The 57671-nt window shown below is 67.7% G+C and carries 52 protein-coding genes and 1 tRNA gene (1 of these 53 running past the window's edge); 26 read left to right on the top strand and 27 right to left on the bottom strand.

Annotation, left to right across the window (positions count from 1 at the left end):
* The 4 genes from FZ033_RS23290 to FZ033_RS23275 form a co-directional block, all read right to left on the bottom strand.
* Positions 1–62 carry the 5' end (the start) of a response regulator gene (locus FZ033_RS23290; protein WP_149578446.1) on the bottom strand. Its footprint begins 649 nt before the window's first position, so only the first 62 of its 711 coding nucleotides appear in the window; the start codon lies at positions 60–62; the stop codon falls past the left edge of the window.
* Between the two features lie 63 nt (positions 63–125).
* Positions 126–1295 (bottom strand): nickel/cobalt efflux transporter, encoded by a 1170-nt coding sequence (locus FZ033_RS23285; RefSeq protein ID WP_149578445.1) that lies wholly within the window; start codon positions 1293–1295, stop codon positions 126–128.
* A gap of 12 nt (positions 1296–1307) precedes the next feature.
* On the bottom strand, positions 1308–1586 hold the full coding sequence (locus FZ033_RS23280) for a metal/formaldehyde-sensitive transcriptional repressor (protein WP_138399103.1): 279 nt from the start codon (positions 1584–1586) through the stop codon (positions 1308–1310).
* Between the two features lie 228 nt (positions 1587–1814).
* On the bottom strand, positions 1815–2102 hold the full coding sequence (locus FZ033_RS23275) for a PepSY domain-containing protein (RefSeq protein ID WP_149578444.1): 288 nt from the start codon (positions 2100–2102) through the stop codon (positions 1815–1817).
* A gap of 147 nt (positions 2103–2249) precedes the next feature.
* Between FZ033_RS23275 and FZ033_RS23270 the strand changes: the two genes are divergently transcribed.
* From FZ033_RS23270 to FZ033_RS23225, 10 genes are all read left to right on the top strand, one after another.
* On the top strand, positions 2250–2921 hold the full coding sequence (locus tag FZ033_RS23270) for a response regulator transcription factor (protein ID WP_149578443.1): 672 nt from the start codon (positions 2250–2252) through the stop codon (positions 2919–2921).
* Positions 2918–4273, top strand: a complete 1356-nt coding sequence (locus FZ033_RS23265) for a sensor histidine kinase (protein ID WP_149578442.1) — start codon at positions 2918–2920, stop codon at positions 4271–4273. The genes FZ033_RS23270 and FZ033_RS23265 overlap by 4 nt, the downstream gene beginning before the upstream one ends.
* Positions 4274–4365: 92 nt before the next feature.
* Entirely contained in the window at positions 4366–4722 is a 357-nt protein-coding gene (locus FZ033_RS23260; RefSeq protein ID WP_149578441.1) for a hypothetical protein, read from the top strand.
* Positions 4723–4782: 60 nt separating this feature from the next.
* On the top strand, positions 4783–5253 hold the full coding sequence (locus FZ033_RS23255; RefSeq protein WP_149578440.1) for a DUF2271 domain-containing protein: 471 nt from the start codon (positions 4783–4785) through the stop codon (positions 5251–5253).
* Between the two features lie 15 nt (positions 5254–5268).
* Entirely contained in the window at positions 5269–7467 is a 2199-nt protein-coding gene (locus FZ033_RS23250) for a PepSY domain-containing protein (protein WP_149578439.1), read from the top strand.
* On the top strand, positions 7457–8404 hold the full coding sequence (locus FZ033_RS23245; RefSeq protein ID WP_149578438.1) for an FAD:protein FMN transferase: 948 nt from the start codon (positions 7457–7459) through the stop codon (positions 8402–8404). Before FZ033_RS23250 ends, FZ033_RS23245 begins: the two co-directional genes overlap by 11 nt.
* 131 nt (positions 8405–8535) lie before the next feature.
* Positions 8536–9888 carry a ferredoxin reductase family protein gene (locus tag FZ033_RS23240; protein ID WP_149578437.1) on the top strand — a complete coding sequence of 451 codons (1353 nt, stop codon included), beginning with the start codon at positions 8536–8538 and terminating at the stop codon, positions 9886–9888.
* 140 nt (positions 9889–10028) lie between these two features.
* On the top strand, positions 10029–11237 hold the full coding sequence (locus FZ033_RS23235; RefSeq protein WP_149578450.1) for a lytic murein transglycosylase: 1209 nt from the start codon (positions 10029–10031) through the stop codon (positions 11235–11237).
* A gap of 106 nt (positions 11238–11343) precedes the next feature.
* Positions 11344–11808 (top strand): hypothetical protein, encoded by a 465-nt coding sequence (locus tag FZ033_RS23230; RefSeq protein ID WP_149578436.1) that lies wholly within the window; start codon positions 11344–11346, stop codon positions 11806–11808.
* Between the two features lie 56 nt (positions 11809–11864).
* The gene (locus tag FZ033_RS23225; RefSeq protein ID WP_149578435.1) at positions 11865–12170 is read left to right on the top strand and encodes a hypothetical protein; all 306 of its coding nucleotides are present in this window, start codon (positions 11865–11867) and stop codon (positions 12168–12170) included.
* A 158-nt stretch (positions 12171–12328) separates the two neighbouring features.
* On the opposite strand, the gene FZ033_RS23220 is transcribed toward FZ033_RS23225, so the two are convergent.
* The 5 genes from FZ033_RS23220 to FZ033_RS23200 all read right to left on the bottom strand — a co-directional run bounded on the left by FZ033_RS23220 (position 12329) and on the right by FZ033_RS23200 (position 20664).
* Positions 12329–14713 carry a tetratricopeptide repeat protein gene (locus FZ033_RS23220; protein WP_149578434.1) on the bottom strand — a complete coding sequence of 795 codons (2385 nt, stop codon included), beginning with the start codon at positions 14711–14713 and terminating at the stop codon, positions 12329–12331.
* A gap of 107 nt (positions 14714–14820) precedes the next feature.
* Positions 14821–15855 (bottom strand): HAD family hydrolase, encoded by a 1035-nt coding sequence (locus tag FZ033_RS23215; RefSeq protein WP_149578433.1) that lies wholly within the window; start codon positions 15853–15855, stop codon positions 14821–14823.
* 150 nt (positions 15856–16005) lie between these two features.
* On the bottom strand, positions 16006–17691 hold the full coding sequence (locus tag FZ033_RS23210; protein WP_149578432.1) for an arylsulfatase: 1686 nt from the start codon (positions 17689–17691) through the stop codon (positions 16006–16008).
* Between the two features lie 421 nt (positions 17692–18112).
* Positions 18113–18748 carry a response regulator transcription factor gene (locus FZ033_RS23205; RefSeq protein ID WP_149578431.1) on the bottom strand — a complete coding sequence of 212 codons (636 nt, stop codon included), beginning with the start codon at positions 18746–18748 and terminating at the stop codon, positions 18113–18115.
* Positions 18745–20664, bottom strand: coding sequence for a sensor histidine kinase (locus FZ033_RS23200; RefSeq protein ID WP_232847632.1), 1920 nt, complete (start codon positions 20662–20664; stop codon positions 18745–18747). Before FZ033_RS23200 ends, FZ033_RS23205 begins: the two co-directional genes overlap by 4 nt.
* Before the next feature lie 252 nt (positions 20665–20916).
* On the opposite strand from FZ033_RS23200, the gene FZ033_RS23195 reads away from it, so the two are divergent.
* Positions 20917–21159 carry a hypothetical protein gene (locus tag FZ033_RS23195; RefSeq protein WP_149578429.1) on the top strand — a complete coding sequence of 81 codons (243 nt, stop codon included), beginning with the start codon at positions 20917–20919 and terminating at the stop codon, positions 21157–21159.
* A gap of 32 nt (positions 21160–21191) precedes the next feature.
* On the opposite strand, the gene FZ033_RS23190 is transcribed toward FZ033_RS23195, so the two are convergent.
* The 3 genes from FZ033_RS23190 to hflK form a co-directional block, all read right to left on the bottom strand.
* Positions 21192–22187: a TerC family protein gene (locus tag FZ033_RS23190; RefSeq protein WP_149578428.1), complete on the bottom strand. Its 996-nt coding sequence runs from the start codon at positions 22185–22187 to the stop codon at positions 21192–21194.
* A 101-nt stretch (positions 22188–22288) separates the two neighbouring features.
* The gene (gene hflC / locus FZ033_RS23185; protein ID WP_149578427.1) at positions 22289–23209 is read right to left on the bottom strand and encodes a protease modulator HflC; all 921 of its coding nucleotides are present in this window, start codon (positions 23207–23209) and stop codon (positions 22289–22291) included.
* Positions 23206–24261 carry an FtsH protease activity modulator HflK gene (hflK, locus tag FZ033_RS23180; protein ID WP_149578426.1) on the bottom strand — a complete coding sequence of 352 codons (1056 nt, stop codon included), beginning with the start codon at positions 24259–24261 and terminating at the stop codon, positions 23206–23208. The genes hflC and hflK overlap by 4 nt, the downstream gene beginning before the upstream one ends.
* Positions 24262–24731: 470 nt before the next feature.
* Between hflK and FZ033_RS23175 the strand changes: the two genes are divergently transcribed.
* A complete protein-coding gene (locus tag FZ033_RS23175; protein WP_149578425.1) occupies positions 24732–25604 on the top strand; it encodes an undecaprenyl-diphosphate phosphatase in 873 nt (290 codons plus the stop codon).
* 12 nt (positions 25605–25616) lie between these two features.
* On the opposite strand, the gene FZ033_RS23170 is transcribed toward FZ033_RS23175, so the two are convergent.
* Complete coding sequence (locus FZ033_RS23170; RefSeq protein ID WP_149578424.1) at positions 25617–26306, bottom strand: aspartate/glutamate racemase family protein; 690 nt, start codon at positions 26304–26306, stop codon at positions 25617–25619.
* Between the two features lie 377 nt (positions 26307–26683).
* On the opposite strand from FZ033_RS23170, the gene FZ033_RS23165 reads away from it, so the two are divergent.
* From FZ033_RS23165 to FZ033_RS23135, 7 genes are all read left to right on the top strand, one after another.
* Positions 26684–28366: an ABC transporter substrate-binding protein gene (locus tag FZ033_RS23165; protein ID WP_149578423.1), complete on the top strand. Its 1683-nt coding sequence runs from the start codon at positions 26684–26686 to the stop codon at positions 28364–28366.
* Between the two features lie 67 nt (positions 28367–28433).
* The gene (locus FZ033_RS23160) at positions 28434–29378 is read left to right on the top strand and encodes an ABC transporter permease (protein ID WP_149578422.1); all 945 of its coding nucleotides are present in this window, start codon (positions 28434–28436) and stop codon (positions 29376–29378) included.
* A 4-nt stretch (positions 29379–29382) separates the two neighbouring features.
* Positions 29383–30270 (top strand): ABC transporter permease, encoded by an 888-nt coding sequence (locus FZ033_RS23155; RefSeq protein WP_149578421.1) that lies wholly within the window; start codon positions 29383–29385, stop codon positions 30268–30270.
* Complete coding sequence (locus tag FZ033_RS23150) at positions 30267–31346, top strand: ABC transporter ATP-binding protein (protein WP_188079658.1); 1080 nt, start codon at positions 30267–30269, stop codon at positions 31344–31346. Before FZ033_RS23155 ends, FZ033_RS23150 begins: the two co-directional genes overlap by 4 nt.
* Complete coding sequence (locus FZ033_RS23145; RefSeq protein WP_149578420.1) at positions 31343–32323, top strand: ABC transporter ATP-binding protein; 981 nt, start codon at positions 31343–31345, stop codon at positions 32321–32323. The genes FZ033_RS23150 and FZ033_RS23145 overlap by 4 nt, the downstream gene beginning before the upstream one ends.
* Positions 32323–33591 carry a Zn-dependent hydrolase gene (locus FZ033_RS23140; RefSeq protein WP_149578419.1) on the top strand — a complete coding sequence of 423 codons (1269 nt, stop codon included), beginning with the start codon at positions 32323–32325 and terminating at the stop codon, positions 33589–33591. Before FZ033_RS23145 ends, FZ033_RS23140 begins: the two co-directional genes overlap by 1 nt.
* Before the next feature lie 10 nt (positions 33592–33601).
* Positions 33602–34105: an ureidoglycolate lyase gene (locus FZ033_RS23135; RefSeq protein ID WP_188079657.1), complete on the top strand. Its 504-nt coding sequence runs from the start codon at positions 33602–33604 to the stop codon at positions 34103–34105.
* 19 nt (positions 34106–34124) lie between these two features.
* Here the strand turns inward: FZ033_RS23135 and FZ033_RS23130 are convergent, their stop codons facing one another.
* On the bottom strand, positions 34125–35651 hold the full coding sequence (locus FZ033_RS23130) for an aldehyde dehydrogenase (NADP(+)) (protein ID WP_149578417.1): 1527 nt from the start codon (positions 35649–35651) through the stop codon (positions 34125–34127).
* Between the two features lies 1 nt (position 35652).
* Positions 35653–36450 (bottom strand): NAD-dependent epimerase/dehydratase family protein, encoded by a 798-nt coding sequence (locus FZ033_RS23125; protein WP_149578448.1) that lies wholly within the window; start codon positions 36448–36450, stop codon positions 35653–35655.
* Positions 36451–36558: 108 nt separating this feature from the next.
* Between FZ033_RS23125 and FZ033_RS23120 the strand changes: the two genes are divergently transcribed.
* The 7 genes from FZ033_RS23120 to FZ033_RS23090 all read left to right on the top strand — a co-directional run bounded on the left by FZ033_RS23120 (position 36559) and on the right by FZ033_RS23090 (position 43471).
* Positions 36559–37434: a FadR/GntR family transcriptional regulator gene (locus tag FZ033_RS23120; protein WP_232847631.1), complete on the top strand. Its 876-nt coding sequence runs from the start codon at positions 36559–36561 to the stop codon at positions 37432–37434.
* Positions 37435–37501: 67 nt separating this feature from the next.
* The gene (gene kdgD, locus FZ033_RS23115; RefSeq protein ID WP_149578415.1) at positions 37502–38407 is read left to right on the top strand and encodes a 5-dehydro-4-deoxyglucarate dehydratase; all 906 of its coding nucleotides are present in this window, start codon (positions 37502–37504) and stop codon (positions 38405–38407) included.
* Positions 38408–38448: 41 nt separating this feature from the next.
* Entirely contained in the window at positions 38449–39585 is a 1137-nt protein-coding gene (locus FZ033_RS23110; protein ID WP_149578414.1) for a mandelate racemase/muconate lactonizing enzyme family protein, read from the top strand.
* Position 39586: 1 nt separating this feature from the next.
* A complete protein-coding gene (locus FZ033_RS23105) occupies positions 39587–40495 on the top strand; it encodes an amidohydrolase family protein (RefSeq protein WP_149578413.1) in 909 nt (302 codons plus the stop codon).
* A 58-nt stretch (positions 40496–40553) separates the two neighbouring features.
* Positions 40554–41528 (top strand): TRAP transporter substrate-binding protein, encoded by a 975-nt coding sequence (locus FZ033_RS23100; RefSeq protein WP_149578412.1) that lies wholly within the window; start codon positions 40554–40556, stop codon positions 41526–41528.
* Between the two features lie 108 nt (positions 41529–41636).
* Positions 41637–42200: a TRAP transporter small permease gene (locus FZ033_RS23095; protein ID WP_149578411.1), complete on the top strand. Its 564-nt coding sequence runs from the start codon at positions 41637–41639 to the stop codon at positions 42198–42200.
* Complete coding sequence (locus tag FZ033_RS23090; RefSeq protein ID WP_149578410.1) at positions 42191–43471, top strand: TRAP transporter large permease; 1281 nt, start codon at positions 42191–42193, stop codon at positions 43469–43471. Before FZ033_RS23095 ends, FZ033_RS23090 begins: the two co-directional genes overlap by 10 nt.
* A 410-nt stretch (positions 43472–43881) precedes the next feature.
* Here FZ033_RS23090 and rpoC read toward each other — a convergent pair whose 3' ends face one another.
* The 12 genes from rpoC to FZ033_RS23030 all read right to left on the bottom strand — a co-directional run.
* Positions 43882–48066 carry a DNA-directed RNA polymerase subunit beta' gene (gene rpoC / locus FZ033_RS23085; protein WP_149578409.1) on the bottom strand — a complete coding sequence of 1395 codons (4185 nt, stop codon included), beginning with the start codon at positions 48064–48066 and terminating at the stop codon, positions 43882–43884.
* 137 nt (positions 48067–48203) lie between these two features.
* Positions 48204–52280: a DNA-directed RNA polymerase subunit beta gene (gene rpoB / locus FZ033_RS23080; protein ID WP_149578408.1), complete on the bottom strand. Its 4077-nt coding sequence runs from the start codon at positions 52278–52280 to the stop codon at positions 48204–48206.
* A gap of 284 nt (positions 52281–52564) precedes the next feature.
* Complete coding sequence (rplL, locus tag FZ033_RS23075; protein ID WP_149578407.1) at positions 52565–52936, bottom strand: 50S ribosomal protein L7/L12; 372 nt, start codon at positions 52934–52936, stop codon at positions 52565–52567.
* A 69-nt stretch (positions 52937–53005) separates the two neighbouring features.
* Positions 53006–53524 (bottom strand): 50S ribosomal protein L10, encoded by a 519-nt coding sequence (gene rplJ / locus FZ033_RS23070; RefSeq protein WP_149578406.1) that lies wholly within the window; start codon positions 53522–53524, stop codon positions 53006–53008.
* Between the two features lie 677 nt (positions 53525–54201).
* Positions 54202–54438, bottom strand: coding sequence for a DUF1127 domain-containing protein (locus FZ033_RS24645; protein WP_149578405.1), 237 nt, complete (start codon positions 54436–54438; stop codon positions 54202–54204).
* A gap of 212 nt (positions 54439–54650) precedes the next feature.
* Positions 54651–55349 (bottom strand): 50S ribosomal protein L1, encoded by a 699-nt coding sequence (gene rplA / locus FZ033_RS23060; protein ID WP_149578404.1) that lies wholly within the window; start codon positions 55347–55349, stop codon positions 54651–54653.
* 5 nt (positions 55350–55354) lie between these two features.
* Complete coding sequence (gene rplK, locus FZ033_RS23055) at positions 55355–55804, bottom strand: 50S ribosomal protein L11 (protein WP_012115335.1); 450 nt, start codon at positions 55802–55804, stop codon at positions 55355–55357.
* A gap of 165 nt (positions 55805–55969) precedes the next feature.
* Entirely contained in the window at positions 55970–56500 is a 531-nt protein-coding gene (nusG, locus tag FZ033_RS23050; protein ID WP_012115334.1) for a transcription termination/antitermination protein NusG, read from the bottom strand.
* Between the two features lie 17 nt (positions 56501–56517).
* Positions 56518–56715 carry a preprotein translocase subunit SecE gene (secE, locus tag FZ033_RS23045; RefSeq protein WP_149578403.1) on the bottom strand — a complete coding sequence of 66 codons (198 nt, stop codon included), beginning with the start codon at positions 56713–56715 and terminating at the stop codon, positions 56518–56520.
* Positions 56716–56931: 216 nt separating this feature from the next.
* Positions 56932–57008 (bottom strand) — tRNA-Trp (locus FZ033_RS23040).
* A gap of 212 nt (positions 57009–57220) precedes the next feature.
* Entirely contained in the window at positions 57221–57547 is a 327-nt protein-coding gene (locus FZ033_RS23035; RefSeq protein WP_232847630.1) for a hypothetical protein, read from the bottom strand.
* Between the two features lie 50 nt (positions 57548–57597).
* Positions 57598–57671: EF-Tu C-terminal domain-related protein (locus FZ033_RS23030; RefSeq protein ID WP_139285976.1), on the bottom strand; the 74-nt coding region annotated here is incomplete at its 5' end.

Raw genomic sequence — 57671 nt, 5'->3', positions numbered from 1 at the left:
CCGGCGAGGCGTCGGATCTCGGCGTCATCATCGACGATCAGGATATGGCATTCGGGAGACACGGGGTGACGCACTCCTGCGAGGCCGTCCCGCGGGCGCGACGGCTGCTCCGCGGACAAGCCCTTTTATCCCAGCCGGCGTACTTCGCGATATGAAGTTGGCGCAGGCAAGAAATCGCCCCGCCCCGCGGCCGCGCTGACGCCGGCCAATGGGGCGTGCTCCCGTGAAAGACCATGCCAGCCGAGCCAGCCGGTATAGAGGCCGACCATCAGGATCAGCGCGGCCGAGGCATAGGGCGCGCGCCGGGCGAAGGCGCTGAAGCCCGCCCAGCGTTGCGAGACGTGCCGGACGCTGAGGGCGGCGAGCACGCCGGCCGACACCAGCGTGAGCGCCAGACCGATGCTGAAGCACAGGACCAGCACGAAGCCGAGGCTGAAGGCCTTCAGCTGCATGCAGATGAGCAGCACGGTGATCGCCGCCGGGCACGGGATCAACCCGCCCGTCAGTCCGAAGACGATGATCTGCCAGGTCGTCACCGGGCGGCCGGCAAAGCGATTGCGGATATCGGCGGCGTGGGCGCGGGCGTGGGCGTCGTCCTCGTCGCCGAGATTCATGTGGGCATGGTCATGCTCCTCGAACACGAGGGCATGGACCTCCTCCCCGCCGTCGGCGAGGCGCAGGCGCAGCTCCACTGAAAAGGCATGGGGCTCGGGAATATCGTGCGCGCTCTCGAGGAATTCGCCCCGGTGCACGAACGGGAAGACCTGACGGCCGCCATCGGGCCTCAGGGTTTCGAGAAAGACGCGCTCGGCGTCAGGAAGCCTGCGCCCGGCGGGGCTGGAGATGCGCCACCGCGGCGGCACGCCATCCTCGAAGATGTCGAGCGCCAGCTCCCCTTCCGCGGTCGGGAGAAGACGGGTCTCGTCCTCATGGTGGTGCTGCGCATCGCTCTGCTCGCGCCACGTCCGCCAGGCCATCCAGGCGGCGATGGTGATGATCGCCACGGCTGAAGCGAGCTGAAAATAGGGTTCGCTGGCCTCGCCACCCCACTGCTGCCCGAAATACAGCCCCCCGAGGGCAATGAGCCAGACCACCGCCGTGTGCGAGGCCGTTGCGGCGAGGCCCAGCAGGACGGCCTGGGTGAGCGTGCCGCGGATGGCGATGATGAAGGCGGCCATCATCGTCTTGGAATGGCCCGGCTCGAGCCCGTGCAGGGCACCGAGCAGGATGGCCGAGGGGACGAACAGCCAGGCGTGCGCGGCCCCCTGCTGGAGCAGGTCTGTAAACGCAGTCATCTTGCTCTCAGATCACTTGAGGTAGGTGCGGACGACCTCGATCAGGTCGGCGGCGCCTTTGGCACGCTCGGGGTCCGGCTCGGCGTCCGGGTTCACGACGTGATGCCGGATGTGGTCCTCCATCAGCTCCGCCGTCAGTCCGTTGATGGCGCCGCGCATGGAGGCGACCAGCATCAACACGTCGGTGCAGCCGATCTCGGCTTCCAGCGCGCGCTCCACGGCTTCGGCCTGCCCCTTGATCCGGCGAATGCGGGCGAGAAGCTTGGTCTTGTGCTTGATCGTGTGTGCCATCACGGGTTTATAATATAGGGGGGTACCCTATGTAAACCACTCCCTGCCCCCTTCCTCTACCGGGCCGTGCCGGGCTTGTGCGAAGGGCGACCGTCCGACGCCGCTTCTGCCGACACCTCATCTGCCGACAACGCGTCGATGGCTGCAGCGATTTGGCCTCGGGCCATCGGGACCCTCCACAAGGTCCATCATGCCCGCCCGACACGACAGTCCTGACACGCCCTCGCATCAGTCGTCGTCTGAATCGCCCGGCGTCCGTGGGATCCGCTCCAGGCTGGCGGGGTCGTATTTCGCTTTCAGGCGCTCACCGCGCGTGTTGGTCGCCCTGACCTTGTAGCAGCCGTCGTCGGAGCGGATCGAGAGCACGGTCCACCCCTCCCCCTCCAGCTTCTTCTGGAGGGCATTGCGCGGTTGCCAGTCAGCCAGCGGCACGGTGCAGGCCCGATCGGCCGCCGCCGGTCCGGCGCCGAGACACACGGCGAAGACCAGTGTCGCTGCAACTGAAGTGCGTCTCACCAAAGATCCTCCGAGGTGCGCAGCCCGCCACCAGGAAACACGCCGAACTGACGCGCACCTGAACGCACACAGGAATTATGGCGCCCCATCGGCTCGTCTGCCGCGCTAAACTGGCACGAAACACGCCGAGGCGGCACGAGGCGACACATGCGGATCCTACTGGTCGAAGACGACCCTGTCCTCGGGATGGCCGTGCGCGACCAGATCGTCGCCGACGGGCATACGCCCGACTGGGTGACCCGTCTCGACGACGCCACCGAGGCGATCCATGCCGCCGCCTTCGAACTGGTCCTGCTCGACCTGATGCTGCCGGACGGGCGCGGGCTGGATTTCCTGAAGCGCCTGAGGGTGGCGGGCGACGTCACGCCCATCATCGTGCTGACGGCGCGGGATCAGATCTCCGACCGCATCGCGGCGCTCGATGCCGGCGCCGACGACTACTTGGTCAAGCCCTTCGACCTGTTCGAGCTCAGCGCGCGGATCCGGGCGGTGGGGCGGCGCTATGCCGGCAATCCCAATCCGCTGGTGTCCCTCGGCGACATCGAGGTGGATCTCGCCGCCCGCTCGGTGCGGCGGGCGGGGCGGCCGGTGGTACTGACCGGCCGCGAATGGTCGCTGTTCGAGGCCTTCGTGCAGCGCCCCCACCAGCTCATGTCGAAACCGCAGCTCGAGGAGCGTCTCTATTCCTTCGATGCCGAGGTGGAGAGCAACACCATCGAGGTCTATGTCGCGCGCCTGCGCAAGAAGCTGGGAGCGCAGGTGATCGAGACGGTGCGCGGCATGGGCTATCGCCTTGGTGCGCCGGAGGTGCGTGCGTGAGCGGGCCTCGCCAGCCCGGCCGGTGGAGCCTGCGCCGGCGCGTCGGGCTGTGGCTCACGGTGGCGGTGGCGGCCCTGTGGCTCGCCGCGGCCACGGTGGCAGGCCTGGTGCTGCAGCACGAGATCGGCGAGGTGTTCGACAGCGCGTTGCAGGAGGTGGCGCAGCGGGTGCTGCCGCTTGCCTATTCCGAGCTGCTCTCCCGCGATGCCGGGGACGCGCCCCAGCACATGGCGCCCATCGGCCCCCACCGGGAATACATCACCTATGTGGTGCGCGACGGCGCGGGGCGCGTGCTGCTCCAGTCTAGCGACGCCGAGCTGATGGCGATTCCGGCGGGCCTCGCCCCAGGCTTCCGCAGCACCGACCGGCTGCGCACCTACACCGAGGCGGCGGTGAGCGGCACCATCGTGGTCACCACCGCGGAGGATCTCGGGCACCGCGCCGCCGCGGTGCGGCGGGCCGTGGCGGCGCTGATCTGGCCTCTCGTCGCCTTGGTGCCCATCGCGCTGGCCGGTGTCTGGCTCTCGGTCCGGCTGTCGCTCAAGCCGGTGCTCGCCTTCCGCCGTGCCATCGAGACGCGTGGGCACGGCAATCTCACGCCCGTGGCAACGGCGGGGCTGCCGGAGGAGATTGCGCCCGTCGCGGCATCTGTCAACGCGCTGCTGGAACGCCTGCGCGGCGCGCTGGAGGCGGAGCGTGGCTTCACCGCCAACAGCGCCCACGAGCTGCGCACCCCCATCGCCGCGGCGCTGGCCCAGACCCAGCGCCTCATCGTCGAGCTGCCCGAAGGCCCGGAGCAGGAACGGGCGCGCGCCATCGCGGGCGCCCTGCGCCGGCTCTCGCGCCTGTCCGAGAAGCTGCTGCAGCTTGCCAAGGCCGAGGGGGGCGGCCTCGTCGCCGAGGTGCCGGCGCCGCTCGCGCCAGTGCTCCGCCACGTGATCGCGGACATCGACCGCCAGACCGGCCGCGGCACCGATATCGCCCTCTCGATCCCGGCGAACGGCGGGCCGCTATCCGATCTCGATCCGGACGCCTTCGCCATCCTCGCGCGCAACCTCATCGAGAACGCGCTGAAGCACGGCGAGCCCGAGACGCCGGTCGAGGTGCAGCTCGACGACGGCCTGTTCGAGGTCGCAAATCACGGCCCCGTCGTGCCGGCGGACCTTCTGGCGGGCCTCCTGCGTCCGTTCCAGCGCGGGCCCACGGGAGCGGAGGGCTCCGGCCTCGGCCTCGCCATCGCCGCCGCCATCTGCCGCGGCGCCGGGCTGACCCTCGACCTCACCTCGCCGATCCCGGGTGCGGGAGATGGCTTCCGCGCCACGGTACGCTTCCCGGCCGCGCCGCGATCCTGACGGGAAGCTGAACGCACATCCGCGTCCGCTTCAGGTCGCCGTCAGATGGGGACGCAAGGTTACTCCCGGTCAACACCCGCCGGGAGGCACCCATGAAGACACGGACCCTGATCGCAGCGGCTGTTCTCCTGTCCACCGCCGGCCTCGGCGTCGTCCTGGCGGCGACGCAGGCCGACCACCTGAGCCACCATTTCCGCACGCACCACGACGGCGCGGAAGCCTCCGCCGCCGATCGCCCGATCCGCTTCGCGCAAGAGGATCACGAGCGCGGACGAGGCGACCGCCATAACGGCCGCCGCCATCACGCGGAGGATGACGATGACGACGACGAAGACGAGGGTGGCCGCCGCGGCGCAATCCCGCAGGCCGGCCCGGCCGATCCCGGCGCCCCGGTGCCCGACAACGGCCTCTTCAACGGCAAGGCCCGCCCCAAGGTCGAGGTGCAGTGAGCAGCGGCCGACCCATTCCCTTTTCTCCCCCAGGCCCCTTTCTCCCCCAGGAGCAGACCGATGAAATTCATCCTCCCCGCCGTGGCCGCCACCGCCGCCTTGATCGCCCCGGTGGTCGCCGAGGCCCGCCAGGTCACCTTCGCGACCACCCTCAAGGCCTATGGCGGCAACGGCGCCTATGTGGTGCTTTACGTCACCGATGCCGCCGGCGCCTACAAGGGCACCTTGTGGATGGCCGGCGGCAAGGCGAAGTACTACCGCCACCTCAGCGACTGGCAGCGCGCCTCCGGCGGGCGGGCGACCGAGATCGACGGCATCACCGGCGCCAGCATCGGCTCCGGCAAGACGCTGAAGATCAGCCTCGACCTCGCCGACGCCATGATCGACGCCGGCTACAAGGTCCATGTCGACACCGCGGTGGAGGACGGCCTGGACAATCCCTCCGAAGTGGTGGTGCCGCTCGACACCGCAGCCTCGGGCAAGCCTGCTCCCGGCAAGGGCTACGTCAAGTCCTTCTCAGTCACCTTCTGAACCTGTCGGGTCCTCATGCTTCGCCGCCTTCATGCGCTGCCGGGCCTCGTGCTTGCGCTCGGCCTCACCATTACCGCCCTCTCCGGCGTGGCGCTCTCCGTCCAGCCGGCGCTCGACCGCCTCGCCGCGCCGGCAATCCCGTCCGGCACCAGCGTGGCGGCGCTCGCCGGGGCGTTGGCCGCCCGCCACGAGAGCGTCGATGCCATCCGCCTCAGGGCGAACGGCATCCTCACCGTCGCCTTCAGCGATGGCGGCGGCCGCGGCGTGGAGCAGATCGATCCTGCCACCGGCGCGGGGCTCGGCCCCTACCAGGTTTCCGAGACGACGCGTTTCGTGACGAACCTCCATCGCGCCTTCCTTTCCGGCGATGCCGGACGCGCCGTGGCGGGGATCGGCGCCCTCGCCATGCTCATCCTGTCGGTTTCGGGCGCCGTCCTCCTTGCCCGCCGCCTCGGCGGCGCGGGCGCATTGCTGCGCCCCATCCGGGGCACGCCGGCGCAGCGCTGGCACGGCGAGCTCGGCCGGCTCGCTGCCGCCGGCCTCATCCTCTCCTCCCTCACGGGACTGTGGATGTCGGCGGGCAGCTTCGGCCTGATGCCCGAGACCGGGGGCACGACACCGGAAGTGGCCGCGAGCGGCGGCGTGCCCGCGCCGGTCGGGACGCTGCAGGCGCTCCGTGCCATCGATGTGGCGCGCATGCGCGAACTGACCTTCCCTGCCCCAGGCGATCCGACCGACACCTACGGCCTGCGGACGGCGGCGGGCGAAGCGCGGATCGATGCGGCGACGGGCGCGGAGCTGTCCTTCACCCCCGCGACGCCGCTCGATCGCCTGAACGACCTGCTCCGCACCCTTCATACCGGCCGGGGCGCCTGGGCGCTCGGGCTTCTGCTTGGCCTTTCGGCGGCGGCGGTTCCGGTGCTCGGCGCGACCGGCGTCGTGATGTGGTGGCGCCGCCACGCCGCCCGGCCACGCATCGCAATGAACGCGCCCGTGCGTACCGCCGACACCCTCATCCTGGTGGGGAGCGACGGCAATTCCACCTGGGGATTTGCCGCGACGCTCCACACAGCGCTGACCCGCGCCGGCCATCGCGTCCACACCACGGCCATGAATGACTTACGACAGCTCCCCGCTGCCACCGAACGCCTGCTGATCCTGGCCGCGACCCACGGGGACGGCGGCGCTCCCGGTTCGGCGAGTGCCTTCCTGTTGCGCCTCGCGCACCTAGTGCCCCGGGTGGAACGCCGGGTGCCTATCGCCGTGCTCGGCTTCGGCGACCGCACCTTCCCCCGCTTCTGCGGCTACGCCGAGCAGGTGTCGGCCGCGCTCGCGGCGCAGGGCTTTCCGCAGCTCCTGCCCCTGAAGCGCATCGACCGCCGCTCGGCGCAGGAGTTCGCGCAGTGGGGGCGTGACCTCGGCATCTGCCTCGGCCACGATCTGGTGCTCGAACATATCGCGGAGCGGCCGAAGACCATCGCGCTGGAACTGGCGGCGCGCGAGGACTACGGCGCGGCCATCGGAGCGCCGGTGGCGATCCTGCGGTTTCGCCGGCCCGGACAGGGCGCGGCTGCGGGAGGCCTGCCGGCCTTCGAGCCAGGCGACCTTCTCGGCATTCTGGCGCCGGGCGCCGACATGCCGCGGTTCTACTCGCTGGCATCGTCGTCAAGGGACGGGATGCTGGAAATCTGCGTTCGCCTGCGCGCGGGCGGGCTCTGCTCCACCTTCCTGCATGGCCTTGCGCCGGACGACAGGGTGGAAGCCTTCATCCGCGCCAATCCCGCCTTCCGGCCGACCAAGGGCCGGGCGCCGCTCATCCTGATTGGCGCCGGCGCCGGCATCGGCCCGCTCGCCGGGCTGGTGCGGGCCAATGCGGCCGGACGCCCGGTCCACCTCTATTGGGGCGGCCGCAGCCCGTCGTCGGATTTCCTCTACGAGCACGAACTGGCCCAGCACCTCGCAGAGAAGCGCCTGACCTCGCTCCAGACCGCCTTCTCGCGCGCTCCGGATGGCGGCACCTATGTGCAGGACCGCATCACCGCCGATGCCCCCCGCCTGCGCGAACTGGTGAGGCAGGGCGCGCAGATCCTGGTGTGCGGCGGCCGTGACATGGCCGAGGCGGTGACGCGCGCCTTCGAGCCGGTGGTGCGACCGCTCGGCCTCGATCTTCCGACCCTCAAGTCTCACGGACGCTACGTCGAAGATGTCTACTGAGCCTGTCTCCCGACCTTCGGCACTGCGCCGCCACGCGCTGAGCGGCCCCGCCATGGGGTCGCGCTGGTCCGCCGTCTTCTGGTCGAACGCAAAGGTCGATGCCGACGCGTTCACCCGCCGGCTCCAGGCGGCTGTCGATCGCGTGGAGCAGCAGATGTCCGCCTGGCGGCGCGATTCCGACCTGGAACGCCTCAACGCCGCGCCGGTCGGCGCGTGGACGGCGATCCCGCGAGAGCTGGCGCGGGTGCTTACCACCGCGCTCGACATCGGCCGCCGCTCGGAAGGCGCGTTCGACATCGGCGTCGGCGACCTCGTCCGGGCCTGGGGCTGCGGCGGCGGATCGCGCATGCCCGATGCGGAGCTGATCGCCGGCGTCGCCGGGCGCCCCTCGTTCGAGCCGCCGAAGACGCTGCAACTCGACATGGCCGGCGGCCGGGCCCGCCGTCTCGCGCCGCTGCGGCTCGACCTTTCGGGCATCGCCAAGGGCTTCGGCGTGGACGAACTGGCGCGGGAGCTGGGCGCGACAGGCTGCTCCTGCTGGCTGGTGGGCATCGACGGCGAGATGCGGGCCGAGGGCGTCAAGCCGGATGGGCGCCCCTGGGCCGTCGCCCACGAGAAGCCGGTTCCCGGCGCGCGGGAGGTCCTCGGCGTGATCGAGCTCTCGGGCGCCGCCGTCGCCACCTCCGGTTCGTATCGCCATGGTGTCGAGGTCGACGGACGAACCATCTCCCACACCATGGACCCAGGCCGCGGCGCGCCGCTGGAGAATGACCTGTCCGCCGTCACCGTCCTCGCCGAAACCTGCATGGCGGCGGATGCCTGGGCCACCGCGCTGCTGGTGGCCGGCGCCGTGCGCGGGCCCGAGCTCGCCCGCAGGCAGGGCCTCGCCGCCCTGTTCGTGCGAACCGATGGCGCGGTGCTGGAAGCATGGCCTTGAGCCGCTTCCCACCGACCTCCGCGCCCCGTTGAGGCCGCTCAATGCGGTGCCCGACCGCTCGCTGTTATCGACCCCATGTTCCCTCACATTCGCCGCCCATGACGGATCGCACAGGAAAGAGCGCCACCGAGATGCGACACATCAAGCTGATCCTGCTCGGGGTCATCGTCCTCATGACGGCCCTGTGGGTCGTGGCGGAGCCGACGGCGTTCCAGTCGACCGGCTTCTTCGCCGTGCGCGCGGCGGCGGTGCAGTACACCGGGGTCATCGCCATGGCGGCCATGAGCGTGGCGATGATCCTGGCGTTGCGTCCGCGCTGGCCCGAGCGCTGGATGGGCGGGCTCGACAAGATGTATCGGCTGCACAAATGGCTCGGCATCACCGCGCTCGTGGTCGCCATCGTTCACTGGCTGTGGGCGCAGGGACCGAAATGGGCCGTGGGCTGGGGCCTCCTGGAGCGGCCGGCCCGTGGCGCGCGGCCGCCCATCACGAACCCGGTGGAAGCCGTCTTCTCGGGCCTGCGCGGCGCGGCGGAAGGCGTGGGCGAATGGGCGTTCTACGCCGCCGTGCTCCTGATCGCGCTGGCGCTGATCCGCGCCGTTCCCTACCGGCTATTTTACAAGATTCACGGGCTGCTCGCCGTCGCCTATCTGGTGCTGGTGTTTCACGCCGTGGTCCTGACGCGTTTCAGCTATTGGACGGCGCCAGTGGGCTGGGTGATGGCCATCCTCATGGCCTCTGGCACCTTCGCCGCCGGTGTCGTCCTGCTGCGCCGCGTGGGCGCCAGCCGGCAGGTCAGGGGCAGGATCGCCACGTTGCAGTATTATCCGGGGGTGAAGGCGCTCGAAACCGTCATCGAGGTGCCGACCGGATGGCCGGGACACCGGCCCGGCCAGTTCGCCTTCGCCATGTCGGACACCTCGGAGGGCCCGCATCCCTACACCATCGCCTCCGGGTGGCACGCCGAGCGCCCGCAGATCACCTTCATCACCAAGGAGCTGGGTGACCACACCCGCCGCCTGCGCGAAAAGCTCAGCGTCGGCCAGGAGGTGAGGATCGAGGGGCCTTACGGCTGCTTCACCTTCGACGACGACTGCCGGCGGCAGATCTGGATCGGCGGCGGCATCGGCATCACCCCCTTCATTGCGCGCATGAAGCACATGGCGCTGCGGGGCGAGGCACCGGACTGGCCGCAAGGGCAGTCCGTCGACCTGTTCCACGCCACCGGCGACGTGGACGAGACGGCGCTTGCCAAGCTCGCGGAGGATGCCGCGGCCGCCGATGTCCGCCTGCATGTCCTGGTCAGCGGACGCGACGGCCATCTGACAGGGGAAAGGATCCGCGAGGCGGTGCCGCAGTGGGGCGCGGCCAGCATCTGGTTCTGCGGCCCGGCGGGCTTCGGCGCCGCCTTGAGACGGGACTTTGCCGCCAGCGGCTTTCCCGTAGACCGGCGCTTTCACCAGGAGCTGTTCGAGATGCGCTGATTGGGGAGCGACCCGGCGTTCGCGCATGGACCGCGACGCCGCGCTCCGCGTTCACGGCAGCGCGCCCCCGTGCTAGCGTTGCGCATGCCCCATTTCGACATCAAAGCGTGAGCGGTTCCTTGCCATCAGCTTGCCGCACCATCATCCTCACCCTGCTGCTGTCGGCGCTGGCACTTCAAGCGCCCGCCCGCGCGGCGGACGCCGCCTTCAACCAATTCATCGCCTCCCTCTGGCCACAGGCGCAGGCGGCCGGAGTCTCCCGCACGACGTTCGAGCGCGAAACCCGCGATCTTGAGCCGGACTACAAGCTACCCGATCTCGCCCTGCCGGGACGGCCCGCGACCGGCGCGTCGGCGCAGGCCGAGTTCGTGCAGGTGCCGGCCAGCTATGTGAAGGAAGCCTCCATCGCCCGGCTTGCCGCCGAGGGGCAGCGGCTGATGCAGAAGCATCGGGCCGCCCTCGACCAGATCGAAAGCCGCTTCGGCGTGCCGGGGACCATGGTGCTGGCGCTGTGGGGCCGCGAGACCGATTTCGGCCGCTACACCTCACCCTATGACACGCTGCGCGTGGTGGCAACGCAGGCCTATGCGGGGCGCCGCAAGGACCAGTATCGCGACGAGTTCATCCTTGCGCTGAAGATCCTCGATGAGGGGGCGGTGGCGCGCAAGGACTTCCGCTCGTCCTGGGCCGGCGCCACCGGCCTCACCCAGTTCCTGCCGTCCGAATACTTCAAGCACGGCGTCGATCTCGACGGCGATGGCCGCGTCGATATCTGGCGTTCGGTGCCGGATGCGCTGGCGTCCGCCGCCAAGCAGCTCGCCGACAAGGGCTGGCAGCCCGGCGTGCACTGGGCCGATGAGGTCCGGGCGCCGGCGAATGCCGACTGCACGCTGGGCGTGCCGGAGGTGAAGAAGCCCATCGGCGAGTGGCTGCGCGCCGGCTTTACGCCGGTTGGGAGGCTGTCGGCGGCCGAGCAGGCGCAGCCGGCATCGCTGCTGCAGCCCGAGGGCATCTACGGCCCGTCATTCCTCACCACGGCCAACTATTTCGTGATCAAGCAATACAATTTCTCCGATCTCTACGTGCTGTTCGTCGGCCACCTCTCCGACCGCATCGCAGGCGCCGGGCCCTTTGCCACGCCGTGGACCGCCTCGACGCAGTTGCGCACCACCTCGGTGGCGGCGATGCAGAAGCATCTGACGCGCGTCGGCCTCTACACCGACAAGATCGACGGCAAAGCGGGGATGCTGACCCGCGCGGCCCTCGGCGCCTACCAGAAATCGGCCGGGCTGAAGGTGGATTGCTGGCCGAGCGAGACGGTGCTGCAATCCATGGGCGCGGCGAGGTAGCGGCCCGGGAGCAGCCCCCGCTCCGATTTGGCGCGCAATATGCCTTGTGCGGCCCGGACCCGGCTTTTGGTCGGGTTTGCGACATCGAGCCATACAGGAGCAGCTCTTGCCCGCATTGCAGGAAACCCGCACCGTCGTGACATTGGCGCCCGCAAAGCCTGCCGGATTGGCCGATTTGGGCGTGCCATCGGTCGACACCGCCGTGGTCAAGAAGGGACGCGTGCACGAGTTCCCGCAACTTCTGGCGGACGGCAAGATCGGCCGTCGCTTCCAGGACCTTCGCGTCATCGGGATCAAGACGGTGGAGGCCGGGGTCCCGTCCGCCAAATTGTTCATCCAGTTCGAGGTGTTCGGCGACGACACGATGGCGACGACAAACGGGGGCGGGTTCGAAGCGGCTCTGTTTGCGGGCTCGCAGCAATTGGCCAGCCTTTCATCCAGTGTCCTGTTCCTCCCCTACGCCAATTTCTGGTACCCGAACCGCTTCGTATTCGAGGTGCCGATGGCGGACTTCGATCAGGCCGACCGTTTGGACTTCATCGCGAAGCCGGAGGAGGTTCGCGCTGTTTAGCGGGGATTCGATCGGCGCGCGCCCTGTATCTTTCGGCCAATATTGAGCGAAGACATATGAGCTATCCTCTCGTCAAGCGCGTGCCGCATCGGATGCTCGGCGACATGCTGAGGATGATGTTGAGCGACAAGTTATATTTCGACCTGACCCTGGAGGAGGGCCGGACCCTGTCGCGCGCCTTCACCGCCGTGGCCTTTGACTGGCGGCGTACCGATTCCATTTATTTGAGCCCGGTCGGAAGCGACGGTGAATTCTCGGCCGCCGTCACCCAGGACGGCCTTCACGTGGAAACGGCGGATGGGCGTCGCCATTTGAATTGGGACGATGTGACGGAACTGGCGGAGCGGTTGGCTGTGGAATGACGCGGCGGCCCGATATTTCGCCGGCCGCCTGACACCCGCCAGCCCGAAGAAGGAGGAGCCGTCGCCGGAAGGCGCCAGTGCCATGCCGCGCCGTCCCCTGCCCGGCTCGAGGCCGCGACGCGTCCTCCGGATCCGGTCCGAGACCCAGCGGCAAACGTTCAGGGCCGCTTGAGGCGGGCCGCCAGGCGGGCGATCTCGGGGTCGTCCGGCCGCATGTCGGAGAGCTTCTGCGCCAGGGGGGCGGCACGTGCTGCATCACGGGCTTGCATGGCGTCCTGCAAGGCGAGCGAGAGCAACTGCGGGTCGTAGGGATGTCGTGCCAGCGCCTCGGCAACAACACGCCGCGCCTCCGCCGGCTGGCCCGTGGACTGGAGGGCGACCGCATGCACATAAGCATATTGCGCGTCTTCCGGCGCCAGCGCTGCGGCGGCTGCGAGTTGTTCGACCGCCTCGGCATAGCGCCGCTGCCGGGCGAGCGAGAGGCCTAGGGCATGGCGCGGCGCGGCGGCCCTCGGCGCCAGTGCGATCGCCCGCCGCAGCACCTGTTCGGCCTCGGCCTCCCGGCCCTGGCCGCGATAGAGATCGGCGAGGTTGACCGCGAGGGGCGTCGCCTCCGGCTCCCGCGCAAGGCCGGCGCGCAGCTCCGCCTCGGCTGCGGCGGGCTGGCCCCGGCGCAGCAGGAAGCTGGCAAGGTTCGCCCGCCCTTCAGGCCGCTCCGCATTGAGCCGCTGGGCCGCCTCATAGGCCGCGAAGGCGCCTTCGAGACGGACTTTTTCGCCCTCGGGCAGGCCGGTCAATGGCTGGTCCGCCAGCAGCGTCGCCGCCTCCATGCGCACCGATGCGACCGGGTCGGCGAGCAGGTCGGAGGCCCGCCGCCAGCGGGTCTCCAGCGGCGTACCGGCAAGGCTGCGCAAGGCCGCGACCCGCACCATGGGGTCGGGGTCCGCCAACGCCTTTGTCGTCGCCGCGTCCGTGGCGAGGGAGGGAAAGCGCTGCAGCTCGGTGATGATGGTCGCCTTCGCGATGCCGGGCATCGCCGGTTCGGCGGCGAGCTTCAGCAGCATGTCGCGGGCGGCCGGCTCACCGGCGCGGGCGCGATGCACGGCCTCGGCCCAGGTCTGGTGGCCCTTGCGGTTCGGCCCGTGCCAGCGCTCCACCGCTTCGGCCGCCCAGCTCGCCGGCTTGTCGGCGTGGCAGTCGGTGCAGGCGTTGGGGGTGCCGAGGGCCACCGAAAGGTCGGGGCGCGGGATGCGGAAGGAATGGTCGTGCCGCGGGTCCACCACCATGTAGGTGCGCGCCGGCATGTGGCAGGAGATGCAGTCCGGCGTCTTTTCCCCCGGCGACTTTTCCCCTGACTTGCCGGGCGGATGGCCGGTGTGGGCCGGCGTGGCGAAGCGCTCCGGCAGGTGGCATTGCGCGCACACTTGAGCGCCGTCCGCCTTGAGCTTCGCGGAATGGGGATCGTGGCAATCGCTGCACACGACGCCCTTGGCATACATCAGGCTCTGCTTGAAGGAATGGTCGTTGAACACCTCGTCCCGCATCTGCCCGTCGTCCTCGAACAGGCCTTCGGAGAGCAGCGCCGGCATGTGGGTGTCGGCGAGGGGGCGGCCCGGATGCCAGTCCTCGGAGAAAGTGCCGCGCCGGGCGTGGCAACGGGCGCAGGTCTCCACCTCATCCCCCGGCAGGCGGGCGACGCCATGGGCCGGGCTGCCGGTGGCGGGGTCTGGCGTCCAGTCGGGCATGGGGCGGGGCGCCGCGACGGCGGCAAAGCCCTTGCCCGCCACCTTGGGATCGGCGCCCTTGGCCGCCCACGCAGCATGCCCCGCCCCTGCCCCGTGGCAGCTCTCGCAGCCTACGCTGATCTCGGAAAACGTGGTGTGGAAGGTGTCTTGTGCCGCGTCATAGCCCTTGCGGACGGCTGTGGAATGGCATTCCGCGCACATGAAGTTCCAGTTCTGCTGGGACCTCGTCCAGTGCAGCGGATCGGACGCCGGTATGGGCTGGTCCGGATAGAGATGGAACCAGCGCTGGCCACCCTCGCCTTTCGGGCGGGTGTCGAACGCGAACGGCAGCGCCTGGAGCCGGCCGTCCGGGAAGGTGACGAGATATTGCTGGAGCGGCGCGACGCCGAACGTGTGAGTGACCTCGAAGGCCGCGGTCTTGCCGTCGCGGCCCTCGGTCTCCACCATGTAGCGCGGGCCGTCGCGGAAGAAGCGCGCCCGGGACCCCTGGTGCTCCACCTTCACGTCGGCGAAGTCGCCGCGCACGGTCTCTGGTCCCGCGATGGTCATGGCCTGGGCATGCTGGGAGGCGAACCAGGCCTTCGCCTCACTGGCGTGGCAGGAGGCGCATGCCGCCGATCCCACATGGTCCGTGGCAAGAGCGGACGCCAGCGCCCCGACGCCGCCGGGCCCGAGGCCAGCCCCATTGGGCCGCACCGCGTCGCCGCGCGCCAGCCCCACCGCCAGTACCAGCAGGGCGGCAGAAATCCCGGCGGACAGAGCCGCAAGAACAGTCCAGGCGAAGCGCGGAAGCCCCATCAGATGCGTCGTCCCTTGCGCGTTGCGAGGCTGGGGCTCCTCGTCGGGTGCACAGCGTTACCGGCGCCCGTGTCGTTCGCATGATAGTGCAGGCTACCCCCCACGCATCAAGGCTCGAACGCGAAAATCCGCTTCCAGTCGGCCTTCATGCTGATGACGGTCCAGCCCTTCGCCTTCGCCTCGTCGAACAGGGGCTGCGGGAAGGTGCCCACCTTCGAATCCGGCAGGCCCTGCGCCGGGCCATAGGCAAATTCGCGCGTCGCGTCGTCGTGCAGCACCAGCATGGCGAGGCGCGCCCCGGTGCCGGCCCTGGTATATTCCTGCATCTGGCGGTCGCCGGTGGAATTGCCGAAGGCGGCGTTAGGGCGGCGGCCGATCATCAGGTGAATGCCTTCCGGCTTGCCGGCGAAATTGTCGTTGAGCAGGAGCCTGGGTTCCTTGGTCAGGACCGGCCGGCCGTCCTTGCCATAGCCGAATTTCGTGCCCCCGGCCGTGCCCACCACCTGCTCGGGCGGGATGCCATAGACCCGCAGCGCATAGGCGCGCACGAAATCCTGGCCGCCGCCGGTGACGATGAAGGTCTTGTAGCCGTTGGCCCGCAGATGGCTCAACACCTCCTGCATGGGCAGGTAGGTAAGGTCGGTATAGAGCCGGCCGAATTTCGGATGCTTCGCGGTGGCGATCCAAGCCTCCGCCTCGGCCCTGAACGCCTCCACCGACATGCCGGAGAGGGTCGCGGCCACGATCTTCTCCAGATCCGCCGTGGACAGCTTCGCGATGGCGGCCCGGCTACCCGAGAGCACGGTCCGGAACGGCTCGACCTCCTTCAGATCAGGTCGTTTCGCGACAACTGCCGGCACCTTCTCCAGGCAGAAGATGACCTGGGTGTACATGGGCTGCTCGACCCACAAGGTGCCGTCCTGGTCGAAGGTGGCGATGCGCTCTTCCGGCGGCACGAATTTGGGGCTCGCCGGGTCGGTGGTCTCGCGGACGAAATCGAGGATGGCCCGCTTTGCCGGTCCGTCGTTCCAGGAGGGAAGCGGAGCGGCAACAGGGGCACCTTGCGCGAACACCTGGAGGCCGAGGAACAGCAGCGCGCAGAACGCGGTACCAAGGCGGGAGAGGACAGACCAGGGCGCCATGGCGCATCCCCTTAGGTCAGGATGGGGACAGAGGGAGATCCGCCGCGACCGGGCCTTGCGGCGCGATCGCGGCGGTCTTGGTCGGCGGCTACCCGTCTAGCCCGCCGCCGCGGAGGACGGGGCGGGAGCCGTGATGACCGCAGATCAAGCCTATTGCCCGGCCTGGGTCCTGATCGCCTCGTCGACCTTGCGCTTCACGGCGTCCAGGTTGAACGAGGCCGGCGCCTGCATGGGCGGATAGTCGATGGCGGTCGCGGCGAGCTTGCCCACCGCCTCCTGGACCCCGACGAAGCGCCAGAACTCGCGGGCAAAGAAGTCGTTCATGTAGCCCGCACCGAGATTGTTGACGGTCTCGCCGCGGATCGAGGGCGTGCGCTCGAACGGGTCCTGGCGGATGTTCACGATGGTCGGCATGTCGGTCGTGACCTTCTCGCCGGGCCAGCCGTAGGGCTGCTGGTAGAACTGGTACTTGAAGTCGTCGATGCGCACCGCGCCCAGTTGCGCGCCGCCGAAGTAGAACAGCTCATGCCGGGCGGTAGGACCCTTGCCGGTGAGCAGGTCCATCTGGTTGTAGCCGTCGAGATGGTTCTTGTAGGTGCGATCACCGAACTTCGCGCCCTGGAGCAGTTGTGTCGTCACGTTCGGATTGCCGGCGGCCGCGGCCAGCGTCGGCAGCCAGTCGAGGCCCGAGAACATGCCGTTCTCCACCGCGCCGGGCTTCACCTTGCCGGGCCAGCGGATGATGGCGGGCACGCGGAAGCCGCCTTCATAGACGGTGCCCTTGGTGGCGCGGAAGGGCGTCATGCCGCCGTCAGGCCAGGTGAAGACCTCGGCGCCGTTGTCGGTGGTGAAGATGACGATGGTGTTCTGGTCTTCCCCGATGTCCTTCAGGTGCTTCAGCAACGCGCCGACGCTGTCGTCCAGCTGGGCCATTCCAGCCTCTTCGACATTGTAGTTGCTGCCCGGGTTCATCAACGCCTGATACTTGGGCGGCAGGAAGGTGAAGACGTGCATGCGGGTCGTATTGTGCCAAAGGAAGAACGGCTTTCCGTCCTTCTTCGACTTGTCCATGAACGCGTTGCTTTGCTCGACGAGCACGTCGTCGAAGGTCTCCATGTCATACTTGGCCTTGCGGCCTTCCTGCCAGTTCTGCCGGTCCTTCATGTTGGGGAACGGCGCAAGCGGGCCTTCGTCGACGATCTTCTGTTTGCCCACGCGGCCCCAGCGAGGCATCTCGGTGGGGTCGTCCACGTCGGTGGCGTAGCTGTGCACGAGGGTGCGCGGACCGTATTTGTCCACCCACTCCTGCGGATAGTCGAACCAGTAGGGGTCCGACATGGCGTCAAGGTGGTAGAGATAGCCGAAGAACTCGTCGAAGCCGTGCACCGTGGGCAGATACTTGTTCAAGTCGCCCAGATGGTTCTTGCCGAACTGGCCGGTGGCATAGCCCTGCGCCTTCAGCACGGTGGCGAGGGTGACCGCCTCGGCCGGCATGCCCACATCGGCGCCGGCCTGCCCCACGGTGGTGAGGCCGGTGCGGATCGGCAGCTCGCCGGTGATGAAATTCGAGCGTCCGGCGGTGCAGCTGGCTTCCGCATAATAGTCGGTGAAGCGCATGCCCTCGGCCGCCAGTTGGTCGAGATTCGGCGTCTTGCCGGACATGATGCCCTGATGGTAGGCGCCCACGTTGAACCAGCCCACGTCGTCGCCCATGATGACGAGGATGTTCGGCGGCTTGGCGGGCGCCTGCGCGACGGCCGCCACCGGCGCGCCGAGAATTCCAAGTGCGATTATTCCCCTGGCCAGCACCTGCGCCGCCCCAGATCCGATTTTCATCGCAGCCTCCCTCTATTTTTATTTGGTGGGCATGAGATCGATACGCGGATATTCCGAAGCCAAGATCGCTGGGGCAGGGGTGACGGGGATCAAGACAGAACGGCTGAGTTCTTGTTTTCCCACCCTGGATCCATCTGCCATTCGGCGACGCCGGCCCGCTTCGAGCGCGTCAAGAGCCAGGTTCGCCACGCGCAACCAGCCACGCCTCCCGCCGACTCGCATCGTCGACAGCGGGCTTCGCCGCGCATCTTTGGAGCCGGAACGCCCTTCGGACCATCCGTAAAAGGGGCCATGTGCCATGCCCAAAAGGGCAGAGGGATGTAGCAGGATACGCCTCAGGCGCCGGGCGCCGCGCCCGAGGGCGGATCGGAATAGGGACAGGAGGACCGGCACCGAACGGGAACGTCCCCGCCCCGCGCGCTTACCTGGTGTCGCGCGGGCCTTCAGACAAGCGCTGCAGCCGTTCGGCAAGGCGCCCCAGCTCGGCGGCGGATTCGGCTCCGAGCTTCGTCATGAGCTGCGCGCGCTGGGCCTTCACGGTGCGCTCCGCGATGCCGAGCTCGTCGGCGATCTGCTTGTTCAGCTTGCCCGCCACCACCAGATCGAAGACCTCGCGCTCGCGCGGCGACAGCAGCGCGAAGCGGGCCCGCAGATCCTGCGCATCGGCACGTGCGGCACGCAGCAGCCCGTCCCGTTCGAGCGCGCGATGGACGGTATCCAGCAGCACTTGCGGCTCCACCGGCTTCATGAGGAAATCAACCGCCCCCGCCTTCATGGCCTCCACGCTGCAGGCAACGTCCGCATGGGCGGTGAAGAAGATCACGGGCAGCGTTGCGCCAAGATTGAGCAGGGCCCGCTGCAGCTCCAGTCCGGAAGGCCCAGGCATCCTGAGATCCAGCAGGATGCAGCCGGGACCCAGAGGCAGCGGATGGAGCAGGAAATCGCCGGCGGAGGCATAGGCCCGCACCTCCAGTCCGGCGGCGGTCAGCAGCCGGACCACGGCGGTGCGCAGGGAATCGTCATCGTCCACCACGTGGACCAGAGGTTCCGAACTCATGTTGCCCCGACCCAGGCGCGGCCGCCGGACGCAACCCGGGGGAGCCGGATGGTGAAGACGGCGCCCTCCCCCGGTGCGCTCTCCGCCGCGATGGTGCCACCATGGGCCTCGACCAGCGTGCGCGCAATGGACAGGCCGAGGCCGATGCCCTTGCGCTTGGTGGTGAAGAACGACTCGAACAGCTTCGGCAGGTGTTCCGCAGTAATCCCGTGGCCTCGGTCGCGCACCCGGATGGTCGCCCCGGTGTCCGAGCCTTCCAGCGACAGGACGATGTTGCGCTGCTCCTCCGGGGTATCCGCCAGCGCGTCCATGGCATTCATGATCAGGTTGATGAGCACCTGCTGGAGCTGGATGCGGTCGCCGACTACCGTGATGGTCTCCGCGACCAGCCGTGCGCTCAGCGCGATGCGCCGGCGGCGGGCCTCGGCATTCAACAGGGCGATCACGTCGCCCAGGATGTCGTTGAGGTCGAAGGACTGGCGCTCCACCTCGTGCTTGGCAAGCAGCGCCCGCAGCCGGCGGATGACCTCGCTGGCCCGCAGGTCATCGCGCCTGATGTCGGCCAGGATGTCCTTGAGCTCGCCGGGCCGCGCCGCGCCGGATTCCAGCATCATTTCCGCCGCAGCCGCATTGCTCAGGATGGCTGCGAGCGGCTGGTTGATCTCGTGGGCGATGGAGCCGGTCAACTCCCCCGCGACCGCCAGCCGGGACGCATGGGCCAGTTCGAAGCGATAGCGGTCCACGCTCGACTGCGCGAGGCGCCGGCGGTGGCGTTCAAACAGCAACGCAGCCAGGAGCAGGCTCTGCAGCAGGAAGGCCAGGGCGACCGCCATCGCCTCCTTCTGGTAGGTCTGCCAGAAGCCGGGCGCACGGAACTGGATGATCGCATCAGCCGGCACCGCATCCGGATCGATCCCCCAGCGCTCGATCTGCCGCCAGTCCACATAAAGCGCGGACGGCATCACCTGAGGCAGCCTGAGGGACGCAGCCGCCTGCCCGTCCAGCAGGCGGTTGGCGATGGACCCGCCCTCGCGGCCCATGGCCTCGAAACCGGTCATCCATCCGCCCACGACACCGGTGCCGATGAAGGTGACAAACGGCCCGTAGACCGGCGCCGTCGCCGCCTGCGCGATCAGCCTCACCGATTCCACCGGAAGGTAGATGCTGCCGGCTCCGTCGCGGAAAAATCCCGGTGTGGCCACCACGGTGTCGGTGCCCAGTTCCGCCACCCGCTTCAACACCTCCACCATGGGGCGGCCTGCGAGCATCTCGATGCTCACCCGGTCTTCGAAGCCCTCGGCCGCCCGGCGCAGGTCCTGCTCCCATTCCCGATCATGCTCGGCCGCGCCGGTGATCAGGACCAGATGCCGGGCCTGCGGATGCCATTTCAACGCCTGCGCTATGGTGCCGGCGAAATCCTGCGCGAAGGGCACGCCCACCACGTCTTCCGGCAAAGGCAGCCGGGAGGCCAGGAAGGAACGCGCCACACCCACATGGACCACCGGCACCTGCGGGAAAAGCTCGGCCCGCGTGTTCAGCACGAAGTCGAGCGCATTGTCGCCGGCGACGATGATGACGCCGGGCGGCCGCGCCGCGTATTTCTCCTTCAGGAACCTTGTGACGGTGCCCACATAGGCGGCGCCGCTGAAGCGCGGATAATCGAGGAACTCGGTGCTGATCTCGGTGCGCCGGTCTGCCTCGCCCAGCGCGCTGGTGATGCCCCGGTCGCCCAGCACGTTGGCCGGCAACAGGCGGTTGTTCTCGAACAGGACCAGCACATGGCGGCGGGCGGTCTCGGCCCTGGTGGGGGCCAGCGCCCCCATCAATACGAGGCAGATCGCGATGCCGCGCCAGGCGAGCCATGCCGCGCGCCAACGCCCATGGAGCAGATCCGGGCCGGAGCCGCCTGCGCGCATGCTGCGATTGCATCTCTCCGGCTTCACGTCCGCCCCGAACCGTTGCCCTCGACAAGCCGACCATGTGGGGACACCTTGCGCGCGGACGCAAGGGGCGGCGGGCATATGGCTTCGTCGAAGTCCAACGCAAGAGAAATTGCGTGTAAAGCGGAGTGCACGGGCCAGCACTGACGCTTCGGCACCGTCGAATGGCCAAGACTTCGGTGCTAGCTTCGCCACGGGACCTTTCAAGGTCCCGTGGGAGGATCGACAATGAAAACACTCGCCCTCGCCCTGGCCCTCGTGGCCATCTCCGCCGCCGGCGCCTTCGCAGACACCTGCACCGCCACCGTTGCCAGCAAGAGCCTTGCGGGCGCAGCCAAGACCAGCTTCCTCACCAAGTGCCAGAAGGATGCAACGGCCGTCTGCGAGACCCAGGCCGCGGAAAAGAAGCTCTATGGCGCGGCCAAGAAGAGCTTCACCACCAAATGCGTGGAGGATGCAGTCGGCAAGTAGGCGCGGCGACAGTCGGCACGGCGGCGGCCAGCTCAGCCGAGCCGGCTTCCGGCGGCCACGACGGTCGCCATCACCACCGCGATCACGCAGAACAGCAGGATGAGGCCGACGAGGACGAGCCGGTCCCCCGTGCCTTCCGCCGGGGCGACGGCCTCCTGATCGTCCTTCGCCGCCAGCAGGACGCCAGGCAAAGCCGGAAGGGACGCTACGAGAAGCGCAGGCGCGGGCGCCTCGACCTTTCGGGGCGCGGGCCGCACCGGCGCGCGGGGCTTTGTTGCGGCTTGGCGGGGCGGGGCGCCACTGGCCAAGGCGACATTTGTCTCTGCGAAGCGCGCCTGCGCCGTGATCCGGCCCTCGACCAGCACGAACACCACGGAAGCCAGCGGCACCAGCACCGACAGCGCTTCGGCGTGCGATGCGATCCAGCCGGACCACAGCGGATCGGACACGATCATCCCGCCCGCCACCCAGCCGAGGAAGGCGGTGCCGACGAGGATGATCGCCGGAAAATGCTTCATCGCCTCGGTGACGATGAGGCTTCCGAAGAAGATCAGGGGCACGCTGAACAGCAACCCGCCGATGAGATAGAGCAAATTGCCTTCCGACACCGCGGCCAGGGCCACCACATTGTCGAGGCTCATGATCGCGTCCACGATCAGGATGACGAAGACTGCCCCCATGAAGCCGCTGTCGTTGTTGATCGACGGATCGAGACCGGGGCGAGGGGCGCCCTCCCGCCGCCGCAGATGTTCTCCCGCGAGCAGGTTGATGGCGATGACGAGGAGCAGCGCCCCGCCGACGATTTTCAGCAGCGGGATGGTCAGCAGGATCCCCGCCACCGCCGCAATGACCAGCCGGAAGAAGATCGCCCCTGCCGCGCCGAGGGCGACCGCCTTGGGCACTTGCTGCGCCGGCAGGCCACGGCACGCCAGCGCGATGACGATGGCATTGTCGCCGCTCAGCAGCAGGTCGATGAAGAAAATCTTCAGGCTGATGCCGATCCAGGAGAGGTCAGCGCCGAGATCCATGGGGTGCCTCCTCTGCGGTCAGCGCGCGGCGCGGGGCGCGGCGCACATGCATGCCGTGCGTCCGGCGCGCGACCGCCGCCGGATGGGGTTGTCGGCATGCCTCATTGCTTTGAAATACCTTCGGCCCGCGCGGTGGGCTTTTCGCCGCCAGCCGGCTCGGGGGACGGCCCCCGCGTCAGCGCGCCGAGGAAGTCCACGTCCGGCGACAGCAGCAGAGTCGGGGAGGCCCCGGCCAGCGTCTGGCGATAGGTCTGCTGGGTCCGCAGGAACGTGTAGAAGGTGGGGCTGCGATCATAGGCGTCGCCGAGGATCTGGGAAGCCGTGGCATCGGCCTCGCCGCGGGTGACCTTGGCCTTCTGCTGGGCCTCGGCCAGGATGACGGTCTTCTGCCGGTCGGCGCGGGCCTGGATTTCCTGCGCCCATTCGAAGCCCTGGGCGCGCAGCTCCTTGGCCTCGCGCTGGCGTTCGGATTTCATGCGGTCGTAGATGGCCTGGCTGGTTTCCGCCGGCAGGTCGGCCCGCAAAAGACGCACCTCCACCACGTCCACGCCGAGCGACCGGCTGCGCTCGATCACCTGGGTGCGGATGGCATCGATGATACGGTCGCGCTCGGTGGACAGGAGATCCACCAGCTTCGCCTGCCCCAGTTCCCTCCGCACCGCCGAGTTGACGATCTGCGCGAGGCGCGACTGGCCCTGCTCGATGCCGCCCACCGCCTGGTAGAAGGCCAGCGGATCGCTGATGCGGAAGCGGGTGTAGGTGCTCGCCTCGATGCGTTTCTGGTCGCCCAGGATGATCTGCTCGGCGGGCGGCTCCAGCGACACCAGCCGGCGCTCGAAGAAGATCACCGTATCGATGAACGGAACCTTGAAGTACAGGCCGGGGTCGTCATGGACCGCCAGCGGCATGCCGAGGCGCACCACCAGCGCCCGCTGCGTCTCCTCCACCGTGAAGGCGAAGGACAGGGCCACGGCACCGAGAATCAGGGCTGCGGCCAGAGCAACGAAACCATAGCGCTTCATTTGACCGCTCCCGCGACCGGGCCCTCGGCGACCGCGGCCTGCTTCGGCCCGGGCTCCATCAAGGGCAGGTAGGGCACCACGCCGCCGCCGTGGGCGGACAGGTCCACGATCACCCGCCCGGAGCGCTTCAGCAGTTCGTCCACGCCTTCCAGATAGAGCCGGCGCATGGTCACATCCTTGTGCCGCTCATAGGCGGCGGCGACGGCGAGGAAGCTCTGGGCCTCGCCACGCGCCAGGTCCACCACCTGCTCGCCATAGGCGGCGGCTTCCTGGGTGATGTGCTCGGCCTCGCCGCGGGCGTGGGGCAGCATGTCGTTGCGATAGGCTTCCGCCTCGTTGCGCGCCCGCTCCTGGTCCGCCCGCGCCCGCTGCACGTCGTTGAAGGCGTCGATGACGGCGGGCGGCGGGTCGATGCGCAGCAGCTGCACCTGGGTGATGGTGATGCCGGCCTGGTACTTGTCCAGCAGCCGCTGCAGCACCACCTCGGTCTGCTGGGCGATCTGCTGGCGCTTGTCGGAGAGGGCCGACTGGATTGGATTCTGCCCGATGACCTCGCGCAGGGCGCTCTCGGCCGCGACCCGAAGCGTGCCTTCCGCATCGGCCACCTTGAACAGGAACTGCCCGGCATCGCGGATGCGCCAGAACACCACGCCCTCCGCCTCGACGATGTTCTCGTCCCCGGTCAGGATCTGGTTGCGCTCGCGGGAGCCGTCGCGCTTGCCGATGACCAGCTGGTTGATCTGCGTGGTCTTGGGCAGCAGCGCGGTTTCGATGGGATAGGGCCAGTGATAGTGAACCCCCGACGCCTGCGTCGAAACCCACTTGCCGAAGTGCAGCACGATGCCCTGCTCGTCCGGCTGGACCCGGTAGAAGCCGCTCGCCGCCCACAGGAACACGAGGATGCCGGCGACCATGAACGCCCCCCGACGCCCGAAGTGCGGCAGGCGCAGCATGTCCGCCACCTGATCCCGCGCCAGCGCCTCGAACGGCTCCCGCTCCTGCGGGGGCGGGCTGGCGTTCTCCTCGCGCGGCACCGTGTCTATATTCGCCATTGAGACTGACCTTGGGACAGGTAATGGGCGCGATGACCTTCGGTAAGACGTTTTTTCAACTGTCATCGAGCTTGGCTAAACACGAATTTTCCGCCCGTCCTATCTGCGTTTTTTTGGATTTGACCAGTCCGCCACCTGTCGCGTGTCTCGCCCCGAATTCCGCAGGAGAGCGATTGTCGTGCAGTTTCAGATCGCTGGCGGTGGGCGGGAGGTGGATTAAATATCCGTAACACGCGGTGTGACGCGCCACTGCCGCAACGCCAGCCCACCCGGTGCCCCAGGGGCAGCAAAGCGGCGCGGTTTCTACATTCCGCAACGCCACTGCGCTGACAACGCGCACCCTGCCCGGTTCCGGCGCGTTCCCGAAACGGTTAGTCAAAGACCTCGGCGCCACGTTCCCCCGCGCCGCGCGATGGGGGCGGCGGCAGGCGGATCATCCTCGTCTTCATCTGCAATTGGAAACCGACATCATGGCCAGCGTCTGCACGAGCGGGGTGGACACGGGATTCGTTGCCCTCGGCACCACCAAGGTCGCGGTTCTCGGCGTGGTTCAGGGGATCACCGAACTCCTGCCCATTTCCTCCACGGCACACATGCGCATCGTCCCGGCGGTGCTCGGCTGGCCGGATCCCGGCTCCGCCTTTTCCGCGGCCATGCAGCTCGCCGCGCTGTTCGCTGTGGTGACCTATTTCTGGTCGGACCTGCGCGCGCTGGCCTGTGGCTCGCTGCGCGCCGTGCGCACCGGGGATTATGGCGCCCACGCCCCGCGCACGGTGCTGGGCATCATCCTCGGCACCTTGCCCATCGTCATCGCCGGCGTGCTGCTGAAGGACAAGCTGAACGCCTGCGGCTCCGCGTTCCGCGAGCTGTGGGTGATTGGCGCCGCCAGCCTGGTGATGGGCCTGCTGCTGGCCCTGGCCGAGCTGGTCAGCCGCCACACCCGCTCGTTCGAGCAGATCAAGCTCAGCGACGCCATCGTGGTCGGCCTCGCCCAGGTGGGCGCGCTGATCCCCGGCGTCTCGCGCTCGGGCTCGACGCTGACGGCGGCCATGTTCCTCGGCCTCAAGCGCGAGGATGCCGCCCGCTTCTCCTTCCTGCTCGGCCTGCCGGCCATCTTCGCCGCCGGCGTGAAGGAACTGCTGGTGCTCCACCAGGCGGGCCTCGATGCTCAGGGCTGGCTGGTGCTGGGCGTGGGCCTGGTGACGGCCTCCCTTTCGGCCTTCGTCGCCATCTGGACCTTGATGAAGGTGATGGAGCGCCTCTCCGCGTGGCCCTTCGTGTTCTACCGCATCGCCATGGGCACCTTCCTGCTGGTCGCGGTGGCGAGCGGGTCCCTGTCCTGAAGCCGGACAGCCTCAGCCCCCTCGCCTCAAGCCCAGCCGGGCCAAGGCGAGGGCCTGCTCGAAGCCGGCCGTGAGGGAATCGAGAACCGGCACCGGCGCCTCGCCAGCGAGCGCCGTGCCATAGCCCGCCAGCGCTGCACCGGCGACGATGACCACGTCCGGCGCCTGGCGGGCGATCACCTCGTCCACCGCGGCGCGCACCAGCTTCAACCCCTCCTCCCGGCCGGTGGCGACGGCGAGGGCATCGCCTGGCACCACATGGATGCCGGCGCAGCGCGCCTCCAGGGCGGTGCGCCGCATCAGGTCGCGCAGCATGGCCGGCCATGCAGCCCCCACCGTGACGATGGAAAAGCGCTCCCCCAGTTGCAGGGCGGTGAGGATGCTGGCTTCCGCCATGCCCGCCACCGGGAAGCCGTGCTCCACCCGGAGCGCCTCGATGCCCGGCTCGCCGAAGCAGGCATAGAAGCAGGCATCGAAGGGCGCGCGGCCCGCCGCCTCCTCGCCCTCCACCGCCACGCGCACCGCGTCCTGGACCGCATGGGTGGCCACCGCCACGGCGGCGCGCGTCGACACATAGGGCATGCCGAAGGGCGCCGTCGCACCGATGAGCTGCACATTTTCGGGGCATATAGGCTTCAGTGCCGCAATCATGCGCTCCGTTACGGCGGCAGTGGTGTTTCCGTTCAGCACCAGGATCTTCAAGGCGGCCTCGCCGGGTCATAAAGGGTGGATCGCCGGCGACACTACGTGGCCATGGGATTGGACCGCAATCGGAACGGTAAGATGGTCTCCCGCCCGACCTTCGCAGGCGGCTTCGGCGCATGGCCATTCCGATCCGGAGACTCACGTGCCCGGGGGAGCCCCCTACCGGAACCCTTCCAGTCAGATCCAGATCGCATACCAAAGCGCAGTCATTGCCCCATGTTTAGGCAAAAATATAAATCGTGGATGATTTGACGACAAATTTTTCCATCCTTCCGCAGCGATAGCTTCGTTCTGGGCGGTTCCCGGGGCGTGGCACGCCGGTTGCTAATGAACTGGGCATCTCGTGAATTGGGCATCCCGCCGCAAAGGACTCCATGATGCTGCAAACTGAAAAGCGGATCCGCTCCGGTCGCCCCACCCTGAAGACCGCCGCCCTTCTGCTGGCCACAAGCTTTGCGTGCATCGCGCCGGGCATCGCCGGTGCCGAGACCACCCTGCGCATCGGCATGACCGCCGCCGACATTCCGCGTACCCTCGGCCAGCCCGACCAGGGCTTCGAGGGCAACCGATTTACCGGCGTCACCATGTATGACGCGCTGGTGAACTGGGACCTGTCCTCCGCCACCAAGCCCAGCGTGCTCATCCCCGGCCTTGCCACCGAATGGAAGGTGGACGACGCCGACAAGACCAAGTGGGTGTTCAAGCTGCGCCCCGGCGTCACCTTCCACGACGGCTCGCCCTTCAATGCGGACGCCGTGGTGTGGAACGTGGGCAAGGTGCTGAACAAGGAGGCGCCGCAGTTCGACGCCAGCCAGGTGGGCGTCACCGCCTCGCGCATGCCCACCCTGGTCTCGGCGAAGAAGATCGACGACCTGACGGTGGAGCTGACCACCAAGGAGCCGGACAGCTTCCTGCCCTACAACCTCACCAACCTGTTCATGGCGAGCCCCACCCAGTGGCAGAAATTCTATGATGCCGCCGAGGGCGCCGACGCCAAGGCCAAGGCAGCCGCCGCCTGGACCGCCTTCGCCAAGAACGCCTCGGGCACCGGCCCGTGGAAGATGACCAATTTCGTGCCCCGCGAGCGGCTGGAGCTGGTGAAGAACGAGGCCTATTGGGACAAGGCGCGGGTGCCCAAGACCGACAAGATGATCCTCCTGCCCATGCCGGAGGCCAACGCCCGCACCGCAGCCCTCATGGCCGGCCAGGTGGACTGGATCGAGGCACCCGCCCCCGACGCCATTTCCCAGCTGAAATCCCGCGGCTTCAAGATCGAGAGCAACGAGCAGCCCCACGTGTGGCCGTGGCAGTTCTCCCGCATCGAGGGCTCGCCGTGGAACGACATCCGCGTGCGCAAGGCGGCGAACCTCTGCATCGACCGGGAAGGCATGAAGGACGGCCTGCTGGGCGGCCTCATGGTGCCGGCCACCGGAACCGTGGAGCCCGGCCATCCTTGGCGCGGCAACCCCACCTTCCAGATCAAGTATGACGTGGCCGCCGGCCAGAAGCTGATGAAGGAGGCCGGCTTCGGCCCCGGCAAGAAGCTGCCGGTAAAGATCCAGACCTCCGCCTCCGGCTCGGGCCAGATGCTGCCCCTGCCCATGAACGAATATCTCCAGCAGGCGCTGGCGGACTGCTACTTCGACGTGCAGCTCGACGTGATCGAGTGGAACACCCTGTTCACCAACTGGCGCAAGGGCGCCAAGGACCCGAGCGCCAGCGGCGCCAACGCCATCAACGTGACCTATGCGGCCATGGACCCCTTCTTCGCCATGGTGCGCTTCCTGCAATCGGGCATGGCGCCGCCGGTGTCCAACAACTGGGGCTTCAACAACAATCCGCTGTTCGACGAACTGGTGAAGAAGGCCCGCACCTCGTTCGATCCCGCCGCGCGGGACGCGGCGCTCGCCGAGCTGCATGCCGCCTCGGTGGACGACGCCGCCTTCCTCTATGTGGCGCACGACGTGGGACCGCGCGCCATGAGCCCCAAGATCAAGGGCTTCGTGCAGCCCAAGAGCTGGTTCGTGGACTTCTCCCCCGTCTCCATCTCGCAGTGATGCCTGAACCGGAACGCGGGGTGCTGAACACGCCCCGCGTTTTCTTCCCCCTGCGCAAGGTGGCCCCGTGCTGGTCTATATCCTGAGGCGGATCATCTATGTGATCCCGATCGTCATCGCTGTCGCGCTGGTGTGCTTCCTTTTGGTCCATATCACACCGGGCGACCCGCTGGTGGCAGTGCTGCCGCCTGACGCCTCGGCGGAGCTGGCAGCGCAGATGCGCGCCGCCTACGGCTTCGACCGGCCGCTGCCGGTGCAGTTCGGCCTGTGGGTGTGGCAGGCGCTGCACGGCAATCTCGGCACCTCCATCGCCACCGGCCGACCGGTGCTCGCGGAGGTGACCCAGGCGGTGGGCAACACCTTCATCCTCGCGGTGACGGCCTCCCTCATCGGCTTCTTCTTCGGCGTCTTCTTCGGCCTCATCGCCGGCTATTTCCGCAATACGTGGGTGGACAAGCTCGCCACCTCCATCGCGGTCGCCGGCGTGTCCGTGCCCCACTACTGGCTCGGCATGGTGCTGGTCATCATCTTCTCGGTGTGGCTCAACTGGCTGCCGGCGGTGGGCAACGGGCCGGGCGGCTGGGCGTGGGACTGGGTGCACATGCGCCACCTCATCCTGCCCGCCGTCACCATGTCGGTAATCCCCATGGGCATCGTGACGCGCACCGTGCGCGCGCTCACCGGCGACATACTCTCGCAGGATTTCGTGGAGGCGCTGCGCTCCAAGGGCCTGAAGGAAACCCAGGTGTTCCGCCACGTGGTGAAGAATGCCGCCCCCACCGCGGTGGCGGTGATGGGCCTGCAGCTCGGCTACCTGCTCGGCGGCTCCATCCTCATCGAGACGGTGTTCTCCTGGCCGGGCACGGGCTTCCTGCTCAATTCGGCGATCTTCCAGCGTGACCTGCCTCTGCTGCAGGGCACCATCCTGGTGCTGGCGCTGTTCTTCGTCTTCCTCAACCTCGTGGTCGATATCGCCCAGGCGTCCATCGATCCGCGCATCAAGCGGAGCTGAGGACATGAGAGCCACATCCGACGCCGCCCTCCAGGCCGCTCCGGTCCAGAAGGCCCGCGGCTATTGGGCCACGGTGGGCCGCCGTTTTTCCCGCGACAAGGTCAGCATGGTGTGCGCGGCGGTGCTGCTCGCCATCGTGCTCGCCGCCATCTTCGCCCCCTGGCTCGGGCTGGCCGATCCCTACCAGGGCTCCATGGTCCGCCGGCTCCGGCACATCGGCACGCCGGGCTATCTTCTCGGCACCGACGAACTCGGCCGTGACATGCTCTCCCGCCTCATCTATGGCGGGCGGCTCTCGCTGCTCATCGGCATCCTGCCGGTGGTGCTCGCCTTCGGCATCGGCACCAGCCTCGGCCTGCTCGCCGGCTATCTGGGCGGGGCGGTGAACACCGTCATCATGCGCACCATCGACGTGTTCTACGCCTTCCCCTCGGTGCTGCTGGCCATCGCCATCTCCGGGGTGCTGGGGGCGGGCATCGTCAATTCCATCGTCTCGCTCACCATCGTGTTCGTGCCGCAGATCACCCGCGTGGCGGAGAGCGTGACCACCTCGGTGCGCAACCTCGATTTCGTGGACGCGGCGCGGGCCTCCGGGGCCGGGGCCATCACCATCATGCGGGTGCACATGCTGGGCAACGTGCTCGGCCCCATCTTCGTCTATGCGACGGGGCTGATCTCGGTGTCCATGATCCTGGCCTCGGGCCTGTCCTTCCTCGGCCTCGGCACCAAGCCGCCGGAGCCAGAATGGGGCCTGATGCTGAACACCCTGCGCACCGCCATCTATGTCAATCCGGGCGTGGCCGCGCTGCCGGGCGTGATGATCTTCGCCGTCTCCATCTGCTTCAACATGCTCAGCGACGGGCTGCGCAGCGCCATGGACATCCGCAATTGACCCTCATCGAGCCCCTCCCTGAGCCCATCCTCGAGCCCTTGGCGGACATCGGCGGGCCGGCCCAGCCGCTGCTCGACGTGAAGAACCTCACCAAACACTTCCCCGTGGGCGGCGGCTTCCTCGCCGAGAAGAAGACGGTGCGCGCGGTGGACGACGTGTCGTTCTCCATCGCCAAGGGTGAGACGGTGGGCATCGTGGGCGAGAGCGGCTGCGGAAAATCCACCACCGCGCGCCTGCTCATGCATCTCATGCCCCGCAACGCCGGAGAGATCCTGTTCGACGGCGAAACCGTGGGCGGGACCCTCGGCATGCGCGACTTCCGGCGCGGCATGCAGATGGTGTTCCAGGACAGCTACGCCTCCCTCAACCCGCGCCTGACCATCGAAGATTCCATCGCCTTCGGCCCCAAGGTGCATGGCATCCCCGACCGTGACGCGCGGGCGCTGGCCCGCGAGCTGATGGACAAGGTGGGCCTGCGCCCGGAAGTGTTCGCCAACCGCTACCCCCACGAGGTGTCCGGCGGCCAGCGCCAGCGCGTCAACATCGCCCGGGCGCTGGCGCTGAAGCCGCGCCTCGTCATCCTCGATGAGGCGGTCTCGGCACTGGACAAGTCGGTGGAAGCGCAGGTGTTGAACCTGCTCACCGACCTCAAGCGCGAGTTCGGCCTCACCTATCTGTTCATCAGCCACGACCTCAACGTGGTGCGCTACATCTCCGACCGTGTGCTGGTGATGTACCTCGGCCAGGTGGTGGAGCTGGGGCCGGTGGACGAGGTGTGGGACGGCCCGGCCCATCCCTATACGCGCGCCCTGCTCGCCGCCATGCCGGCCCTCGATCCCGACCAGCGCACGCAGGAGCCACCCATCACCGGCGACCCGCCCAATCCCATCGATCCGCCGCCGGGCTGCCGCTTCCACACCCGCTGCGCCTTCTTCGAGCCGGTGTGCGCCGAGGTCTGCCCTGCCCTCTCGCCGGTGGCCGGCGGCGCGCATTCGGCCGCGTGCCACATGGTCATTCCCGGCTCCGGCCACAGCCGCGCCCCCAAGGCCGGCGAGATTGCGGGAGCGACCCCATGACGGCGCCCCTGGTTGATATCCGCGACCTCACCATCCGCTTCACCGGCGAGCGCACGGTCTATGCGGTGAACGGCGTCTCGCTCTCCCTCGGCGAGGGCGAGGTGCTGGGCCTGCTGGGCGAATCCGGTTCCGGCAAGAGCGTGACCATGCGCGCGCTCATGCGGCTTCTGCCCAAGAAGCGCACGGTGATCAGCGGCAGTGTCAGCGTGGCCGGGCAGGATGTGCTGGCCATGGACGACGCCACCCTCTCCGCCTTTCGCGGGCGCACCGTCTCCATGATCTTCCAGGAGCCGGCGCTGGCGCTGGACCCGGTCTATACCATTGGCCACCAGATCGCGGAATCGGTGAAGCGCCACGAGGGGGCGAGCCACGTCACCGCCATGGCACGGGCGCTGGAGATGCTGGAGCTGGTGCGCATCCCCTCCGCCAAGCGCCGGCTCGAGGCCTATCCCCACGAAATGTCCGGCGGCATGCGCCAGCGCGCCATGATCGCCCTCGCCCTCGCCTGCAAGCCCAAGATCCTGCTGGCCGACGAGCCCACCACGGCGCTGGATGCCACGGTGCAGATCCAGATTCTGCTGCTGCTGCGCGAATTGCAGCGGGAGATGGGCATGTCGGTCATCTTCGTCACCCACGATATCGGGGTGGCCATCGAGATCTGCGACAAGGTGGCGGTGATGTATGCCGGCCAGATCGTGGAGACCGGCACCCTGGGCGAGATCGTGCGCACGCCGCGCCATCCCTATCCCCAGGGGTTGCTCGCCTCCACCGTCCACGGCGCCAAGCGCGGCGCGCGGCTGCAGACCATTCCCGGCACCCCGCCTTCGCTGGATGCCGCACCCGCGGCCTGCTCCTTCGCCCCGCGCTGCGCCCACGCACAGCAGCGTTGCACGGAGCGCCTGCCTCCGGACGTGGAACTTGCCCCCGGTCGGACGGTAAGGTGCGTGCTGGCTGAAAATCCCGTTCCGGTGACCTGATGACCGCGCTGTCGACCCCTGCCCTGTCCAATCTCCAGATCAATGCCGACCGCCTCTGGAGCACCATCCTTGAAACCGCGCAGTTCGGAGGCACGCCGAAGGGCGGCGTCAAGCGCCTGACCCTGAGCGAGGAAGACCGCCAGGTGCGCGACTGGTTCCGCGCCGCCTGCGAGGCCGCCGGCTGCACCGTGAGCGTGGATGCGCTGGGCAACATGTTCGCCCTGCGTCCGGGCAAGGACCCGGGCAAGGCGCCGCTGGGCATCGGCTCCCATCTCGACACCCAGCCCACCGGCGGCAAGTTCGACGGCGTGCTCGGCACGCTGGCCGCACTCGAGGTGGTACGCGCGCTCAACGACGCCGGCATCGAGACCGACGCGCCTTTGTGCGTGGTCAACTGGACCAATGAGGAAGGCTCGCGCTTCGCCCCGGCCATGATGGGCTCGGCCGGCCATGTGGCCGACCTGCCGCTGGCAGACATCCTCGCCCGCACCGATGCGGAGGGCGTGAGCGTGGGCGAAGCCCTCGACGCCATCGGCTATCGCGGCGCGGTGCCGCTGGGCACCCAGAAATTCAGCGGCTTCCTGGAGCTGCACATCGAGCAGGGGCCGATCCTGGAAGCGGAGAACGTCACCATCGGCGTGGTGGAGCACGGCCAGGGCATCATCTGGTACGACGGGCGCATCACCGGCTTCGAGAGCCACGCCGGCTCCACCCCCATGCACCTGCGCAAGGATGCCCTTGCTACCCTTTCAGAGATCGTGCTGGCCGTCGAAAAGCTGGCGGTGGAGCTGGGGCCGAACGCCGTGGGAACGGTGGCGGACATCACCATCGCCCGGCAGTCGCGCAACGTGATCCCTGGCGAGATCACCTTCGCCGCCGAGTTCCGCACACCGGACGCCGGCATCCTCGAAGCCCTGGACAAGGGCCTTCAGGCGGCGATCGTGCGCATCGCGGAGAAGCGGAAGGTGAGCCTTGAGCTCGACACCATCTGGCGCAAGGAACCCACCCATTTCGATCCTGCCGTCACCGGCGCGGTGGCCGCTGCGGCGCAGAAGCTGGGCCTCAGCCACCGGCCCATGGTCTCGGGCGCGGGCCATGATTCCTTCCACCTCGCCACCATCGTGCCGACGGGCATGATCTTCGTGCCGTGCAAGGACGGGGTGAGCCACAACGAGCTGGAATCCGCCACCAGGGACGACTGTGCGGCGGGGGCCAACGTGCTGCTCCACGCCGTGCTGGCGCTGGCCGGCGATGCCGCAAAAGCGTGAGACGCACGCCGTGAGCTGTGCCCCCTCCCCCCTCCACGCCCGCCCGCTGACGGCGCGGGCTTTGACGGCGGAGTCTTTCGCGCCCTTCGGCGACGTGCTGCGCGTGCCGCAGGAGGTGGGGACGCGCACCTATTTCGACGGCGCGCTGGCGAGCCTCAAGCCGCAGACGCCGGCGAGCCTCTCCCTCATCCTCGCCGCGCCCAGCCTGGCGCGGCCGGTGCCGGTCACCATCATCGAGCGACACCGGCTCACCTCGCAGAGCTTCGTGCCCATGGCGGCCACCCCATGGCTGGTGGTGGTGGCGCCGGACGCCGCGGACGGTTCGCCGGACCTTGCCGCCGCCGTGGCCTTCCTGCCCGGCCCCGGCCAGGGCATCACCCTGAGGCCGGGCGTGTGGCACGCCCCGCTCACGGTGCTGGAGGCCCCTGCCCCGTTCGCCATCTTCATGTGGCGCGACTTCGGCCCGGACGACGAGGACTTCGCCGACATCACCCCGTTCACCGTCGCGCTCTGAGCTTTCGAGACGGGGCCGCTCAGGCCTCCTCTTCCAGCAGGTCCGCCGGCAGCAGCGCGTCAGGCAGGTTCTGGTAGCTCACCGGCCGCAGGAAGCGGCGGATCGCCATCGTCCCCACCGAGGTGGCGCCGAAATTGGTGGACGCGGGATAGGGCCCGCCATGCACCATGGCATCGCAGACCTCGACCCCGGTGGGAAAGCCGTTGGCCAGCACCCGGCCCGCCTTGCGCTCCAGGATGGGCATGAGCCGCTTGGCCAGCGGCGTGTCGTCCGCATCCATCTGGAGGGTGGCGGTGAGCTGGCCCTCCAGCCCCGCCGCGAGCGCGACCATCTCCTCCCTATCCTCGACCCGGACGAGGATGCCGAGCGGCCCGAACACCTCGTGGGCAAGGCTTGAATCGGCGCGGAAGGCGGCGCCCGTGGTCTCGAACAGGGCCGGCGCGCCGTTGCGCCCATCAGCATCTGCCTTCAGCGCACACCGCACGGCAGGCGCCTGCGCCACATGATCCCGCCCCCGGCGGAAGGCAGCGGCGATGCCGTCGGTCAGCATAGGCTGCGGCGCAACCTGCCCCAGCCCCGCCTGCGTCGCGGCAAGGAAGGCGTCCGTGTCCGGCCCGTCGACCGCGAAGGCGATGCCGGGATTGGTGCAGAACTGGCCGACGCCCAGAGACAGCGACCCGGCCCAGCCCGCGCCCAGCGCACCGCCGCGCGCCTTCAGCGCCGCCGGCAGGAGGAACATGGGATTGACCGAGCCCAGCTCACCGAAAAACGGGATCGGCTCCGGGCGGGCAGCGCACAGGTCGAACAGGGCACGCCCCGCGCCGAGACTGCCGGTGAACCCTACCGCCTTGATGAGCGGATGGCGCACCAGCGCGGTGCCCCCCTCCACCGTGAAGGACTGGAGCAGGCCGAACACGCCGGGGTGAAGGCCGAGCGCGGCGCGCGCGGCGTCGATGGCTTCGGCCACCTTCTGGCTGGTGCCGGGATGGGCCGGATGGCCCTTCACCACCACCGGGCAGCCGGCCGCGAGGGCGGAGGCGGTGTCGCCCCCCGCTACCGAGAAGGCGAGCGGGAAATTGGAGGCTCCGAACACCGCCACCGGCCCGATGGGCCGTTCCATCAGCCGGATGTCCGGGCGCGGCAGGGGCTGGCGATCCGGCAGGGCCACGTCGCGGCGCCGGTCCAGATAGGCGCCGGCGAGGATGTGGCGGGCGAACAGGCGCAACTGCCCGGTGGTGCGCGCCAGCTCCCCGGCGAGGCGGGGCGCCGGCAGGCCGGTCTCCTCCTGCGCAATGGCGGTGATGTCGGTGCCGCGCGCCTCCATCTCGGTGGCGATGGCGTCGAGGAAGTCCGCCCGCGTCTTGCGGGTGGACCAGCCGAACGACGCGAAGGCGTCTTCCGCCGCGCGCGCGGCGGCATCCACCTCCACCTCGGTCGCCGAGAAGAAGCGGCGCGGCGTGCCGGACACCGGCGCGCTCTCGAAAGCGGGGCCGCCGGCCACGAAGGCCCCGGCGATCAGGTGGCCGCCGTCAGGGGTCGCGTCCATCTCACTTCTCCTCGAAAATCGGATCCTGGGTGAACTGGCCACCCTGATAAAGGGCCATGGGCGCGTCGGGCGCCGGTCGCGGCAGGCTGGCCTCAAGCTCGGCGCGGAAGCGCTCGGCATTGTCGCGCGGCGTCCAGCCGAGATAGGAGACGGCGCTATTGTCCCACCACTTGGCATCGTTGTCCGACATCCCCCAGATCACCGGGCAGCCGAGCCGCGGGACGCGGAAGATGCAGCCGATGAGGGCGAGGAAGTCCTCGTAGGACATCCAGGTGGACAGCATGCGGAAATTGGTGGGCTTCTCCATGCAGCTGCCGATCCGCACCAGCGCCGTTTCCTGCCCGAACTTCTCGAAATACATGCGGGCCAGCGCCTCGCCGAAGCATTTGGAGACGCCGTAGAGCCCGTCCGGCCGGAGCGGGACGGTGGCATCAAGGTGCTCGTCCTGGCGGTAGAAGCCGATGGTGTGGTTGGAGGAGGCGAACAGGATGCGCGGCTGGCCCTGCGCCCGCGCCGCTTCATAGAGATTGTAGAGGCCGACGATGTTGGCCCCCACGATCTTCGAGAATTTATCCTCCACCGAGATGCCACCCAGATGCACGATGCCGTCGCAGCCCGAAACCAGCTCGCGCACCGCCGCCGCATCGGAGAGGTCGCAGCGCACCGCCTCCTCGTGGGGGGCCGCGGGGCCGAGGTCAGTGATGTCTGAGACCCGCACGGTCTCCGCAAACCGCGCAAGATGCGGGCGGATGGCCCGCCCGAGCCCACCGGCGGCGCCCGTGAGCAGGAGTCGTTTCAGCATTTGAACCTCTTGGCTGGGTCTCTTGGCGCCCGCATCCGGCTAGGAAAGACAAGTCATCATACATGTGCGGATGTTCGGGTCAATATTCGGCCGAACTTGACAGACATGTATGGAACTCGCCACCATGGCCGGGGCCATATCGGCAGGCCGGAATCAGCAAGGGAGAAGCGGGTGCGCAGTCGCCTGAAGTCCGCCGCCCAGAGGGCTGCTCATGGGGGTGCCGCGGCAGGTCCCCACGCAGGCCCCCACGCGCCGAGTGGGCGTGCGAGCGGGACGCTTGTGGCCCAGATCAGCGATACGCTGCGCCAGATGATCCTGTCCGGCGAGTTTCCGCCCGGCGCCAAGCTGCCCAGCGAAGCCCAGCTCACCCAGGCCCATGGCGTCAGCCGCACCGTGGTGCGCGAGGCGGTGGCGGCCCTGCGTTCGGACGGGCTGGTGGAAGCACGCCAGGGCGCGGGCGTGTTCGTGCTCGACCATGCCACCACCACCCCGCTCCTGTCCTTCCAGAATGTTGATGGCGCACGCGTTTCCTCCACCATTGAGCTGCTGGAGCTGCGCACCGGCGTGGAGGTGGAAGCCGCCGGGCTCGCCGCTGCGCGCCGCTCCCCGGCCCAGGAAGAAGTGATCTTCGAGCGGCATTTCGCGGTGCGGACCGCGCTGGAGGAAGGTCGCTCCACGGTGGAGGCGGACCTTGCCCTGCACCTCGCCATCGCGGACGCCACCAATAACCCGCGTTTCCGCGAATTCCTCGCCATGATCGGCCGCGACGCCATTCCCCGCGCGGTGCTGGAAGGCGAAGGCCAGAGCGTGGAGCGCGTATCCTCCTACATCAAGATGATCGACGAGGAGCACCAGCGCATCGTCGTGGCCATCTCCCGCGGCGACGAGGATGCGGCACGGGAGGCCATGCGCGTCCACCTGCGCGGCAGCCAGGCGCGCTATCGCACGCTGCTGCAGACCCGGCGCAAACATGTAATATAAGTTGTTGACGCATTATCGGCACACATGTATGACAACTCTGCCCTGGTTATATGGCAGAGGAGCCGTGATGAACCCGCAGGACATAAAGACCGCGCTCGGCTCGGGCCTCCTGTCGTTCCCGGTCACGCATTTTGATGCGGATGGCCGCTTCAACGCGGAGAGCTACAAGCAGCATATCGAATGGCTGGCGGGCTATGATGCGCCCGTGCTGTTCGCCGCCGGCGGCACCGGCGAGTTCTTCTCGCTCGCGCCGTCCGAGATTCCCGGCATCGTTTCCGCGGCCAAGGAGGCGGCGGGCAAGACCGCCATCGTCGCCGGCTGTGGCTTTGGCTCGGTGGTGGGCGTCGAGATCGCGAAGGCGGCCGAGAAGGCCGGCGCGGACGGCCTGCTGCTGCTACCGCACTATCTCATCGATGCCCCGCAGGAAGGCCTCTACGCGCTGGTCAAGCAGATCTGCGACGCCGTCGGCATCGGCGTGATGGTCTACAACCGCGACAATTCCGTCCTCGGGGTCGAGACCCTGGCGCGCCTGTGCGACGCCTGCCCCAACCTCGTGGGCTTCAAGGACGGCACCGGGCAGATCGGCCTCGTGCGCCAGATCACGGCTACCATGGGCGACCGGCTGATCTATCTCGGCGGCATGCCCACGGCGGAACTGTTCGCCGAAGCCTATCTCGGCGCCGGCTTCACCACCTATTCCTCGGCGGTGTTCAACTTCGTGCCCGGCCTCGCGGTGGAGTTCTACAAGGCCCTGCGCGCCGGCGACCGGCTGACCTGCGAGCGGCTGCTGCGGGATTTCTTCTATCCCTTCATGGCCATCCGCAACCGCCGCAAGGGCTATGCGGTGTCCGCCATCAAGGCCGGCGTGCGGCTCCAGGGCTTCGCCGCCGGCCCGGTGCGCGCGCCCCTCGACGACCTCACCCTCGAGGAAGAAGCCATGCTCGACGCCCTCATCGGCACCTGGAAGCGGTGATCTGGAAAAGGTGATCTGGAAAAGGTGAGCAGGCAACGCCCATGAAAATCGCGGCCGTCCACACCCACCTCCTCGACCATCGGCTCGACGTGCCGTTCGAGAGCGCATCCATGCGCTTCGACCGCCGCACCCACGTGCTGGTCGAGATCGTGTGCGACGACGGGACAACGGGCTGGGGCGAATGCCTCGGCCCGGCGCGGCCCAATGCGGCGGTGGTGGCGGCCTATGCCAACTGGCTCGTCGGCGCCGATCCTCTGGAAACCGAGAAGATCTGGGCGACCCTCTACAACGCCCTGCGCGACCAGGGCCAGCGCGGCCTCACCATCACCGCGCTGTCCGGCATCGACATCGCGCTATGGGACATCAAGGGCAAGCATTTCGGCGTGTCGGTGGCGACCCTCCTCGGCGGTCGCTTCCGCGAGAGCGTGCGCGCCTACGCCACCGGCAGCTTCGTGCGGGATGGCGTGGACCGCGTCGCCGACAATGCCACCGAGATGGCGACCCATGCCGCCGCCGGCTTCCACGCCGCCAAGATCAAGATCGGCTTCGGCGTGGACGCCGACCTGAAGGTGCTCAAGGCCGTGCGCGAGGCGGTGGGGCCGGACATGCGCCTGATGGTGGATGCCAACCACGGCTATGACGCGCTGGAAGCCATCGAGTTCGGCAACCGGGCGGCGGACTATGGCGTCGACTGGTTCGAGGAACCGGTGGTGCCGGAGCAGCTTGCCGCCTACCGGGCGGTGAAGGCCGGCCAGCCCATCCCCGTGGCCGGCGGCGAGACCTGGCACACCCGCTGGGGCATGCGCGAGCCCATCGAGACCCGGGCGGTAGACATCATCCAGCCGGACCTGTGCGGCGTCGGTGGCTTCACCGAGGCCAAGCGCGTGGCCGACCTTGCCGCGCTCCACGGGGTGCGCGTGGTGCCGCACGTGTGGGGCACGGCGGTGCAGATCGCCGCCGCCCTGCAATTCATGGCCGCCATGGTGCCGAACCCGGTGCGCACCCGCCCCATCGAGCCCATCCTCGAATTCGACCGCACCCACAATCCGTTCCGCCAGGCGGTGGTGCAGACGCCGCTGGAGCATGTGAAGGGCGTCGTCGCCATTCCGGACGGGCCGGGCCTCGGCATCGAGATCAACCGCGACGCGCTCGCCGAATTTCGTCCGAGGGAGGCCTGACATGCTGGAGCGCAAGCTGTCGGGCCGCCCGCCCGTTCCGCCCTTCCCGCCGGGTGCGGTGGACACGCAGATGCACATGTATCTGCCCGGCTTCCCTGCGCTGCCCGGCGGCCCCGGCCTGCCGGCGGGTGCCCTGCCCGATGCGGCGCAGTATCGGCAGGTGATGGCGTGGCTCGGCATCGACCGGGTCATCATCACCCAGGGCAACGCCCACCAGCGCGACAACGGCAATCTTCTCGCCTGCCTCGCCGAGATGGGGGATTGCGCGCGCGGCGTCGCGGTCATCGATGCAGGCACCCCGGATGCGCAGTTGCAGCGGCTCGCCGACGCCGGGATCGTGGGCGCCCGCATCATGGACCTGCCCGGCGGTGCGGTGGGCCTCGACGCACTGGAAGCGGTGGATGCGCGCGCCGCATCCATGGGCTGGATGCTGGCGGTCCAGTTCGACGGCAGCCGCATCCTCGATCACCTGCCGCGCCTGTTGGCGCTGAAATCGCGCTGGGTGCTCGACCACCACGGCAAGTTCTTCGGCGGCATCCGCCCCGACGGCCCCGAGGTGGACGCCGTGAAAGCGCTGCTCGACACCGGGCGCGCCTTCTTCAAGTTCGCCGGCTGCTATGAATCCTCAACCCAGGGCGCGCCCCTGTTCGAGGATATCGCGGCGGTCGCCCGCGTGATCGGAGCCTACGCGCCGGAGCGCATCGTGTGGGGCACCAACTGGCCCCACAACCTGGCAAAGACCACCGCCGACTATCCCGACGATGCCGTGCTCGCCGACACCATCCTCGGCTGGCTGCCGGACGAGGCGGCCCGCACCCGCGCGCTGGTCGACAACCCGCAGGCGCTGTTCGCCCTGCCGGTCTTCGAGGCCGCCCCAGCCGCAAACACACCCGCCGGGGCCCGCATCTAGCCCCGGCGACCCAAGTTCAAAACACCGAGATCCAGCAAATACGGACAGGGAGGAAGACATGAAGGGATTGGCGCTCTATGTCGCCGCGGCGATGACTTCGGTGATCGCTCTGGCGCCGCTTTCGGCACAGGCGCGGCAGTACCGCTCCGCCGACGTGCAGCCCGCGGACTATCCGACGGTCAAGGCCGTCCAGTCCATGAGCGACGAGCTGAACAAGGAGACCAACGGCAAGATCTCCGTCAAGGTGTTCCCGAACTCGCAGCTCGGCAGCGAGAAGGACACCATCGAGCAGGTGAAGCTCGGCGCGCTGGACTTCATCCGCATCAATTCCGGCACGCTCAACACCGTGTGCCCGGCCATGACCGTCCCGGTCCTGCCCTTCCTGTTCCGCGACAAGGCGCACATGCGCGCGGTGCTCGACGGGCCCATCGGCGACGAGATCCTGGCCGATTGCGCCTCCCACGGCCTCGTGGGCCTCGCCTTCTACGATTCCGGCGCCCGCTCCTTCTATGCCACCACGCCCATCCGCAAGCTGGAGGACCTGAAGGGCAAGAAGATCCGGGTGCAGCAGTCCGACATCTGGGTGTCCATGATGAAGCTGCTCGGCGCCAACGCGACGCCCATGCCCGCCGGCGAGGTCTTCACCGGCCTCAAGAGCGGCCTCATCGACGGCGCGGAAAACAACTGGCCGAGCTATGACAACTTCCACCACTACGAGGCGGCCAAGAACTATAGCCTGAGCGAGCACTCCATGGCGCCGGAAGTGCTGCTGATCTCCAAGCGCGTGTTCGACAGCTTCACGCCCGAGGAGCAGGCCCAGGTGCGCAAGGCGGCCAAGAATTCGGTCGGCTACATGCGCCAGCTGTGGGACGCCATGGAAATCTCGTCCCGGGAGAAGGTGGAGAAGGCCGGCGTCGAGGTCATCACCATCGACAAGGCGCCGTTCCAGGCCGCGGTGCAGCCGCTCTACGACCAGTTCGTCACCGATCCCAAGCTCAAGGACATGATCACGCGCATCAAGGCGGCCCAATAAGCCGCCGCTGCCTCGGCGCATCCCGCCGGCTGCACCGCACCTGAAGCGGTGCAGCCGAAGGCGGCCGGGCACGAGGCACCGCGAGGACCCCTTCCCGGAGGACACGCCATGGACGCCCCCCCGCCCACTGACCCATTGGCCCCGCAAGGCCGCACGACCCTGAACACCACGGGATGGCTCGGCACCTATTTCGCCGTCCACGCCTTCCTGTCGCGCATCTGCCTCAAGCTCTCGGTGGCGGGGCTGATGCTGATCACCGTTTCGGTGCTCTACCAGATCTTCGGCCGTTACGTGCTGAACGACTCGCCGGCCTGGACCGAGATCTTCGCCCTCGTGCTCGTGCTCTATGTCACCTGCTTTGCCGCCGCCGTGGGCGTGCGCGACGACAGGCACATCGGCGTCGAATCCATCCTGATCCTGGCGCCGCCGCCGATCCGCAAGGCCGGGCTGATCGTGGTCTATCTGGGCATGATCATATTCGGCCTGTGCATGGCCTGGGGCGGCGCGATCCTGGCCGACGAGATGTGGGCCTATGTCAATCCGGGCCTGCCCATCTCGCAGGCCTGGTCCTACATCCCGCTCGCGATCGGCGGGGTCCTCATCAGCATGTTCGCAGTGGAGCGCATCGTCGCAACTCTATTGAATATCAAGGTGGTTGCGTCATGGCACTGATCATTCTTGTCGTTACCTTCATCGCGACGCTGCTCATCGGCATGCCGGTGGTGTTCGCCATCGGCCTCTCCTCCATCGCCACCGTGCTTTACGAAGGCCTGCCGCTCGCGGTGGTGTTCCAGCGGATGGCGTCGGGCATGAATGTCTTCGCCTTCCTCACCATCCCGTTCTTCATCCTGACCGGCGAACTGATGATGTATGGCGGCGTGGCCCACCGCATCATCCGCTGCTCGAAGGCGCTGGTGGGCCATGTGCGCGGCGGACTCGGCATGACCAACGTGGTGGCCTGCACCATGTTCGGCGGCATTTCCGGCTCGCCGGTGGCCGATGTGTCGGCCATGGGCTCGGCGCTGATCCCGCTCATGAAAAAGGAGGGGATCGACGCCGACTATGCGGTGAACGTCACCACCTATTCGTCGCTCGTGGGCGCGCTGATGCCCACCAGCCACAACATGATCATCTATTCGCTCGCGGCCGGCGGCGCCGTCTCCATGAGCTCGCTGATCATGGCCGGCGCCGTCCCCGCCGCCATGCTCACCATCGCCAACCTTCTGGCCGCCTATTTCGTGGCGCGCTCCCGCGGCTATCCCAGCAGCCCGTTCACCGGCTGGGGCGAAGTGTGGCTAAGCCTCGCGGCGGCGCTGCCGGGACTGTTCATCGTGGTGATCATCGTCGGCGGCATCCTGTCGGGTGTGTTCACCGCCGCCGAGGCGGGCGCGGTGGCGGTGGGCTACGCCCTGCTGCTCACCACCCTGGTCTACCGCAGCCTCACCTGGCAACACTTCCTCATGGCGGCGGCGAAGGCCGCCAAGACCACCGGCATCGTGCTGCTGCTGATCGGCATCTCCACCATGTTCGGCTATCTCATGAGCATCTACGGCATCGCCGACATGGTGGGCGACGCGCTGTCCAGCATCAGCACGCGCCCGTGGGTGATCTTCATCCTGGTGAATATCGCGCTGTTCCTGTTCGGCATCTTCCTGGACATGGCGGCGCATATCCTGGTGTGCACGCCCATCTTCCTGCCCATCGTGCAGCATTACGGCATGGACCCGGTGCAGTTCGGCATCATCGTGCTGCTCAACTCCACCATCGGCCTCAATACGCCGCCCGTGGGCGCCGCCTTCTACCTCGGCTGCGCCATCGGCGAGGTGTCGGTGTCCCAGGTGGTGCGGTCGATCTGGCCGTTCATGCTGGCCCTGTGGGTGACGCTGATGATCGTGACCCTGGTGCCCGAGACCTCCATGCTGGTCCATGACCTGCTGAAGTGAGGGCGTGCCGCCCGGCCGGGCGGCGGAGGAAAGAGCACAAGGGCCGCCCGGGCAGAACCGCCCGGGCGGCCCTTTCTTTTGCGACCCGAGAGGCCCGAGGGCGCTTCGGCATCCGGAGGAAACGGAGCCGCTGTGGTCCGACAGGATCGGCTTTTCAGATCGCAAACATGGGCCGGACGCGCCGCCGAGACGGCGAGGCACAAGGCAGACCGGCGCGGCCTGCACAAGCCCTATGCTTGAGGAAGGCATAGGGAGGCGGGCCCAATCCGGCCGCCACCGCCGACCAGCCTCCAGTCCCGCCAGCGAAACGCAACGCGCGTGGAAACGCATCCGCGCTCCCGCCCGACCCCCAAAAGAAAAGGCCGCCCGAAGGCGGCCTTTCCCTGTTCCGTCAGGCTGTCGCCCGGCGCTCACTCCGCCGCGTCGGCGGGGCCCTGCACCAGGGGATGGCCCTCGCTCTGCTCGTCACGGGTCGCGACGATGAGGTCGTCGCGGCTGTTGGCGATGGTGCGCAGGCGCGCCATCTGGGCGCCGGTGCCGGCCGGGATGAGACGGCCGACGATGACGTTCTCCTTCAGGCCTTCCAGCGGATCCACCTTGCCGTTGACCGCCGCCTCGGTGAGGACGCGGGTGGTCTCCTGGAACGAGGCCGCCGAGAAGAAGGAGCGCGTCTGCAGCGACGCCTTGGTGATGCCCAGCAGCACGGGATGGCCGGTGGCGGGCTTCTTCGCCTCTTCCGCGGCCTTCTCGTTCGCCTCGATGAACTCGATGCGGTCCACCTGCTCGCCGTCCAGGAAGTCGGTCTCGCCGCTGTCGTCGATCTCGACCTTCTGGAGCATGTTCCGGACAATCACCTCGATGTGCTTGTCGTTGATGTGCACGCCCTGGAGCCGGTAGACCTCCTGGATCTCGTTGACGAGGAAGGCCGCAAGCTCTTCCACGCCCTTGATCGCCAGAATGTCGTGCGGCGCAGGATTGCCGTCGACGATGAAGTCGCCCTTCTCCACCACGTCGCCGTCCTGGAGATGGATGTGCTTGCCCTTCGGGATCAGGTATTCCACCGCATCCCCGCCGTCCGGCGGCTCGATGGAGAGCCGGCGCTTGTTCTTGTAGTCGCGGCCGAAGCGGATGGTGCCCGAGATCTCGGCGATGATCGCCGCATCCTTGGGACGCCGCGCCTCGAACAGCTCCGCCACGCGCGGCAGGCCGCCCGTGATGTCGCGGGTCTTGGCGCTCTCCATGGGCACGCGGGCCACCGCGTCGCCGGCCTTGAGGGACTGGTTCGGGTCCACCGAGATGATGGCCTCCACCGGCAGGGCATAGCGGGCATCGCCGCCGCGGGGCAGCTTGATGATCTTGCCGTCCTTGCCCTTGATGAGGATGGCGGGACGCAGCTCCGGCCCCCGGCCGGAACGCGAATCCGTCACCACGCGCTTGGCGATGCCGGTCGACTCGTCGACCGTCTCGTTCATGGAGGAACCCTCCGTCAGGTCCTCGAAGGCCACGATGCCGTCCACCTCGGAAAGGATGGGACGGGTGTAGGGGTCCCACTCGGCGATGCGCTGGCCGCGCTTGATGGTGTCGCCCTCGTCCACCTTGAGGCGGGCGCCGTACTGCACGCGGTTCACCGCGCGCTCGGTGCCGTCCACGTCGACGATGACCACCGCCAGGTTGCGGGCCATGACCACGAGGTCGCCTTCCGAGTTCCGCGCCACGTTGCGGTTGCGGATGCGGACGATGCCCTCGAAGTTGCTTTCCACATAAGAGGAGTCGGCGAGGGTCGCCGCGCCGCCGATGTGGAAGGTGCGCATGGTCAGCTGGGTGCCCGGCTCGCCGATGGACTGGGCGGCGATGACGCCCACCGCCTCGCCCATGTTCACGGGAGTGCCGCGGGCGAGGTCACGCCCGTAGCAGGTGCCGCACACGCCGTTCCGGGTCTCGCAGGTCAGGACCGAGCGGATCTTGATTTCCTGGATGCCGGACTTGTTGATCCGCTCGACATGCCACTCCTCGATCATGGTGCCGCGGGGCACGATGACATTGCCGGTGGCCGGCTCCACGATGTCTTCCGCCGCGGTGCGGCCGAGGACGCGCGAGGCGAGCGAGGCCACCACCTGGCCCGCGTCGATGATGGCGCGCATGTGGATCCCCTTCTCCGAGCCGCAATCGCGCTCGGTGATGATGGAATCCTGCGCCACGTCCACGAGGCGGCGGGTGAGGTAACCCGAGTTGGCGGTCTTCAAGGCGGTGTCGGCCAAGCCCTTACGCGCGCCGTGGGTGGAGTTGAAGTACTCCATCACGGTCAGGCCTTCCTTGAAGTTCGAGATGATCGGGCTCTCGATGATCTCGCCCGACGGCTTGGCCATGAGGCCGCGCATGCCGGCAAGCTGCTTCATCTGAGCGGGCGACCCACGCGCTCCGGAGTGGCTCATCATGTAGATCGAGTTGATCTGCTTCTCGCGGCCGGTCTTCGGGTCCTTCTTGACCGAAGAGATTTCCTTCATCATCTCCTCAGCGACGCGATCGGAGCACTTGCCCCAGGCGTCCACGACCTTGTTGTACTTCTCGCCCTGGGTGATCAGGCCGTCATTGTACTGCTGCTCGTATTCCTTGGTGAGGGCGCGGGTCTCCTCGACCAGCTCCCACTTCTTCTTCGGCACCACCATGTCGTCCTTGCCGAACGAGATGCCGGCGCGGAACGCGTTGTAGAAGCCGAGCGCCATGATGCGGTCGCAGAAGATCACACTCTCCTTCTGACCGCAGTGCCGGTACACGGCATCGATCATGTTGGAGATTTCCTTCTTCGTCATCAGCTTGTTGACGACGTCGTAGGACAGCTTCGGATGCTTAGGCAGCAGCTCGCCGATCTTCATGCGGCCCGGAGAGGTCTCATAGATCTTGGAATACTGCTTGCCCTCCGCGTCCACGCCGATGTAGCGGCCGCGGATCTTGGTGGCGAGCGTGATCGCCTTGGCGTTCAGCGCGTGGTCGATCTCCGCCATGTTGGCGAACATCATCCCCTCGCCCGGCTCCTTCTCCTTCATGATGGAGAGGTAGTAGAGGCCAAGCACGATGTCCTGCGACGGCACGATGATGGGCTGACCGTTCGCCGGGTGCAGGATGTTGTTGGTGGACATCATCAGCACGCGCGCTTCCAGCTGGGCTTCCAGCGAGAGCGGGACGTGGACGGCCATCTGGTCACCGTCGAAGTCGGCGTTGAAGGCCGAGCAGACCAGCGGATGCAGCTGGATCGCCTTGCCTTCGATGAGCACCGGCTCGAATGCCTGGATGCCGAGGCGGTGGAGTGTCGGCGCGCGGTTCAGCATCACCGGGTGCTCGCGGATCACCTCGTCGAGGATGTCCCACACCTCGGGACGCTCCTTCTCCACCAGCTTCTTGGCCTGCTTCACCGTGGCCGAGTGGCCCTTGGCGTCGAGGCGCGAATAGATGAAGGGCTTGAACAGCTCCAGCGCCATCTTCTTGGGCAGGCCGCACTGGTGCAGCTTCAGCTCGGGACCCACCACGATCACCGAACGACCGGAATAGTCCACGCGCTTGCCGAGCAGGTTCTGGCGGAACCGGCCCTGCTTGCCCTTCAGCATGTCGGCGAGGGACTTGAGCGGACGCTTGTTGGCACCGGTGATGACGCGGCCGCGGCGGCCGTTATCGAACAGCGCGTCAACCGCTTCCTGAAGCATGCGCTTCTCGTTGCGGATGATGATGTCCGGCGCGCGCAGCTCGATCAGCCGCTTCAGGCGGTTGTTGCGGTTGATGACGCGGCGGTAGAGGTCGTTGAGATCCGAGGTCGCGAAGCGGCCGCCGTCGAGGGGCACCAGCGGACGCAGGTCCGGCGGGATGACCGGGACGTGGGTGAGGATCATCCATTCCGGCTTGTTGCCGGAGAGCTGGAAGGCCTCCACGATCTTCAGGCGCTTGGCGAGCTTCTTGGGCTTCAGCTCGGTGGTAGCCTCGGAGATCTCCACCCGCAGGTCGGCGGCGATCTTGTCGAGGTCCATGCCGCGCAGGATCTCGCGGATGGCCTCGGCGCCGATCATGGCGGTGAAGTTGGTCTCGCCGAACTCGTCCTGGGCGCGCAGGTACTCGTCCTCCGAGAGGAGCTGACGGTACTTGAGCTTGGTGGTGCCGGGCTCGATGACGACGAAATATTCGAAGTACAGGATCCGCTCGAGATCCTTCAGCGTCATGTCGAGCAGAAGGCCGATGCGGCTCGGCAGGGACTTCAGGAACCAGATGTGCGCCACCGGGGCCGCAAGCTCGATGTGGCCCATGCGCTCGCGGCGCACGCGCGACAAGGTGACCTCGACGCCGCACTTCTCGCAGATGATGCCCTTGTACTTCATCCGCTTGTACTTGCCGCACAGGCACTCGTAGTCCTTGATGGGACCGAAGATGCGCGCGCAGAACAAGCCGTCACGCTCGGGCTTGAACGTGCGGTAGTTGATGGTTTCCGGCTTCTTGATCTCGCCGTACGACCAGGACTTGATCTTGTCCGGGCTCGCAATGGTGATGCGGATCTGGTTGAAGGCCGGGGCCGGAACGGTCGGATTGAAGACGTTCAGGACTTCCTGGTTCATGAGCTGGCTCCCAAACGAAGTGGGCCTTTATCTTCGACCCTGACCGGCCGATGCGCCGGTCAGGCGGTCCGCGATGCGCGGATGTAGTCCTTGAGGACGGGGCGGCAGGCGCGGCCCAACTGGGCCGCGCGATCCCGTCAGGTGTTTTCGAGGTCGACGTTGAGGCCGAGCGAGCGCATTTCCTTCACGAGCACGTTGAAGCTCTCCGGAATGCCGCTCTCGAACGTGTCCTCGCCGCGCACGATGGCCTCATAGACCTTGGTGCGGCCGGCCACGTCGTCGGACTTCACCGTCAGCATCTCCTGCAGGGTGTAGGCCGCGCCGTAGGCTTCGAGGGCCCACACCTCCATTTCGCCGAAGCGCTGGCCGCCGAACTGCGCCTTGCCGCCCAGGGGCTGCTGGGTGACCAGCGAGTAGGGGCCGATGGAACGGGCGTGGATCTTGTCGTCGACCAGGTGGTGGAGCTTCAGCATGTAGATGTAGCCCACCGTGACCTTACGATCGAACGGCTCGCCGGTGCGCCCGTCATAGAGCGTGGACTGGCCGGAGGCGTCGAGGCCTGCCTTCTCCAGCTGCTGCTCGATGTCGGCCTCGTGCGCCCCGTCGAAGACCGGGGTGGCCATGGGCACGCCCTTGCGCAGGTTCTCGCCCAGCTCGGGCAGTTCCCCGTCCTTGAGCTGGTCGATCTCCTCACGACCGTAGATGGTCTCGAGGCGATCGCGCAGGGGCTTGAGGTCCTGCTTACCGTAATAGGCTTCCATCGCCGCGGCCACCTGCCGGCCGAGGCCCGCGCAGGCCCAGCCCAGGTGCGTCTCCAGGATCTGGCCCACATTCATGCGCGAGGGCACGCCCAGCGGGTTCAGCACGATGTCCACGTTGGTGCCGTCCTCCAGGAACGGCATGTCCTCCACGGGCACGATGCGCGAGACCACGCCCTTGTTGCCGTGGCGGCCGGCCATCTTGTCGCCGGGCTGGATCTTGCGCTTCACCGCGACGAAGACCTTGACCATCTTCATCACGCCGGGGGGCAGCTCGTCGCCGCGCTGCAGCTTCTCGACCTTGTCGAGGAACCGCTGCTCCAGACGCTTCTTAGAGTCGTCGTACTGGGCGCGGATGGCTTCCAGCTCCGCCATGATGGCGTCGTCGGCCACCGCGAACAGCCACCACTGCGAGCGCGGATACTCGGTGAGGATCTCGCGGGTGACCACGGTCTCCTTCCGGAAGCCCTTGGGGCCGGCGATGGCGGTCTTGCCGTCGAGGATCTCGATCAGGCGGCCGTAGACGTTGCGGTCGAGGATCGCCTGCTCGTCGTCGCGGTCCTTGGCGAGGCGCTCGATCTCCTCGCGCTCGATGGCGAGCGCGCGCTCGTCCTTGTCCACGCCGTGGCGGTTGAACACGCGCACTTCCACGATGGTACCGGTGGTGCCGGGCGGCAGGCGCAGCGAGGTGTCGCGCACGTCGGCGGCCTTCTCGCCGAAGATGGCGCGCAGCAGCTTTTCTTCCGGCGTCATCGGGCTTTCGCCCTTGGGCGTGATCTTGCCCACGAGGATGTCGCCGGCGCGCACTTCCGCACCGATGTAGACGATGCCCGCCTCGTCGAGATTCTTCAGCGCCTCTTCCGAGACGTTGGGAATGTCGCGGGTGATTTCCTCCGGCCCGAGCTTGGTGTCGCGGGCCATCGCCTCGAATTCCTCGATGTGGATCGAGGTGAACACGTCTTCCTTGGCGATGTTCTCCGAGAGCAGGATCGAATCTTCGAAGTTGTAGCCGTTCCACGGCATGAACGCGACGAGCACGTTCCGGCCGAGCGCCAGCTCGCCGAGCTCGGTCGAGGGACCGTCGGCGATGATGTCGCCCTTCTTCACCTGGTCACCCACGCGCACCAGCGGACGCTGGTTGATGCAGGTGGACTGGTTGGAGCGCTGGAACTTCATCAGCCGGTAGATGTCGACGCCCGACTTGGACGGATCGGCCTCTTCCGTAGCACGGATGACGATACGGGTGGCGTCCACCTGGTCGATGACGCCGGTGCGGCGGGCGGCGATGGCGGCGCCCGAGTCCCGGGCCACCACGGCTTCCATGCCGGTGCCCACCAGCGGCGCCTGCGAGCGCACCAGCGGCACCGCCTGGCGCTGCATGTTGGAGCCCATGAGCGCGCGGTTGGCGTCGTCGTTCTCGAGGAACGGGATCAGCGCCGCGGCCACCGAGACCAGCTGCTTGGGGGACACGTCCATGAAGTCGACGCGGTCGGGAGCGACCAGGAGCACGTCGCCCGCATGGCGGCAGACGATGAGGTCTTCCTCGAAGCGGCCATCCTTGTCGAGCGGGATATTAGCCTGCGCGACGTAATACTTCCCCTCCTCCATAGCGGAGAGATAGACCACCTCGTCGGTGACCTTCGAGTCCACCACGCGGCGGTAGGGCGCCTCGATGAAGCCGTACTTGTTCACGCGGGCGAAGGTCGCCAGCGAGTTGATGAGGCCGATGTTCGGGCCTTCCGGCGTCTCGATGGGGCAGATGCGGCCGTAGTGGGTCGGGTGCACGTCGCGCACCTCGAAGCCGGCGCGCTCACGGGTCAGGCCGCCCGGGCCAAGCGCCGAGAGGCGGCGCTTGTGGGTGATCTCCGACAGCGGGTTGGTCTGGTCCATGAACTGCGAGAGCTGGGACGAGCCGAAGAACTCGCGCACCGCCGCCGCCACCGGCTTGGCGTTGATCAGGTCCTGCGGCATCACGGTGTCGATGTCCACGGAGGACATGCGTTCCTTGATGGCGCGCTCCATGCGCAGCAGGCCGACGCGGTACTGGTTCTCCATGAGCTCGCCCACCGAGCGCACCCGGCGGTTGCCCAGGTGGTCGATGTCGTCGATCTCGCCCTTGCCGTCGCGCAGTTCCACCAGCGTACGGATGACGGAGAGGATGTCGTCGCGGCGCAGCACCCGCACGGTGTCGGGGCAGTCGAGGTCGAGGCGCATGTTCATCTTCACGCGGCCGACCGCGGACAGGTCGTAGCGCTCGCTGTCGAAGAACAGCGAGTGGAACATGGCCTGCGCCGAATCGATGGTCGGCGGCTCGCCCGGGCGCATCACGCGGTAGATGTCGAAGAGCGCGTCCTCGCGGGTCACGTTCTTGTCGGCGGTCAGCGTGTTGCGGATATAGGCGCCGGTGTTGACGTGGTCGATGTCCAGCACCGGGATTTCGTTGTAGCCGGTCTCTTCGAGCAGCTTCAGCGTCTTCTCGGTGATTTCCTCGCCCGCCTCGGCGTGGATCTCGCCCGAGGCGAGGTCCACCAGGTCTTCGGCGATGTACTGGCCGATCATCTCCTCGTTGGAGATCTTGAGGGCCTTGAGGCCCTTCTCGGCGAGCTGGCGGCCGGCGCGCACGGTCAGCTTCTTGCCGGCTTCGAGCACGACTTCGCCGGTGTCGGCGTCGACGAGGTCGGCGACGGCCTTGTAGCCCTTCATGCGCTTGGGATCGAACGGCATGCGCCAGCCGCCCTTCTCCCGCGTGAAGGGGATCTTCTCGTAGAAGGTCGCCAGGATTTCCTCGTTGTCGAGGCCGAGGGCATAGAGCAGGCTCGTCACCGGAATCTTCCGGCGCCGGTCGATGCGCGCGAACACGATGTCCTTGGCGTCGAACTCGATGTCGAGCCAGGAGCCGCGGTAGGGGATGATGCGGGCGGCGAACAAAAGCTTGCCCGAGGAGTGGGTCTTGCCCTTGTCGTGGTCGAAGAACACGCCCGGCGAACGGTGCATCTGGGAGACGATGACGCGCTCGGTGCCGTTGACGATGAACGTGCCGTTCATGGTCATGAGCGGGATGTCGCCGGTGTAGACGTCCTGCTCCTTGATGTCCTTCACCGACTTGGCGCCGGTATCGGGATCCACATCGAACACGATGAGGCGCAGGGTCACCTTGAGCGGCGCAGCGAACGTCATGCCGCGCTGGCGGCACTCGTCCACGTCATACTTGGGCGGCTCGAACTCGTAGCGCACGAACTCCAGCATGGAGGCGCCGGAGAAGTCGGAGATGGGGAACACCGACTTGAACACCGCCTGCAGGCCGTCGTCGTCGCGTCCGCCCTTGGGTTCCTCGATCTGGAGGAACTGGTCGTAGGACGCCTTCTGAACCTCGATGAGGTTCGGCATCTCGGCCACTTCCTTGATCTTGCCGAAGAACTTGCGGATCCGCTTACGACCGGTGAACGTTTGCGCCATCTCGATCCTCGTCCGTCCTGGTCCCCCTGGAGCCGGCACCCTTCGCCTCGATAGAGACAAGGGCACGCCGCGCCGGCACCGGAACCTCACCACCGTCAAACCCGAAGAGGTGGGGGCAAAAGCCATCCCTCTTCAGCATTATGACGGCTCTCCCGGCAGCCGCGGGGCGTTGCCCGCACCGGCTGCCGGGAGAACCGTCGTCTCCGATGCACCGCCCCCGAAAGCACGGGAGCGATGCTATGGACAAGGTCCCGGCCGGAGCCGGGACCCTGAACGTCAAAAGCTCACTTGAGCTCGACCTTGGCGCCAGCCTTCTCGAGCTGGGCCTTGAGCTTCTCGGCCTCGTCCTTGGAAACGGCTTCCTTGACGGGCTTGGGAGCGCCTTCCACCAGGTCCTTGGCTTCCTTGAGGCCCAGGCCGGTGATGGCGCGCACTTCCTTGATGACTTCGATCTTCTTCTCGCCAGCGGCGACGAGGATCACATTGAACTCGGTCTGCTCTTCGACGGCGGCGGCGGCAGCGGCCGGGGCAGCGGCAACGGCCACGGCGGCGGCGGCGGAAACGCCCCACTTCTCCTCGAGCAGCTTCGCCAGCTCGGCGGCCTCGAGAACGGTCAGGGAGGAGAGCTCGTCGACGAGCTTGGTCAGGTCAGCCATGGGAATAGTCCTTAAGATAGGTTCGGATTTTGGATTTGCGAGATCAGGCCGCCTGATGCGGCCTGGTCCTCACGCAGCTTCGTCCTGCTTGGCATAGGCCCCGAACACGCGGGCGAGCTTGGCTGCCGGCGCGGTGGTGACCTGCGCGATCTTGGTCGCCGGGGCCTGGATAAGGCCGACGAGCTTGGCACGCAGTTCGTCCAGGGACGGAAGGGTCGCAAGCGCCTTCACTCCGTCCACGTTCAGGGCCGTAGTGCCCATCGCTCCGCCGAGGATCACGAACTTGTCATTCGTCTTGGCGAAATCGACGGCCACCTTCGGCGCCGCCACCGGATCGCTGGAATAGGCGATCAGGGTCGGTCCCTTGAGCAGGGACGACACATGGGCGACGTCGGAGCCTTCCAGAGCGATCTTGGCGAGGCGGTTCTTGGCCACCTTCACGGTCGCACCGCTTGCCTTCATCTGCCGACGCAGGCGCGACAGCTGGGCAACGGTGAGGCCGGAATAGTGGGCGACCACGACGACGGAGGTGTTCTTGAACACATCCGTGAGCGTCGTGACGAGCTCTTGTTTTTGCGCTCGATCCACGTCTGGCTCTCTTTAAGCCTGTGGCGGCACCCTCACCCCGAATGGGGCTCGAGATCCCGCCGGTTGCGCCTTGCCGCGTGCCGCGACCAACCTGTCGAAAGCGACATGAAGGCCGCGATCCGCGACGCTCTCATGCCCTGTCCCCTCTTGATCCGGGCACGGATAACCGTGTCGCGAAGCGCAAGGCGCTGGTTCCGAACCGATCTTCATCCCCGCGGCACACGGTCTTGGCGACCCAGGCCGGCGGAGGCAAAACTCCGGTCTTCCCCGTCTATGCTGGCTCTCCGAAGCCCACCTCGGCGAGGCGGGTGCGAGAATTAAGCCTTGATCGTTCGCCGATTTGAGCGAACATCAGGGCGCCGGCAGTCTCGGACAGGACTATCGCCTATCGGCATCCGCCAAGGCGACCCGAGAGCCGCCGAAACAGATATCTAACAGACGATTAGGCCGGGCGGGCGAACCCTCCCAGCCCTTTCACCCCGTCTAGGGTGAAAGCTACAGATACTTGGTACCGAACGGCAAGCCGTCCGGAAACAGCCCATATATAGGGTCCCGCGCCTCTTGTCACGCCTTTTGCGCACTTTTTGCATGAGGCGTCCAAAGCGCTCCGCGCCGGATGCGGCGCGAAGTCGGATTTCCCTTGCTGGCCAAAACCTAACGGACTTGGCGGCCCGGCCTCAGGCGGTGCGCACCGAGCCCGAAAGCGTCGCGGGGCGAGAGGTGGGCTGCGCGGCGGGGCGCATGGCCTCCTCGGCAGACTCGCGGGCGAGACGGCGGATGTCGGAGCGGCTGACGCCCATGTCGGACAGGTCGCGGTCGCTCAGGGAGGCGAGTTCGTCGATCACGCGGCGGCGCAGGACTTCACCGGCGAAGAAGCTGCGGAGGGCAACCCAAAGGGTGTAGAGCGCGTACATTTTCCTTCTCCTTCCGCCATGCGGAACATCAGCTGCGACGCAGCATTTGAGAGAAAGATAGACCTTGTTGCGGTGCAGCAGAACCGCTCAGAACGCAGGCCTGCCCTGCCGGAAGATGACACCACGTTAACAGCGGGGCAATGAAACCTCCTGCAACGCAAAAGGCCGGGCACGAGGCCCGGCCTTTCAAAAACGCTCGAGCGTCGCGGATATCAGGCGGTCTGAACGGTCGCCGGTTCCACCTTGATGCCGGGGCCCATGGTGGAGGACACCGCCACGCGCTGCAGGTAGGTGCCCTTGGCGCCCGCCGGCTTGGCCTTCACCACCGCGTCCACGAAGGCGCGGATGTTCTCGGCCAGCTTGTCGGCCGGGAACGAGGCCTTGCCGATGCCGCCATGGATGATGCCGGCCTTCTCGACGCGGAACTCCACCGCGCCGCCCTTGGCAGCGGCGACGGCGCCCTTCACGTCCATGGTCACGGTGCCGACCTTCGGGTTCGGCATCAGGCCACGCGGGCCCAGGATCTTGCCGAGACGACCGACCAGCGGCATCAGGTCCGGGGTGGCGATGCAGCGATCGAACTCGATGGTGCCGCCCTGGATGGTCTCGAGGAGATCCTCGGCGCCCACGATGTCGGCACCCGCCGCCTTGGCCTCGTCGGCCTTGGCGCCACGGGCGAACACCGCCACGCGCACGGTACGACCCGAGCCGTTGGGCAGGTTGCACACGCCGCGGACCATCTGGTCCGCATGGCGGGGATCCACGCCGAGGTTCAGCGCGACCTCGATGGTCTCGTCGAACTTGGCCGTGGTGCGCTCCTTCAGGAGCGCCAGGGCCTCGTCGAGGGGATAGAGCTTGACGTGGTCAATGCCTTCGTTGACGGCGCGGATGCGCTTGCCTTGCTTCGCCATGGCGCTCACCCCTGAACCTGCAGACCCATGGAACGGGCCGAACCTTCGATCATCTGGACGGCGGCCTCGACGGTCTCGCAGTTCAGATCCTTCATCTTCTTCTCGGCGATCTCCGAGAGCTGGGCGCGGGTGACCTTGCCCACGAAGGTGCCCTTGCCGGGCGTCTTGGAGCCGGAGCCGGGCTTCTTCTTGGTCTCGAGGCCGGCGGCCTTCTTCAGGAAGTAGGAGACCGGCGGGGTCTTCAGCTCGAAGGTGAAGGAGCGGTCCTGGTAGGCGGTGATCACCACCGGGATCGGCATGCCCTTTTCGAGCTGCGCGGTCTGGGCGTTGAACGCCTTGCAGAATTCCATGATGTTCAGGCCGCGCTGACCGAGCGCGGGACCAATCGGCGGGGCCGGATTGGCGCTGCCGGCAGGCACCTGCAGCTTGACGTAACCCGTAATTTTCTTCGCCATTGCACAACTCCCAAAATGCGCCGCTCACCCCCTCGGAGGCTGGCGGGCGGGATCGCGTGGTGCGGATTTGGGAGCGCTTGGCGAGACGCTCCCTCCCCTCCCACGCCGGCGCCCTGCCCTGCGGCACGGCACCACTTCAGGCGGCGCGAACGCCGCCCGTTCGGCTCAGACCTTCTCGACCTGAGCGAATTCCAGTTCCACCGGCGTCGCGCGGCCGAAGATGGACACCGCCACCTTCACGCGCGAGCGGCTCTCGTCCACCTCTTCCACGATGCCGTTGAACGAGGCGAACGGGCCGTCGGCCACCTTCACCGTCTCGCCCACCTCGAAGGTGATGGAGGGCTTGGGCCGCTCGATGCCTTCCTGGACCTGCTGCAGGATGCGCATGGCCTCGGATTCGGAGATGGGCATGGGCTTGTTGTCGGCGCCCAGGAAGCCGGTGACCTTCGGCGTGTTCTTGATGAGATGGAAGGCCTCGTCGGTGAGGTCCATCTTCACCAGCACGTAGCCGGGGAAGAACTTGCGCTCGGCGTCCACCTTCCGGCCGCGACGCACCTCCACCACCTTCTCGGTGGGCACGAGGATCTGCTCGAACAGGTCAGTCAGCCCGCGCTGATCGGCCTGCTCGCGGATCGAGTCGGCCACCTTCTTCTCGAAGTTGGAATAGGCGTGAACGATGTACCAGCGCTTTGCCATGATGCCTTCCTTTCCGCTCAGTGCCCGAGGGTCAGGAGGGTCGACACGCCGAAGCGCAGGATCTGATCGACGACGAGAAAGAAGATGGAGGCAAGGAATACCATCACGAACACCATGGCCGTGGTGATCAGCGTCTCGCGCCGGGTCGGCCAGGTGACCTTCGCCGTTTCGGCGCGGACCTGCTGATAGAACTCGACAGGACTGTTCTTCGCCATAGCGCTCTTCGCCGCCTGTACCTTGAGGTGGGCAGCTCCGGCCCGTCCGGCGCCCGCTCCCTCTTCGCCGCGGCACGAACGCCGCCTCATGAAATCGCTTCCCCCGCCGGCGCCGGCTCTTGCGAGACGTTGCTACGGGATCATTCGGGCGGGGTTGGGGCTGCGTCGTCGCGCCCCGTGCCGCCGTCTTGCCGTGCCTGCCGCTTCCCCGGGAAGTGGCAGGAGTGGAGGGACTCGAACCCCCAACCCCCGGTTTTGGAGACCGGTGCTCTAACCAGTTGAGCTACACTCCTATAGCCTGAGCGCGTCACCCGAAGGCGTCGCCCCGGCATCAGGCCGGCACCCCGAAGCGCGAGCCATGGCCCGCCGGCGTCGAGGGTAGACTCCGCCGCGCCGGGGAGTGACCCAGCGCATCGGACGGGTGTGTGTAGTGGTATGCGACGCGCGTGTAAAGGGGGCGCTGGCGCGCTGTCCCCAGGGCGGGACGCAGCCAACGGCCGGCGGGTCAGTCCTCGGGCTTGGTCGCGCCGGTTCCGGCCGGTGGGGCGACGCCGAGGGCGCAGTCGTGGTTTGCTCCGGTGCCCGGCGCGTTCTCGAAGACGCAGCGCGTTTCCGGTGGGTCGCCGCACACCTTGGCCAAGTTCTTGAAGCCGACACAGCGCCCATCCGGCCCGCGATATCCGGGCCCGCCCTTGCAGCCGCAGCCCTGGCACGACGGGCGCTCGGGACACGCCTCCTTCGCGCCAGCCCCCGGCAAGGCGGCAAGCACCGCAGCAAGAAGGAGAAGGTGCCGCCAGCCCACCGCCGGGCCAAACGAAAAGAGCGGCGCCAAGGGCGCCGCTCTCCTGTCGTCAGGCCGCGGACTTTTCGTCCGGGTCGAGATCACTCGATGATGGAGGCGACGACGCCGGCGCCCACCGTGCGGCCACCCTCGCGGATGGCGAAGCGCAGCTTCT

This window comes from Xanthobacter oligotrophicus (assembly GCF_008364685.1).
GTDB classification, from domain to species: Bacteria; Pseudomonadota; Alphaproteobacteria; order Rhizobiales; family Xanthobacteraceae; genus Xanthobacter; species Xanthobacter oligotrophicus.
This window is presented reverse-complemented; position numbering and strand designations above follow the sequence as displayed.

Coding starts and splice junctions, on each gene's coding strand:
- FZ033_RS23285 (WP_149578445.1), bottom strand. CDS start 1,295: ATGACTGCGTTTACAGACCTGCTCCAGCAGGGGGCCGCGCACGCCTGG.
- FZ033_RS23280 (WP_138399103.1), bottom strand. CDS start 1,586: ATGGCACACACGATCAAGCACAAGACCAAGCTTCTCGCCCGCATTCGC.
- FZ033_RS23270 (WP_149578443.1), top strand. CDS start 2,250: ATGCGGATCCTACTGGTCGAAGACGACCCTGTCCTCGGGATGGCCGTG.
- FZ033_RS23260 (WP_149578441.1), top strand. CDS start 4,366: ATGAAGACACGGACCCTGATCGCAGCGGCTGTTCTCCTGTCCACCGCC.
- FZ033_RS23255 (WP_149578440.1), top strand. CDS start 4,783: ATGAAATTCATCCTCCCCGCCGTGGCCGCCACCGCCGCCTTGATCGCC.
- FZ033_RS23250 (WP_149578439.1), top strand. CDS start 5,269: ATGCTTCGCCGCCTTCATGCGCTGCCGGGCCTCGTGCTTGCGCTCGGC.
- FZ033_RS23245 (WP_149578438.1), top strand. CDS start 7,457: ATGTCTACTGAGCCTGTCTCCCGACCTTCGGCACTGCGCCGCCACGCG.
- FZ033_RS23240 (WP_149578437.1), top strand. CDS start 8,536: ATGCGACACATCAAGCTGATCCTGCTCGGGGTCATCGTCCTCATGACG.
- FZ033_RS23225 (WP_149578435.1), top strand. CDS start 11,865: ATGAGCTATCCTCTCGTCAAGCGCGTGCCGCATCGGATGCTCGGCGAC.
- FZ033_RS23220 (WP_149578434.1), bottom strand. CDS start 14,713: ATGGGGCTTCCGCGCTTCGCCTGGACTGTTCTTGCGGCTCTGTCCGCC.
- FZ033_RS23215 (WP_149578433.1), bottom strand. CDS start 15,855: ATGGCGCCCTGGTCTGTCCTCTCCCGCCTTGGTACCGCGTTCTGCGCG.
- FZ033_RS23210 (WP_149578432.1), bottom strand. CDS start 17,691: ATGAAAATCGGATCTGGGGCGGCGCAGGTGCTGGCCAGGGGAATAATC.
- FZ033_RS23205 (WP_149578431.1), bottom strand. CDS start 18,748: ATGAGTTCGGAACCTCTGGTCCACGTGGTGGACGATGACGATTCCCTG.
- FZ033_RS23200 (WP_232847632.1), bottom strand. CDS start 20,664: ATGCGCGCAGGCGGCTCCGGCCCGGATCTGCTCCATGGGCGTTGGCGC.
- FZ033_RS23195 (WP_149578429.1), top strand. CDS start 20,917: ATGAAAACACTCGCCCTCGCCCTGGCCCTCGTGGCCATCTCCGCCGCC.
- FZ033_RS23190 (WP_149578428.1), bottom strand. CDS start 22,187: ATGGATCTCGGCGCTGACCTCTCCTGGATCGGCATCAGCCTGAAGATT.
- hflC (WP_149578427.1), bottom strand. CDS start 23,209: ATGAAGCGCTATGGTTTCGTTGCTCTGGCCGCAGCCCTGATTCTCGGT.
- hflK (WP_149578426.1), bottom strand. CDS start 24,261: ATGGCGAATATAGACACGGTGCCGCGCGAGGAGAACGCCAGCCCGCCC.
- FZ033_RS23175 (WP_149578425.1), top strand. CDS start 24,732: ATGGCCAGCGTCTGCACGAGCGGGGTGGACACGGGATTCGTTGCCCTC.
- FZ033_RS23165 (WP_149578423.1), top strand. CDS start 26,684: ATGATGCTGCAAACTGAAAAGCGGATCCGCTCCGGTCGCCCCACCCTG.
- FZ033_RS23155 (WP_149578421.1), top strand. CDS start 29,383: ATGAGAGCCACATCCGACGCCGCCCTCCAGGCCGCTCCGGTCCAGAAG.
- FZ033_RS23145 (WP_149578420.1), top strand. CDS start 31,343: ATGACGGCGCCCCTGGTTGATATCCGCGACCTCACCATCCGCTTCACC.
- FZ033_RS23140 (WP_149578419.1), top strand. CDS start 32,323: ATGACCGCGCTGTCGACCCCTGCCCTGTCCAATCTCCAGATCAATGCC.
- FZ033_RS23130 (WP_149578417.1), bottom strand. CDS start 35,651: ATGGACGCGACCCCTGACGGCGGCCACCTGATCGCCGGGGCCTTCGTG.
- FZ033_RS23120 (WP_232847631.1), top strand. CDS start 36,559: ATGTATGGAACTCGCCACCATGGCCGGGGCCATATCGGCAGGCCGGAA.
- kdgD (WP_149578415.1), top strand. CDS start 37,502: ATGAACCCGCAGGACATAAAGACCGCGCTCGGCTCGGGCCTCCTGTCG.
- FZ033_RS23110 (WP_149578414.1), top strand. CDS start 38,449: ATGAAAATCGCGGCCGTCCACACCCACCTCCTCGACCATCGGCTCGAC.
- FZ033_RS23105 (WP_149578413.1), top strand. CDS start 39,587: ATGCTGGAGCGCAAGCTGTCGGGCCGCCCGCCCGTTCCGCCCTTCCCG.
- FZ033_RS23100 (WP_149578412.1), top strand. CDS start 40,554: ATGAAGGGATTGGCGCTCTATGTCGCCGCGGCGATGACTTCGGTGATC.
- FZ033_RS23095 (WP_149578411.1), top strand. CDS start 41,637: ATGGACGCCCCCCCGCCCACTGACCCATTGGCCCCGCAAGGCCGCACG.
- FZ033_RS23090 (WP_149578410.1), top strand. CDS start 42,191: ATGGCACTGATCATTCTTGTCGTTACCTTCATCGCGACGCTGCTCATC.
- rpoC (WP_149578409.1), bottom strand. CDS start 48,066: ATGAACCAGGAAGTCCTGAACGTCTTCAATCCGACCGTTCCGGCCCCG.
- rpoB (WP_149578408.1), bottom strand. CDS start 52,280: ATGGCGCAAACGTTCACCGGTCGTAAGCGGATCCGCAAGTTCTTCGGC.
- rplL (WP_149578407.1), bottom strand. CDS start 52,936: ATGGCTGACCTGACCAAGCTCGTCGACGAGCTCTCCTCCCTGACCGTT.
- FZ033_RS24645 (WP_149578405.1), bottom strand. CDS start 54,438: ATGTACGCGCTCTACACCCTTTGGGTTGCCCTCCGCAGCTTCTTCGCC.
- rplA (WP_149578404.1), bottom strand. CDS start 55,349: ATGGCGAAGCAAGGCAAGCGCATCCGCGCCGTCAACGAAGGCATTGAC.
- rplK (WP_012115335.1), bottom strand. CDS start 55,804: ATGGCGAAGAAAATTACGGGTTACGTCAAGCTGCAGGTGCCTGCCGGC.
- nusG (WP_012115334.1), bottom strand. CDS start 56,500: ATGGCAAAGCGCTGGTACATCGTTCACGCCTATTCCAACTTCGAGAAG.
- secE (WP_149578403.1), bottom strand. CDS start 56,715: ATGGCGAAGAACAGTCCTGTCGAGTTCTATCAGCAGGTCCGCGCCGAA.